We start from the raw sequence: 57,060 nt of genomic DNA on the forward strand, positions 1-57,060 counted from the left end.
GGGAGCAGGGGAGCAGGGGAGCAGGGGAGCAGGGGAGCAGGGGAGCAGGTCAAGCGGGAGGCGTGCGCTGCTTGCGGCGGCGCCGCACTTCTCCCCTCCCCCGCGGGCGGGGGAGGGGCCGGGGGAGAGGGCAGCTGGGTCAAGGCGTGGTGCAGAGGGCTCGCCTCGCACTCTTCGGGAGTCTTGCCGCGCACAGGTTGAGCGCGTGCCGATTCACAACCGGTGGTGGCGAAAGGCGCGTGACCCTGGCTGCCGGGACCGACGCTCGCGGCAGGGTCCGGGGGCATGGAGCCACCCCTGACCCGACCCGGCCAGCCCCGTTGCGGGGCTGGCCGGGGACCGATCACTTGATCAGCAGGTCGGCTTCCTTCTTGCCGCTGTCGAGCAGGCCCTGGAACCAGCGCGGGCGCTTGCCACGTCCGGTCCAGGTCTGCTCGGCATTGGCCGGATTGCGGTACTTGGGCGGCACGACGCCGCGCTTGCCGCCCTTCTTGGCGCGCGAGGCCTTGCCGAACAACTCCTCAATGGAATAACCGCGCTCGCGGGCGAAGGCGATGACCTCGCCACGTACGGTATCGAGCTGCTCGCGGTGCAGGTTTTCCTTGCGGTCCTGGGCCTGTCGGATCAATGCGTCCAGCTCCGATTGCGAAAGTTTGGTGATATCGACACTTGCCATTGCATTCTCCGTAAAGCGCGCGTGGGAAAAGCCATTGCCGTACCGGGCTGTCTCGCCCGGGGCGGGAACGGAAAAACGGGTGGAACCGGCTTCGTACCACTGTCACCGGGAAACCGTGGCGTATTCAATCACATCCGACCGCGCAGGGAGTGTGATTTTCGTCACCGTTACGGTCGGGGACTGATTTTACAGGCGATTATGCGCTCCCACCCATCGCCGCGGCGAGGCAGTACCGTCTGCAACCTGCGTCGGCGAGCACACACTGAGCCCGGATGAGTCGGACACTTCCACACAACTGCCTGCGGGCAGCCCCCGAATAACCAGCGCGGGATTCTGGGCGAGCCTGGGAATACCCGTCCGGGCGGGGCGGACTCCGGGCCGAACGGGCTGCTCCAGCGTGCCTCCCGTTTCGCCCAGCCCATAGGGAAAGGGCGTATCGAGCCGGCTCGGGGCGCTGCAGGTCTTGCGCTAACCCCCAATTCCACGGACCGTTCCGGTCCCCGGTCCCCGGTCCCCCCATGCCGCTCAACCCCGCAGCAACTCCAGCAACCCCGCACGATCCAGGCTGCGTGCCTCGCTGTCGCGACGGCCACGGTACTCGAAGCTGCCGGCGGCCAGTCCCCGCTCCGACACCACGACGCGGTGCGGAACGCCGATCAGCTCGATGTCCGCGAACATCGGCCCCGGGCGCAGGCCGCGGTCGTCCAGCAAGGTCTCGATCCCAAGGCCGCGAAGCTCGTCGTATAGCGCGCCCGCGGCCGACTCGACCTCGGCATTGCCCTTGGGATTGATGATGCACACGGCCACCTGCCAGGGCGCCATCGGCGCCGGCCAGGCGATGCCGCTGGCATCGTGGTTCTGTTCGATGGCGGCGGCGACGATCCGCGACACGCCGATGCCGTAGCAGCCCATGTGCATGACCCGTGCGGCGCCGGCCTCGTCCAGCACCGTGGCGCCCAGCGCCTGCGCGTACTTCTGGCCGAGCTGGAAGATGTGGCCGACCTCGATGCCCCGGCACAGCGACAGCGTGCCGCGGCCGTCGGGGGAGGCATCGCCCTCGACCACCGAGCGCAGGTCCTCGATGGCGTGCGGCTCGGGCAGGTCGCGGCCCCAGTTGACGCCGCTGAGGTGGAAGCCCTCGGCATTGGCGCCGCAGGTGAAGTCGGCGAGCGCCGCGACCGCACGGTCGGCGATCACCGTGACCTGCCGGGCCGGCGCCACCGGGCCGATGAAGCCCGGCCGGCAGCCCAGGTGGTCGACGATCTCCTGGTCGGTGGCCAGCCGGTAATCGGGGCCGAGCGCGGCCAGGTTGCCGGCCTTGACCTCGTTGACCTCGTGGTCGCCGCGCACCAGCAGCAGCACGAAGCCGGCGGCACCGACCACCGCCACCGACTTGACGGTCGCGGCCAGCGGCTGGCCCAGCAGGGCGGCGACCTCGGCGCAGGTGGTCTGGGTCGGGGTCGACACCTTTTCCATGTCACGGGCAGGGGCTGGCCGCGGTCCGGGCGCGGCGGCGACCGCCTTTTCCAGGTTGGCCGCGTAATCCGAGTCCGGGCAGTACGCGATCACGTCCTCGCCGGAATCGGCCAGCACGTGGAACTCCTGCGAGGCATCGCCGCCGATCGCGCCGGAGTCCGCCTGCACGGCGCGGAAGCGCAGGCCCAGGCGCTCGAAGATGCGTGTGTAGGCCTGGCGCATGTTCTCGTACTCCGCCGCCAGGCACTCCGGCGTCACGTGGAAGGAGTAGGCGTCCTTCATAAGGAATTCGCGCGCGCGCATCACCCCGAAGCGCGGCCGGATCTCGTCGCGGAACTTGGTCTGGATCTGGTACACGTTCACCGGCAGCTGCCGGTAGCTGGCCAGCTCGCCGCGCGCCCAGTCGGTGACCACCTCCTCGTGGGTGGGCCCGTAGCAGAACTCGGCGTCCTTGCGGTCCTTCAGCTTCAGAAGCTGGCCGCCGAAACGCTGCCAGCGGCCGGTCTCTTCCCACAGCTCGCGCGGCTGGACCGAAGGCATCAGCAGTTCCAGTGCGCCGGCCCGGTCCATCTCTTCGCGCACCACCGCCTCCACCTTGCGCAGCACCTTCAGGCCCAGCGGCGTCCAGGTGTAGATGCCCGCCGCCAGCCTGCGGATCATGCCGCTGCGCAGCATGAGCTGCTGGCTGACCACGTCGGCATCGGCCGGCGTTTCCTTGGTGGTGTGCAGGTGGAAGCGGGACAGTCGCATGGCGGGCTGGTTGGCGGGCTCGAAGGGGCGGCCATGGTAGCGGGACTCGGGACTCGGGACTCGGGACCAGGGACCAGGGACCAGGGACCAGGGACCAGGGACCAGGGACCAGGGACCAGGGAGCAGGGAGCAGGGAGCAGGGACCAGGGGGACCAGGGAGCAGGGAGCAGGGAGCAGGGAGCAGGGAGCAGGGAGCAGGGAAGGTGGAGCAGGGAGCAGGAGCAGGAGCAGGGAGCAGGGAGCAGGGAGCAGGAGCAGGGAGCAGGAGCAGGGAGCAGGGGAGCAGGGAGCAGGGAGCAGGGCGGAGCAGGGAGGAGCAGGGAGCAGGGAGCAGGGAGCAGGGAGCAGGGAGCAGGAGCAGGAGCAGGAGCAGGAGCAGGAGCAGGAGCAGGAGTGCGGAGTGAGGAGCAGGAGCAGGAGTGGTGGAGCAGGAGCAGGAGCAGGAGCAGGAGCAGGAGCAGAGCAGGAGCAGGAGCAGGAGCAGTGAGCGGAGCAGGAGCGAGCAGGAGCAGGAGCAGGAGCAGGAGCAGGAGCAGGAGCAGGAGCAGGAGCAGGGAGCAGGAGCAGGAGCAGGAGCAGGAGCAGGAGCAGGAGCAGGAGCAGGAGCAGGGAGCAGGAGCAGGAGCAGGAGCAGGAGCAGGAGCAGGAGCAGTGAGCAGGAGCAGGAGCAGGAGCAGGAGCAGGGAGCAGGAGCAGAGCAGGAGCAGGAGCAGGCAGGAGCAGGAGCAGGAGCAGGAGCAGGAGCAGGAGCAGGAGCAGGAGCAGGAGCAGGAGCAGGAGCAGGAGCTGGAGCTGGAGCTGGAGCTGGAGCTGGAGCTGGAGCTGGAGCAGGAGCAGGAGCGGGAGCAGGAGCAGGAGCAGGAGCAGGAGCAGGAGCAGGAGCAGGAGCAGGAGCAGGAGCAGGAGCAGGGCGTGGTGATGGGCGATCTGCGTGGTCTGCTTGCGACGGCACCGCACTTCTCCCCTCCCCCGCGACGCGGGGGAGGGGCGGGGGAGAGGGCACTACGGGCCCCATAAAGCATTGGCAGTGCAGGCTTTTCTGTTGGGACTGCCGTTTCCACTCCCGGGCGATAGCCCTTGGCTTGTCCGGGGCGTGATACGAACGCCCCCGAGTCCCCGTATAAGGGACTGTCAGTGCGGTCGGTCTGGCGGGGCCCCGGGCAACCGGGATGCGATCCGGGTCACAAGTGTTTCAAAACACTTGACTTGCCCGGGTACCCCCCCTAGAGTCGCCGCGTCGGGCATCCGCCGTTCAGGTTGCGCTTAGGCTGCGCCGGGAAGGCAGATCAACTTGGCGGGCGCAAGCCCTGTTTCGACACTCAATCTGATGGGAGATGAATCAGATGTCTCGTAAGTTCAATGCTCTGCTGGGCCTGGGCGCCCTGGCTTTCGCCTCCTCCGCATTCGCGCAGTGCCCGAGCAGCCCGGTTCCGCCGTGGTCGTCGCAGTCGGCGCTGGGCGGTACGGTTGCGATCGTTGCCGGTGGATACGACGGCACTTCGTGCCGCATGAATGCCCAGATCACGGTCAACGGTCCTGGCGTCAATGCTTTCGTTCGCGACAACACGCCGGCTAACGAGCCGCGCTACCGCGCTCAGTTCCTCATCAACGTCGACACCCTGACCGGTCTGAACTCCATCCAGTCGGCCAAGGTCTTCGGTGCGAATACTGACGCCAGCCACCTCTCGCTGAGCGATGTCGTCCGCCTTTCGGTGTTCGGCAACCTCGCTGGCACCCAGAAGGTTCTGGGCATTCTGACCGTGTGCGAGGGCGCGGCCGGTAACCAGTGTTCCGCCACCACCCCGCTTGCCGCCGGCGTCAACCGTGTTGAGCTCGATTGGCAGAAGGGCCCGACCGGCTCGCTCCGCGTCTGGGTGAACAACACCAATGAGGCCTCGCCCACGCTGACTCTGAACGGCAACAGCAACGGCTGGGGTGGTGTGGACTTCGCGACCCTCGGCTTGGCGAACGCCAGCCCGGGCTTCCGTTCCAGCCAGCTCAACCGCGCGGTGGGTTTCGACGAGTTCGACTCGCGTCGCCAGACGTTCATCGGTAACTGATTTTTTGGTTCACTTAGGAGATAACGAATGAAGCGCGTTCTGTTCGCTTCCATTGCGCTGGCCTTCGGGGCCAACGCGATGGCCAACACCTGTGCCGCTCCGCTGCCTATCGCCGGTGGCACCATCAATGGCGATACCTGCACTGCGCCTAACAGCCTGCCGAGCTACGGCGGAACTGTCAGCCCGCAGCGCGAAGTCGTTTACAGCTTCGTGGCGCAGGATGCCAACGGCTCCGTTGCGATCAGCGGTCCGATTCCGGATGGTGCGGTGTTCCTGATGCCGTCGCCGTGCTCGTCCTCGACGGATCCGATCGCTTTCGGCTTCGCCGGCACCCCGATGGCTGTGACTGGTCTGACCAATGGCCAGACCTACTACGTCATCGTGACCACCGATCCGGGCGGTCCGAATGATGCTTGTGGCGCGTACACTCTGAACGTCACGCCGCAGCTGCCGGTCGAGTTGCAGAGCTTCACGATCGACTGATTCAACGTAGCCGAGTCCTGGTCTACGTGGTATTGGAAGGCCCGGCGCAAGCCGGGCCTTCTTTTTTGCAGAGAGCTGTGGTCCTGGCGGTAGCAGTCGTCGGATTCGCAACGCACCGGAGCAATAGCCCCGAGGTGCCGGTCCAGATGCGCTCTTGCGGATGCTCGATGGTGGCAAACACGATGCGATGGGACCGCCTGAGGACCCGTGTGCGCTCAGGTGTGCTCCCACACTGAGCGGTTGACCGGCGGGTTTCTTTGGGCGGCCTCACAGTGAGGGTGTCGAATCTTCTCGCGCTGTGATGTCTGCTGCGCTGGAGGTGCCGTCCTTGGGAGGGGGCAAGACCGATTCGTAGTTCTGGATGCAAGGGCAACCGCCTGTCCGGCGACTGCGTTGAACCGTCTTCGAGCGTGGGCATGAATGCGCTGAATCGACTCGGCGACGAGTCCTCGCCGATGCATGCGGTCATCCCGATCGGACGTCCTTGGACGCCAAGTCCCACCCGCGACACCATCACAAGGGGTCGCCCCCCCCGGAGCAGCAAAAAGGGCCTGCATCGCTGCAGGCCCTTGGTGACTGGCTCCCGAGGTCAGACTCGAACTGACGACCCTCTGATTAACAGTCAGATGCTCTAACCGGCTGAGCTACTCGGGATCGGGTCAGGGGCGGGATTGTGACGGCAGCGGACCAGCCCGTCAAGCGCAGGGAAGGAGGGGCGGGCACGTGGCCGAGCCGGCGAGCGCAGCCCGTCTGCAGGCGTTCGGAAGCCGGGTGTTGACGGATGCCGTCGGAGTCCCCATACTTCGCCGCCTCGCGCCCGTAGCTCAGTTGGATAGAGTACCAGGCTACGAACTTGGTGGTCGGAGGTTCGAATCCTTCCGGGCGCGCCATCTGTACCCACGACGGCTTCCTTCGGGAAGCCGTCGTGCTGTCCGGGCTCCGCCTCTGTTGGCGGCGCGACCAGTATGGCTCCGCCGCCATGTTCCTCGAGACGAGGTGGTGTGCAGGGCGTTCGTGAAATGGCGGAACAGCGTCTTGCCGGCGCTTCGCCTGCCGCTTACCATCGCGTCGACGCGAATGCCGTCGCCACATCCTTCGTCGGGGCATAGCTCAGCCTGGTAGAGCGCCAGCTTTGGGAGCTGGATGTCGAGAGTTCGAATCCCTCTGCCCCGACCACTCCATGCACGCCCCGGACCTCCAGCCGGGCGCTCGCAAGATCGACGACGTGCGCCGGCGCCCCGTCGCGCCGCGGCGCATGCGCGACCTCCGCGATGTCGTGGCAAACACTCATCGATGACACCCGGGGGCGCAGTTCGATTGCGCCGGCGTGCTGCAACGCGCCCGGCCCTTGTGGCCGCGATGCGCGAGGTGCTGTGCGTTCAGGAGTGCCCCGCTGATCGATAGCACCCGCTCGCGTGCCCGGGTGCCTGCGGCCAGCCCATGAGCGCGGCGGCGGCGCCTGGCCGTGCTGCGCTATCCTTCGCGGCACGCGCCCGTAGCTCAATCGGATAGAGCACCGGCCTTCTAAGCCGGTGGTTGCAGGTTCGATTCCTGCCGGGCGCGCCATCGAATCAAGGCCTTGCGCGTGCCGCTGGGCCGCTTCCTGAAAACTCTCCTGAAAACTCGGCTCAGGACGTGCTGTTTCCGCGTCCGCGCCCCGCAAGCGCCGCTCCGGAAACCTGTCCCAGGAATCGCCTTGCCCGGCAGGATTCGTGCCCCCTGATGGCCCGCCGGTTTCCGGGGGCGCCCCGGCTGAGTACCCGGAGCCAGGTGCACGGCAGCCGTCGGCCGTCCCACACTACCTCCGCGCCCTGGCGCTGTGTTCTCACCCCACGCTGGATCTCCGTCGATCGCGCAGGTGCACGCATGGACGCACGTCGCTGCGGGCTCACTCTACGCCGGGTTGCGCTGTCGCCTCGGTTTGGCTGCGGTAGCGCTGCCTGGCGGCGCCTGCGGCCGCGGCTCTACAGCGGAATTGGCCAGCTCGACCAGCACGTCGGCGTGGCAGGGTGCGTCGAGTGCGCACCAGCACGCCAGGTCGCGCCCGCGCAGCGACGGCAGCGCGACCAGCAGGCGTTGTCGCGCCTCGGCCAGGGGCGCCGGGCAGGCTGGGGTGGCAAGCCAGTCGCGGAATGCCTTGACGGCGGTGCAGGCATCCTGATCGCCGTCCACCCGGAACGGATCGCCGAAGCGGCCGGGACGGGCGACGCTGACCGTGCCGGGCGGCAGGCGCCAGCCCTTGCGGCGGGAAAGACGGATTCGGTGGGGCAGGTCGGTCATCGCCAGGTCCTGGCGCATCCGGGCGCCGCGCACTTGTGGCAATCCGTTTGCGGCCTGCTAGAATGCGCGTCCGCTGTGGTGGATGTAGCTCAGTGGTAGAGCACTGGATTGTGGCTCCAGATGTCGCGGGTTCGATCCCCGTCTTCCACCCCACTGTTCGAGGCTCCGGCAGCCGCCGGAACGATCGCCGGCCCGCACCCGGGTGCGCCGCCGGCAAGACGCCCGCGCCGTGATCTTGCACGCGGCGCCGGGAGTCGTCACAATCTCGCGTCTGCACGTCTCGGCGGGCTGTTAGCTCAATGGTAGAGCAGCTGACTCTTAATCAGTAGGTTCGGGGTTCGAGTCCCTGACAGCCCACCACTTTCCTCCGGGGCACGTGCACGCAGGCATCGATCCCACGCGGGCGAAAGTGGCGGAATTGGTAGACGCGCTGGATTTAGGTTCCAGTGGGGCAACCCGTGAGAGTTCGATTCTCTCCTTTCGCACCACGCCGCTGATCGACACCCACCGCCCCGCGGATTCCGGCCAAGCGTCCGGCTGCGGGCCACTTGCCGCAGGATCGTCCATGCAGATTTCCCTCGAGAACACCGGCACCTTCGAGCGCAAGCTCACGGTGACCCTCCCCGCCGACCGCCTGGACGATGCCGTCCGCAGCCGCCTGCAGCGCCTCAGCCGCGAGGTGCGCCTGAAGGGCTTCCGCCCGGGCAAGGTGCCGATGTCTGTGGTCGAGAAGCGCTTCGGTGCACAGGTGCGCGAAGAGGCCTACGGTGAGCTGGTGCGCGACTCGTTCGGCGAAGCGTTGCGCCAGGAGAACCTTCGTCCGGCGATGGCGCCGCGGATCACCCCGGTGGCGCAGGGCGAGCAGGGCGAGGTCGCCTATACCGCCGAATTCGAAGTGATGCCCGAGCTCGACAAGGTCGATGTCGCCGGCCTGTCGGTCGAGCGTGTCGAGTCTTCGGTGGCCGACCACGACATCGACGAGATGATCCAGACCCTGCGCCTGCAGCGCCGCACCTGGAACCGCGTGCAGCGGCCGGCGGTCGCCGGCGACATGGTGCTGTTCGAGCACGTGGCCGAGCACGAGGGCAAGCGCTGGCCCGCCGAGGGCGTGGATCGTGCCGGCACCATCCTGGGTTCGGGCGCCATGCTCGAGGGCCTGGAGTCCGAGCTGGTCGGGCTGTCTCCGGAGCAGGAGAAGTCCTTCGACCTGGCCTTCCCGGCCGATTGGCGCGACGCGCACCTGGCGGGCAAGACCGCCCGGGTGACGGTCAAGGTCAGCCATGTCCAGGAGTCGCAGCTGCCGGAGGTCGACGAGGCCTTCATCGGCAGCTTCGGCATCCCCGGCGGCGACATGGCTAAGTTCCGCGCCGATGTCCGCGCCAACCTGGAGCGTGAGCTGTCGAACGCGCTCATGCTTCGCCTGAAGAACACGGTCATCGGCCAGTTGCTGGATGCCCACCAGGAGCTGGCGGTCCCGCAGGGAATGGTGGCCGCGGAGGCCCAGGCGCTGCAGCGCGACGCCGAGCGCCAGCGCCAGCAGGCGCGGGAGCAGGGGCGCGAGCTGCCGCCGGTGCCGCCCACCGAGGCCTTTGCCGAACCGGCGTCGCGCCGGGTCCGCGCCGCGGTGCTGATCGGGGCGATCGCCCAGCAGAACGGCATCCGCCTCGACGCACAGCGGGTCCGCGAGGCGCTGGCCCAGATCGCCGCCACCTACGAGGAGCCGGACCAGGTGATCCAGCTCTACTATTCCAACGAGCAGCTCATGGCCGGCCTGCAGCAGCGCGTGCTGGAGGACCAGGTTGCGGAGTGGGTCGCCACCCAGGCGAAGGTGCAGACCCGTACGCTGGGTTTCGCCGAGGTGATGAAGCCGCAGCAGGGCTGAGGTTCCGCCATTCCTGGCACCGAAGAAACCGCGCCGCTGGCGCGGTTTCTCGTTTTCGGCGCTGCGCCAAGGGATCGCCCCCGCACGGCGGGCTGATCTGGCGGTGCCTGCCGGTGGCGGAAGCAGAGGTAGCAACCGACGCCCGGGTGGACGAGGCGGACAGTTCCCCCGATCGCGCTTGCTTTCCGGCCGCCCGACCCAAACTCTGGCATGCTGCCTTCAGAGTTTTCCCGGAGATCGACATGGACCGTACCCCGTTTTCCCCGCAGGCCCTGAACCTGGTGCCGGTGGTCGTCGAGCAGACCTCGCGCGGCGAGCGCGCCTACGACATCTACTCGCGCCTGCTCAAGGAGCGCGTAGTGTTCATGGTCGGTCCGGTCGACGACTACATGGCCAACGTGGTGGTCGCGCAGCTGCTGTTCCTGGAATCGGAGAACCCCGACAAGGACATCGCGCTGTACATCAACTCGCCGGGAGGCTCGGTCAGCGCCGGCCTGGCCATCTACGACACCATGCAGTTCCTGAAGCCCGACGTCAGCACCATGTGCATCGGCCAGGCGGCCAGCATGGGTGCGCTGCTGCTCGCCTCCGGCGCAGCCGGCAAGCGTTATTCGCTGCCGCACTCGCGGATCATGATCCACCAGCCCTGGGCGGGCGGCATCTCCGGGCAGGCGACCGACATCTCCATCCATGCCAAGGAGATCCTCGACACCCGCGAACGGCTCAACCGCATCCTCGCCCGCCACACCGGACAGGACATCGAGACCATCGCCCGCGACACCGACCGCGACAACTTCATGGATGCCGCGCGTGCCAGGGAATACGGCCTGATCGACCAGGTCCTGGAGCGGCGCCCGGAGGCGGTCCCGGCCTGACCGGCAGTGTCCAGGCGATGCCAGGTACGGCCCATCCGCTGATCCTCGCCGACGAGGCGGCCATCGCCGGGCTGCTGGCCGGCGTCCGCCGGATCGCGGTGCTGGGCATCAAGACGCCGGCGCAGGCCGACCAGCCCGCCTGGTACGTTCCCGAATCCCTGCACCGGGCCGGGCTCGACGTGATTCCGGTGCCGGTCTACTACCCCGAGGTCACCGAGCTGCTCGGCCGGCCGGTGCACCGTACCGTGGCCGGCATCGACGGCCCGGTCGACCTGGTCGATGTGTTCAGGCGCGCCCGCGACCTGCCCGGCCACCTGGACGACCTGCTGGCGGCCCGGCCGCGCGCCGTGTGGCTGCAGTCCGGCATCCGCGACGAGGCCTTCGCGCTGGCGCTGGCGCAGGCCGGCATTGCCGTTGTCCAGGACCGTTGCCTGATGGTCGACTGGCAACGGCTGGGTCCGCGTTTGCCCGGCGTCTGATCCGGCCGGTGCCAGCTGGCCTGGGCGGAATGCTTGCGGGGCGGGGGACCGGGGACCGGGGACCGGGGACCAAGGGGGCCTGGAACCGGATTCGGCTCGCTGCCTTCAGCGGGACTCGCTGGCGTCGCTGGCTGCGGGCAGACGCCGCACCGGCAACGGCACGTTGCACAGCTCGACGACGCCGGTGGGTTCGTGGAACCAGGGTTCGTGGCGGTTCCGGCGCGATTCGACCAGGCGCGCGAAGGTGGCGGTGTCGGTGCGCAGCACCTGCAACGGCTCGCGCACCTCGTCGGGCAGGTCGGCCGCAAGGTAGGCCGATTCGATGGTCACCCAGAGCCCCGGGTCCTCGTGGAATCCCATCGGGCCGCTGCCGCGGCGCAGGCTGGACAGGTGCTCGATGCCGGACAGCACGCGTCCGACCAGGGTGATGTTGCGGTCCAGGTGGCGCGGCCCGTGGCCGATCACGACGTAGAGCTGGCTGCCGTTGCCCGAGCCCGGGTCATTGCCACGCCCGACGCCGACCATGCCCGGGCAGTGCGCCAGCCAGGCCTCGCCGGTGGAAGAGGTGCGCGCCGCCGGGAAGCCTTGCACCCAGCCGACCTGTGGGGCATAGACATCGCCGTCAGGGAGCCGGGTGAACGGCAGGTCGGCGGCCGGTCGCACGAATTCCGGGTCGAGCAGCGAAGCCGCCTCGCCCAGCGGACGGGCCTTGCCCGGGTCGTCGGCATCGGGGTCGCCCCACTGCACCACGTAGTTCTCCTGCACCCGCAGGATCGGCAGGCCGTCCCAGTAGCGCTGCCGCGTCAGGCGCCGGACGTTCTCCGCATGGCGGGGCGCGAACGCCGGCGCCAGCTCGACGATCACCCGGCGCTCGCCCTCGAGGTCGAAGTAGACGAGGTCGGCCGGATCGGGCGTGCGCCAGTCGTCCGGACCGGCGACGGCCAGGACCGAGGCGAGCGTGGGCGGTTCCTGCACCGTTACGTCGGACGCCGCGCTGGCGGCGATCGTCGGCACGGCCAGGGCGAGAAGCAGGCTGGCAGGGCGCATGGCCGGTGTCCTCGGGCTGCTGGGGCGTCAGAGTATGGCGCGGATGGCGATGGCCCGGGCCGGCGCAGCGACCGCCCATGCGCCGGGGCCGGACGGAACCGGCTCTGCGCCACCGCACGGCGACGCGCACGGATACCGCCCCGGCGGCGTCGCTCAGCTCGACAGCTTCAGCCCGACCAGCCCGGCGAGGATCAGCATCACGCTGGCGACCCGAAGCGCGGCGGCGCTTTCGCCGAACAGCACGATGCCGGCGAGGAAGGCGCCGGCCGTGCCGATCCCGGTCCACGCCGCGTAGGCCGTGCCCAGGGGCAGGGTGCGAAGCGCCAGGGCCAGCAGCCAGAGGCTGACCATCATCGCCGCCACGGTGAGCACGGCGGGACCCGGGCGGGTCAGGCCGTTGGAGAGTTTCAGGCCGACCGCCCAGGCGATCTCGAACAGTCCGGCAAGTGCAAGCAGGGCCCAGGACATGGTGTGCTCCGATCCGATGGATGCGGGGCCGTCCCTGCGCTGGATAAGGGCGTGTCGCGGAAGCCGCCACGCCGGTCCGGGTCGTCCCGGACGGACGAATGGTGGCACACGGTGTGTCGCCCCCCGCTGAACGCGGTCAGTCGGCCGCCTCGCCGGTGCGCCGGGCCGGCGCCCTGGCGTGGACGCGGTTGCGGCCGGCGCGCTTGGCGGCGTACAGGGCGAGGTCGGCGGCATGCAGCAGGTCCTGCGGGTCCAGGCCCGGCCCCGGCGTCACGCCGGAGACGCCGGCGCTGACGGCGACCGAGAACGGCCGCCCGGAGTGGTCGACCAGCTGCAGGGTGCTGATGCGCTCTCGCAGCGCGTCGGCGCGCGCCTGCGCCGCGTCGACGCCGGTGTCCGGCAGCACCATGGCGAACTCCTCTCCGCCGAAGCGCGCGACCAGGTCGCCGGGCCGGCGCGCGCCGGCCGCCAGGCAACCGGCGATCCGGCGCAGGGCCTCGTCGCCGGCCAGATGGCCATGCCGGTCGTTGAGGTCCTTGAAGCGGTCGGCGTCGAAAAGCAGCACCGACAGCGGCCTGCCCGCCCGCAGCATGCGCCGCCATTCCTGGTCCAGGTGCTCCTCGAAGCGGCGCCGGTTGGCGACCCCGGTGAGGCCGTCGATCCGGGTCATCGCCTGAAGTCGCGTGTTCGCCTCGCGCAGGCGGGCGTTGACCTGCTCTACCTGGTGGCTGCGCTCGGCCAGCTCGGCGGTGCGAACACCGACCTCGGCCTCCAGCGCGCCGCGCAGGCGCGTTTCCGCGGCCAGCTTCTCGCGCTTGAGCAGGTTGATCCGGTCGCCCAGCGCGAAGGCCAGCAGCAGGACCTCCAGTGCCGAACCGATCTGCGCACCGTAGATGGTGACGAACACCGTCGGCAGCAGCCCCCACCAGGCGCCCACGTAGGCGATGACCCCGAAGATCAGCGCGCTGCAGGCCAGCAGGAAGAACCGGGCTGGGAGGTAGCCGCGATGCAGCACCCGCAGGCCGATGCCGAAGTAGGCCAGGCTGGACAACAGTGCCAGCAGGGCCAGTGCCGTGGTCGCCGGTTGCCAGAAGCCGGCCAGGCCCGCCAGCACGGTGAGCAGGACCAGCACGCTGAGTCCGTGCAGGGCCTGGTGGGCGCGCGGCGCCGTGCGCGGCAGATCGAGAAACACCTGCACGAAGCGGTTGCCGCTGGCGATCGCCAGGGCGATCAGGAAGAAGCTGGCCAGGCTGTTCCAGACCGGCCAGGCCGGCCAGGCCAGTTGCAGGCCGATGCCGGCACGAACGATCCAGATGGCGCCGAAGCTGAGCGCGTACAGCACGTACCACGCGTACACGCGGTCGCGCAGGCTGATCGCGAGGAACAGGTTGAACGCCGCCAGCGCCAGGATCAGGCCGGCATAGATGCCGTTGAGCAGTTCGAAGCGGCGCAGGCGCTGCTGGAAGCCTCGTTCCTCCTCGACGGCATCCAGGAAGCGGACGGGTGCCAGGTAGCCGTCGAAGCGGGCGCTGAAGCGCAGCAGCAGCTCGACCTGCCCGGGCGGCAACAGCAGCACCGGCACGTCGGCGCCCAGCGAGCGTGCGGCCAGCGGCACGGCACCACCGGTCCTGCCCCGCACCGTGCCGGCGCTGTCGAACAGGACGACCTCCTGCCAGTAGCGGGCCACGCGCAGGGCCATGGCGCGGCCGTGTGCCGCCTCCGGAAGGGTCAGCCGCAGCCACCAGTGCCGAAGCCCGCCCCGGCGTTCCAGCCCGGGAGGCGGGCTGCCCCTGCCGTCGCGCAGCATCTGCAGCGCACCCAAGGGCGACAGGCCTCCGTCGGGGTCTGCCAGGATCTCGATGCGGGCATCGAGATCTGCGCCATCGAGCAGCGGTGCCGGGTCGAGCGCCTGCGCCGCCGCCGGCATCGGCGCGAGCATCCCCAGCGTCGCCAGCAGCAGGCACAGCAGGGCGGGTAGGGGGCGGTGCACTGGCAGGGACTCCCCGGAACCAGCGGCCATCATAGGCCGCCCGTGTCGGCCCGATGTCTATTGCGCGAGCCGCCAGCCAACGAGAGCCGGACGGTCCTCGTCCCGCTTCGGGTCGGGCCGGTCCGGGATGGCAGGGCGACCGTCAGGCGCAGCGAGGAAACGCGCCTGCGCGCGGCCAGCGTGCGGTGACCCGGGCACGCCATCGGCATGGTCAGGCAGCCTCGCCGTCGGACATGCGCTCGAGCTGCTCCAGCAGGTCCGCCAGCAGCCCGTCCCAGTAGCGTGCCTGACCGAACCAGGGGAAGGCCGCAGGGAAGGCCGGATCGTTCCAGCGCCGCGCCAGCCAGGCGCTGAAGTGCAGCAGGCGCAGGCTGCGCAGGGGCTCGACCAGGCGCCACTGGCGGACATCGAAATCGCGGAACAGGGTGTAGCCCTCGAGCAGGGCGTCGCGGCGGATCGCCTGGTCCTGGTCGCCGGCCAGGAGCATCCACAGATCCTGGACCGCAGGTCCGGTCAGGCAGTCGTCGAGATCGACCACGCGCAGGTCGCCGTCGCGCAGCAGCAGGTTGCCCAGGTGGCAATCGCCGTGCAGGCGCAGGGTGGCCAGGGGGGCGAGGGCGTCGAATGCGGCTTCCGCAGCGGTCAGCAGGGCGTCGGCGACCTGCGCGAAGCGTGCTTCGATCGCCGGCGGCAGCCAGCCGTGCTCGAGCAGGAAGCGCAGGGGATCGCGCCCATGGCTGGCCGGATCCAGCCGGCCGCGATGCAGGAACGGCCGGGTCGCGCCGATCGCGTGGATGCGGCCCAGCGTGCGCCCGAGCAGCTCCAGCGTGTCCAGATCGTCGGGCTCGGGCGCGTGGCCGCCCACCACCGGGAACAGCGCGAAACGCCAGCCCTGGTGATGGTGCAGCGAGGCATCCCGGTGGACCAGGGGCGCGACCACGGGCAGTTCCGCGGCGGCCAGCTCCAGCGCGAATTCATGCTCCTCGAGGATCGCCGGGTCGCTCCAGCGATCGGGACGGTAGAACTTGGCCACCAGGGGCGCCGCATCGGCGATGCCGACCCGGTACACGCGGTTCTCGTAGCTGCCCAGGGCCAGCAGTCGGCCGTCGCAGTCCAGGCCCAGGGACTCCACCGCGTCGAGCACGGCCTCTGGCCCGAGGCCCGCGTAGGGTGCGTCTGGACCGTTCATCGGCGCCCGAACAGGCTGCGGCGCGGCGCCGGCGCGCGCTCCAGGGCGACGGCCAGATCCGCCGTACCGGGCAGCAGCCAGCAGTGGCTGCCGGCCTGCACCAGGCCGGCGTCCGCGAACGCCCGCCGGTACCAGTCCGCAGGCCGGGCATGGAAGCCGTCCAGGTCGCCCTCGACCTCGTCCTCGGCGCAGTAGGCCTCCAGCCACGCCAGGCCGTGGCCGTTGGCCACCAGGCCGGGCAGACCGGCGCGGACCTCGACGTCGTCCAGGTAGTGAAGGACATCGGCGCAGACCACGAGGTCGAAGCTGTCGTCGAAGCGCAGGCCGGAAAGGTCCCCGAAACGCGCCTCATGGAGGTTGCGGCTGCGTCCGAAGCGCTCGATGGCGTAATCGCTGCTGTCCAGTCCGAGGTACTCGACGCCGGGCCGCAATCGCCGCAGCGGCGCTCGCCAGGCGCCCTCGCCGCAGCCGACGTCCAGCACGCTGGCCAGGGGGCGACCCAGGTGGTACTCGGCGCAGGCCACCGCCAGCGCGACCTTGCGCGCCAGGGTCGCGGCGCGGTTGATGCCGTGCCGCCGGTACCAGCGGTCGAAGTAATCGCGGTCGTAACGCTTTCCGTCGGCCATGCGTGCAGTGTCCGGGCAGCGCGGGCAATTGCCAAGCGCGGCGGTGCCGCCGCTGCCGGAATCGGGGCTGACCGGAGAGCCCGGCTGCGACAGGAACCCCGGCCGCCAGACGCTAGACTGTCCGCCCCCGATATTCCGGAAGCGCCCCTGGCCACCCCCATGCCGACGCGAGCCGCCGCCGCCCTGGTCCTTGCCGCGCTTCTGCCGCTCCTGCACGGTTGTGCCGCCCTGGTCGGCCGGGCGACCTCGAACCTTGCCGGCAACCTCAGCGCCGGCATCGAGAACCACGACGACCCGGAGACCGTGGCCACCGCGCTGCCGGCCTACCTGCTGATGCTGGACGGCCTGATCGAGGGCAGCCCGGACAGCCCGGGGCTGCTGGTGGCCGGGGCTCGCCTGTACGGCGTCTACGCCGGCGTTTTCGTGGATCAGCCGGCGCGTGCCCGGCGCCTGGCACGGCGGGCCTACGACTACGCAGGGCGCGCCTTCTGTCCAACGCACCCGGGCATCTGCGCCTCGCGCGGCCAGCCGTTCGAGACGTTCGAGGCGCAGGTCGCGCAGCTGCCGGGCAGGGACCTCGAGGGCCTGTACGCCTACGCCGCCGCCTGGGCCGGCATGATCCAGGCCGACAGCGGCGACTGGGCGCTGATCGCCGAGATCCCCAAGGTCGATGCCCTGCTGCGTCGGGTGGTGGAACTGGACTCCGAGCATGCCGGGGGGCAACCATGGCTGTACCTGGGCGTGCTCGCGACGTTGCTGCCGCCTGCCTATGGCGGCAGGCCCGAGGACGGTCAGGCCCACTTCGAGCGTGCGCTCGCCCTGTCCGGCGGTCGCAACCAGATGGCCCGCGTGCTGTACGCGCAGCACTACACCCGCCTGGTGTTCGACCGCGAACTGCACGATCGTCTGGTTGCCGAGGTGCTGACCGCCGATCCCCGCGCCCCCGGCCTGACCCTGGTCAACGTGCTGGCGCAGCAACGCGCCGCCGAACTGCGCGACAGCGCCGACGACTACTTCTGAACTGGCATCGAAAGGAGCCCGGATGATCCGCTTCCCGACCCTGCTGGCCGTGCTCCTGGCACTGGCCAGCACGCCGACCCTGGCGGAGACCGTGTTCAAGGTCGCCACCCTTGCGCCCGAAGGCACCGCCTGGATGCGCGAGATGCGCGCCGCGGGCGAAGCCGTCAAGACCCGCACCGAGGGCCGCGTCTCCTTCCGCTTCTATCCCGGCGGCGTCATGGGCAACGACGCCACCGTGCTGCGCAAGATGCGGGTCGGACAGCTCAACGGCGGCGCCTTCACCGGCAGCGAGCTGGCCAGTGTCTACCCGGACACCATGATCTACGGCCTGCCGTTCCTGTTCCGCAACCATGCCGAGGTCGAGGCGGTGCGCGCGCGCATGGATCCGCTGATCGTCGAGGGTCTGGCCGAGCGCGGCTTCGTCGCGGTCGGCATCACCGGCGGCGGCTTCGCCTACCTGCTCGGCACCCGGCCGATCCGCGGTCGCGACGACCTGGTCCGGGCCAAGGCCTGGGTGCCCCAGGGCGACATCATCTCCGAGGTCACCTACGCCCAGGCCGGCGTCAATCCGGTGCCGCTGTCGATCGCCGACGTCTACACCGGCCTGCAGACGGGCCTGGTCGACACCGTCGCCAACACCCCTTCCGGCACGCTGGCCTTCCAGTGGCATACCCGCGTCCGCCACCTGGTCGACATGCCGATCGCCTACATCATCGGTGTGTTCGTGCTGGACAAGCGCACCTTCGACCGTCTGGATGCCGCCGACCAGGCGATCGTCCGCGAGGAGATGGCGGCCGGCATCGAGCGTCTGGATGCCCAGACCCGGCGCGACAACGACGCCGCCCGCGAGGCGCTGCGCGGCGAAGGCATCGAGTTCTTCCAGCCCAACGACGAAGAGCTCGCCTACTGGCAGGGCATCGGCGAGCAGGCCGCGGCACGCTTGATGGAGCGCGAGTCGTTCTCGCGCGGCAACTACGAGGCGATGATGGCGGCGTTGGCTGCCGCGCGCGCTGCGGCCGGCGGCTGATGGCGCAGGCGGGCCCGCGCTGGCGGTGGCTGCACCGGTCCGAGGACCTGGTGCTGGCGCTCCTGCTCGGGCTGCTGGTGCTGCTGGCGGTGCTGCAGATCGTCCTGCGTACGGTGTTCGACACCGGCCTGCTCTGGCTCGATCCGCTGCTGCGCGCCCTGGTGCTGTGGGTGGCGATGCTCGGCGCCATGGTGGCGGCGCGCGAGGGCCGGCACATCGGCATGGATCTCGCCAGCCGCCTGCTGCCGCCGCTGCCGGCGCGGATCGCGCGCCTGCTGTCCTGGGGCTTCGCCGCCGCGGTGTCCGGTCTGCTCGCCTGGCAGGCCGCCCGGATGGTCGCCGACGAGCGGGCCATGGGCACACTGGCGTTTGCGCAGGTGCCGGTCTGGTGGGTGCAGGCGATCCTGCCGGTGGCCTTTGCGGTGATCGCCCTGCGTCTCGCGCTGGGGGCCCTGGCGCCGCCCCGGCACGGTGGCGCCGATCAGCCTGCCGCCAGCTTCGACCCGGCTGCACCGCGGTGACCGTGGCGCCGTTCACCGTGCTGCTCGCGCTGCTGGCCCTGGTCGGCGCGCCGCTGTTCGCGGTGATCGCCGCGGTCGCCTTCTGGGGCTTCCACCGCGAGGGCCTGGACCTTTCGATCGTCGCCATCGAGTTCTACCGGCTGGCCGACATGCCGGTGCTGGTCGCCATCCCCCTGTTCACGCTGGCCGGCTACCTGCTGGGCGAGAGCGGCGCGCCGCGCCGGCTGGTGCGCCTGTCCGACGCACTGCTGGGCTGGCTGCCCGGCGGCCTGGCGATGGTCGCGCTGTTCATCTGCGCGCTGTTCACGGCCTTCACCGGGGCCTCGGGCGTCACCATCGTCGCGATGGGTGCACTGCTCTACCCGGCCTTGCGGCACGCGGGCTACGAGCGGCGTTTCAGCCTTGGCCTGATCACCACCTCGGGCAGCCTGGGCCTGCTGCTGGCCCCGGCCCTGCCGTTGATCCTGTACGCCGTGGTCGCCCAGCAGTTCGGCACCACGCCGCCGGTCGGCGTCGACGAGATGTTCCGGGCCGGTCTGCTGCCCGCACTGCTCATGGTGCTGATGCTCGGCGTCTACGCCTGGTGGCACGGGCGCCGCCTGCCGAAGCCGCAGGCGGCGGCGAGCTTCGCCGAGATCCGTGCCGCACTGCGCGACGCCGCCTGGGAGCTGCCGTTGCCGGTGGTCGTGCTGGGCGGCATCTACGCCGGCGTGTTCGCGGCTTCCGAGGCTGCCGCGGTGACCATCGCCTGGGTGCTGCTGGTCACCGTGGTCATCCGCCGCGAAGTGCCTCTGAGGGCGTTGCCCCGGGTGATGCGCGAATCGATGGTGCTGGTCGGCGCCATCCTGCTGATCTTCGGGGTCTCGCTGGCGTTCACCAACTACCTGGTCGATGCCGAGGTGCCGTCGCGCCTGTTCGAGGCGATCCGGGAACGGATCGACAGCAAGCTCGCCTTCCTGCTGCTGCTCAACCTCTTCCTGCTGTTGCTGGGCATGCTGCTGGACATCTTTTCGGCGACCGTGATCATGGTGCCGATCCTGCTGCCGGTGGCGCTCGGCTACGGCATCGACCCGGTGCACCTTGGCATCATCTTCCTGGCCAACCTGCAACTGGGCTACTTCACGCCGCCGGTGGGCATGAACCTGTTCATCGCCAGCTACCGGTTCAACGAACCGATCTGGTCTCTGGTCCGGGCCTGCCTGCCGTTCTTCGCCATCCTGCTGGTCGCGGTGCTGGTGATCACCTACGTGCCCTGGCTGTCGCTGGCGCTGGTGCGCTGACCGGGCAAGGCGGTCCGCCGGCCCGGCCGTTCGCCGTCAGACCGCCCGCAGGTGGCGCCGTGTCGCGGATCCGCTGTCGGCAGCGGCGATGAAGTCGCGCACCTGCGGATAGACCACCTGCCGCCAGCGTCGACCACTGAAGATGCCGTAGTGTCCGGCGCCGTCGACGGTGATGTGGTGCCTGCGCGCCGGGTCGATGCCCACGCACAGGTCGTGCGCGGCGCGGGTCTGGCCCGGACCCGAGATGTCGTCCAGTTCTCCCTCGATGGTCAGCATCGAGGTGTCCGAGATCGCCTCCGGGGCGACCCGCTCGCCGCGCACCTGCCAAAGGCCGCGCGGCAGCTGGTGCTGCTGGAAGACGATGCGGATGCAGTCCAGGTAGTACTCCGCCGGCATGTCGAGCACGGCGTTGTACTCGTCGTAGAAGCGGCGGTGCGATTCGGCATCGTCCATGTCGCCGCGCACCAGGTCCTGGTAGAAGTCCCAGTGCGAATTGATGTGCCGGCCCGGGTTCATGGCGATGAAACCGGCGTGCTGCAGGAAGCCGGGATAGACGCGCCGGCCGCGGCCGGGATAGTTGGCCGGCACTTCGTGGATGAGCTGGGTTTCGAACCAGCCGATCGGCCGGTTGGTGGCGAGGTCGTTGACCTGGGTAGGGCTCTGCCGGGTGTCGATCGGGCCGCCCATGAGCGTGACGCTGCGCGGCAGCGCCTCGCCGGCTGCCGCCATCAGCGACAGCGCACCGAGCACCGGCACGGTCGGCTGGCACACCGAGATCACGTGCAGCCGGGAAGCGCCGATGTGGGCGATGAACCCGCGGATGTAGTCGACATAGTCGTCGAGGGTGAAGGCGCCCTGCTCGACCGGCACCATGCGCGCGTCGATCCAGTCGGTGATGAACACCTTGTGGTCGGGCAGCAGGGTGCGCACGGTGTCGCGCAGCAGGGTGCTGTGGTGGCCGGAGAGCGGCGCCACCACAAGCACCACCGGGTCCTGCTTGAGGCCGTCGATGATGCGCGCGTCGTCGCTGAAGCGCTTGAAGCGCAGCAGGCGGCAGAACGGCCTGGCCTGCGCCACCTGCTCGACCACCGGAATGCGCACGCCCTGGGTCTCGACGCTGTGGATGTCGAACTCGGGCTTCTCGTAGTCCTTGCCGATCCGGTACAGCAGCTCGTAGCCGGCCGCCAGGCGGGCGGCCCCCGGCAGGTTGGCCAGCCAGCTGCCACGCGCGGTGAACATCCGGGCGCCGGCCTCGGCCAGGTAGGTGACCGGGCTCATCAGGGCCCGGTTGAACTCGTGAAACTGGTAGAGCATGTGTAGATCCTGCGGGCGCGGCCCGTGTTGCAGTGCAATATGGGCCGAGCATAGCCGCTTTTGGCGACCGCGGGCGTGACCGGCGACCCGACCATCGTCCAATGGCCGTTCTGATCGGTCGGATGGGCGCGACAGCGCGCCCCGGAAGGGCCGTGGGCGGACCGGCTCAGGCGGCCAGACGGCGCTTCCACTCGCGTGCCATGACCACCACCAGGGTGACCACGGTGAGCGGGATCACCACCGTGGTCATCACGAAGGTGTACTCGTCAAGGGCGTCGTGATCCTGGGCGTACAGGATCAGGTAGGTGGTGTAGGCCAGGTAGTAGCCGAAGAACAGCCCCCCCTCCCAGCGCGCGATCATGTTGCGCGTGAACAGGATCGGCAGGCAGGCGATCGCCGCCACCACCATCACCTGGATGTCGAAGGTGAGCAGGGAGCGGGCAACTTCCAGCCCCCCCGGGGTCAGCGCCGCGGCGACGCCGGCGACGCCGAGCAGGTTGAAGACGTTCGAACCGACGATGTTGCCGACCGCGATGTCGCGCTCGCCGCGCAGCGCGGCGATCACCGAGGTGGCGACTTCGGGCAGGGAGGTGCCGGCGGCGACGATGGTCAGGCCGATCACCAGTTCGCTGACACCCAGCCAGCGCGCGAAGGTGATCGCCGCGTCCACCAGCCAGTTGGAGCCGAGCACCAGCATCGCCAGGCCCGCGCCGATCGCCAGCAACTGCACGCTGCGCAGCCGCATCGCGCCCTTCTCGTCCGGGTCCGGCAGCTCGGCCTCGACGATCGCGGCCTCCTTGCCATTGCGCCGCGCCAGCCAGACCAGCATGGCCAGGTAGGCGCCCAGCAGCAGCGCCAGCACCACGCCCTCGGCGCGCAGCAGGCGGCCGTCCATGGCGAAGGCCGTGAACAGCAGGGACACGCCGACCATGATGGGCACCTCGCGCTTGACCACCTCGCGCTTGACCACCAGGGGCGTGACCAGGGCGGTCAGGCCCAGGATCGCCAGCACGTTGAAGATGTTGCTGCCGACCACATTGCCCATGACCAGGTCGGGCTTGCCGTCGAGGGCGCCCTTGATGGCCACCGCGAACTCCGGGGCGCTGGTGCCCAGCGCGACCACGGTGAGCCCGACCACCAGCGGCGAGATGCCCAGCCCCAGCGCCAGGCGGGAGGCGCCGCGAACCATCAGCTCGGCGCCGGCGACCAGCAGCACCAGGCCGGCTGCGAAGGACAGGATCGCCATCATCGGCGGTCAGCTTCCGCGCGGTCGCGGCGGCCGGGGCGGGCGCGGCCGCTCGTCGCTACCCTCGCGGGCCGGGCGGTCCAGCCAGGGCCGGATGCGCAGCTGTTGCTGGGCGACGCGCACCTTGCGCAGATGGCCGAGGGTGGCGGCCGGAAGATCGGCGGGCAGGTCGACCAGGCTGTAGTCCTGGCGGATGTCGATACGGCCGATCGCCCCGGCCTCGAGCTTGGCCTCGTTGGCGATCGCCCCGACGATGTTGCCCGGTCGCACGCCGTGCGCATGGCCGACCTCGACCCTGAAGCGCGCCATGCCCGGATCGGGCGGACGATCCGCCTTGTGGCGCGGCCGCGGCGAGTCGCTGCGAGCGCCTTGCGGTGCCCGCTCTTCGCGATGCGTGGGGCCGCGTGGTGGCGCAGCGGAGGGCGGCGGGTCGGGCTGCAGCAGCAGCGGCGCGTCGCCCTGCACCAGGCGCGCAAGGGCGGCGGCGATCTCGCTTGCGGCGATGCCGGATTCGCCCTCGAAGGCATCGACCAGAGCGCGGAAGGGCGCCAGGTCGTCGCTGGCCAGCGCCTCGGTGATGCGCTGCTTGAAGCGCGCCACGCGCTGGTCGTTGACAACCTCGGCGCTGGGCAGCGCCATCGGCTCGATCGGCTGGCTGGTGGCGCGCTCGATGGCCCGCAGCAGGTGGCGCTCGCGCGGCGATACGAACAGGATCGCCTCGCCGCTGCGTCCGGCCCGGCCGGTGCGGCCGATCCGGTGCACGTAGCCCTCGGTGTCGTGCGGGATGTCGTAGTTGAGCACATGGCTGATGCGCTCGACATCCAGGCCGCGGGCGGCGACGTCGGTGGCGACCAGGATGTCGATCTGGCCGTCGCGCAGGCGGGCGATGGTGCGCTCGCGTTGCGCCTGGACGATGTCGCCGCTGATCGCGGCGGCGGCGAAGCCGCGCGCCTCCAGCTTGCCGGCCAGTTCCTCGGTGGCCTGCTTGGTGCGCACGAACACGATCATCGCGTCGAACGGTTCGGCCTCCAGGATGCGGGTGAGGGCATCCAGCTTGTGCATGCCGGTCACCCACCAGAAGCGCTGCCGGATGCCGGTCGCGGTGGCGGTGCGCTGTTCGATGGTGACCCGGGCCGGGTCGCGCAGGTAGCGGTCGGCGATCCGCCGGATCGGCGCCGGCATGGTCGCCGAGAACAGCGCCACCTGGCGCTGCTCGGGCGTCTTCTGCAGGATCGCCTCGACGTCGTCGACGAAACCCATGCGCAGCATCTCGTCGGCCTCGTCCAGCACCGCCATGCGCAGGGCGGACAGGTCGACGGTGCCGCGCTCCAGGTGGTCGATCAGGCGGCCGGGCGTGGCCACCAGGACATGCACGCCGCGGCGAAGGGCGGCCAGCTGCGGGCCGTAGCCGGTGCCGCCGTAGATCGGCAGGACATGAAAGCCGGGCAGGTGCACCGCGTAGCGCTGGAAGGCCTCGGCGACCTGGATCGCCAGTTCCCGCGTCGGGGTCAGCACCAGTGCCTGGGGGCGCGCCTGGGCGGGATCGATCTTGGCCAGGGCAGGCAGGGCGAAGGCCGCGGTCTTGCCGGTGCCGGTCTGCGCCTGGCCGACCAGGTCGCGGCCTGCCAGCAGCGGCGGGATGGTCGCCGCCTGGATCGGCGAGGGCGCCTCGTAGCCGACGTCGGCGAGCGCGCGCAGCAGCGGCTCTGGCAGGGACAGGGACTGGAAGCTGGGTGGCGGGCTGGCGTCGGTCAAGGCGGGAAATCCGGGGCAGGTCGGCCGGATCGGCACCGGCAGGTCGGCAATGATAGCCTGCGAGGCTCCCCCGCCGGCGGTCGCCGGTGCCCGGATCCGGGCTTCCGTTCACCCAGCTCAGGCCGTTCCCGATGACCTACCTGTGGACCAAGTCGCTGCACCTGCTGTTCGTGATCGCGTGGATGGCTGCGGTTTTCTACCTGCCGCGCATCCTGGTGAACATGGCCGAGGCGGCAGGCGAGGGCGCGGCGGTGCGCGACCGCCTGGCCCTGATGGGCAGGCGCCTGTACCGGTTCGGGCACCTGATGTTCGGGCTGGCCTTGCTCGCCGGGCTGCCCTTGTGGCTGGGCTTCCGCATCGACCCGGCCTGGTTCCCGCCGGTCGCCGCAGGGGGCGGCTGGATGCATGCCAAGCTGACCCTGGTCGCGGTGCTCCTGGCCTATTTCATCTGGAACGGAAGGCTGCTGCGCCGCGCGGCGGCCGGCGGCGCCCTGCCGCCCGCCGGTCGCCTGCGCCTGCTGAACGAGTTGCCGGTGTTCGTGCTGCTGGCGATCATCTGGCTGGTGCTGGCCAAGCCGTTCTGACTCCTGGCCTGGGGCGACCGTGATGGCCTGGTGGTTCCGGATCCCGTTCTGGCAGCGCGTGCTCGGCGGCTTCGTGCTCGGCGCCCTGGCCGGTTGGCTGCTGGGTCCGGCCGCGCAGACGTGGCTGGCGCCGCTGGGAACGCTCTACGTCACGCTGATCCGGATGATCGCCACGCCGCTGGTGTTCTTCGCGGTGATCAGCGCGGTCTCGCGGCTGCACGGCCAGCAACGCATCGCCGCCCTGGCCGGACGGACCTTCGCGTGGTTCGTCGCCACCGCCGTGCTGGCGGTGCTGGTCGGCCTTGGCACCGGCTGGCTGCTGCAGCCGGGCAGCGGTGCCGAAGGCCTGGTGCCGGCCGCCGACTGGCTACCGCGCGAGGTGCCCGGTCCGGTGCAGGTCCTGCTCGACGTGGTGCCCGCCAACCCGTTCGCGGCACTGGCCGAGGGCCGCATCCTGCAGGTCATCTTCTTCGCCGCCCTGCTCGGCCTGGCCCTGGTGCGGCTGGGCGAGAAGACCGCCCGTCTGCGCGCCCTCGCCGGCGAAGCCAGCGACGCCATGATCCAGGTGACCCGCTTCGTCCTGGAAATCACGCCGATCGGAACCTTCGGCCTGATCGCCGGCCTGGTCGGCAGCTACGGCTTCGAGCGCCTGCTGCCGCTGGCCGACTTCGTGTTCGCCCTGTACCTGGCCTGCGCCCTCCACATCGTGGTGGTGTATGGCGGGCTGCTGCTGGCCCACCGGCTTAACCCGCTGGCCTTCTTCCGGGGTGCCGCGCCCGCCATGCAGGTGGCGTTCGTGAGCTCGTCCAGCTTCGCCTCGATGCCGGTGGCGATGCGCTGCGCCAGCCACAGCCTGGGCGTCGACCGCGATTACGTGGCGTTCGCCGTGCCGCTGGGCGCCAGCATCAAGATGGACGGCTGCGGCGCCATCTACCCGGCCCTTGCTGCGGTGTTCATCGCCCAGTACTTCGGGCTGGAACTGAGCCTGTCGCAGTACCTGGTGATCCTGCTCGCCTCGGTGCTGGGCAGCTTCGGCACCGCCGGCGTGCCCGGCACCGCGGTGGTGATGGCGACCGTGGTGCTGAGCGCCGCCGGGCTGCCGCTCGAGGGACTGGCCCTGCTGGTGGCAATCGACCGGGTGCTGGACATGATGCGCACGATGACCAACGTCACCGGCCAGGTCCTCGTGCCGGTCCTGGTGGCGCGCGCCACCGGCCTGCTCGACCTGGCGGCCTACAACCGCCCGGACCCGGCCGTGGCCCTTGACGAAGGCGAAGGCGGCCCGGCGCGACCGGACTGACCGGTGTCGCGGTCAGGAACCCGGCAGCACCAGGGCCAGCACGCCGAGCGCCACCAGCAGCAGGGCCGCCACGGCGTCGAACACGCGCGCCGCGCGTTCGCCCCAGCGCTGGCTGACCTTCCAGGCGCCGGCGCTGAGCGCCGCGAACCAGGCGGCCGAGCCTGCGAACACGGCGACCACCAGGACCGCGACGTCGGTCAGGTCCGGGTCCGGCTGCGACAGGCCGGTGGCCGCGAAGATGGCGATGAAGGAAAACGCCGTCGCCGGATTGCCAAGGGTCAGGGCCAGGGCGGTCGCGAACGCCTGGCCCGGGCCCATCATCGGTCCCGGCGACTGGCCGGCGCGGACCTCGACGCCATGCGGACGACGCATCCGCGACAACAGGACCAGCCCGATCGCCACCAGCACCAGGCCGCCGCCGATGCGCAGGGGTCGCTGCCAGGTTTCCAGCACATGGGTCATCGCGGTCAGGCCCAGGCCGGCCACCGCCGCGAACAGCGCATCGCCGGTCGCGGCCCCCAGTCCTGCGACGAACCCTGCCCAGGGTCTGTCCTGCAGGGCTCGACGGATGACCAGGACGCCGACCGCGCCGACCGGCGCCGCCACGGCAACGCCGATCACCACGCCCATCGCCGCCAGCACCACCCAATCCGGCATCGACCGCTCCCAGGCAGGATCCTAGATTCAGGATTTTACTTCGGCCCCCGCCCGTTCCCCGCAGGTGCCGGCGGCCGGTGGGCATCGTCCGCCGAACCGGTGCGAGCAGCCTCCCTTGCCGCCCGAGTACCGGCTCCTCGGTCCCGTTCGTGCGTCACAGCCGCTGGAACGCCCAGGACTGCATCCGGCCGTCCAGGTAGGGCATCACGCCATGGAAGGCACGCGGATCGTCGTCGAACACCAGCGGCAGGAACAGGCGGTCGCCTTCCCAGAGCGGCAGTTCGGCGAGGCGCCCCAGCTCGATCCATTCCAGGCTGCCCTCGGCATTCCGGGCCGGCGGCTCGCCACTGAACGCGGTGACCAGGAACACGAAGCCGAACCAGTCCTCGCCGGCCTTGCCGAACCCCGGCCAGCTCAGCGTGCCGCGCAGCGCCAGGTCCGTGCAATCGATGCCGGCCTCCTCGCGGATCTCGCGCCGGAAGCCGCTGACCACATCCTCGCCCGGGTCCAGCTTGCCGCCCAGGCCGTTGTACTTGCCCAGGTGCTGGTCGCCGGGCCGGGCATTGCGATGGACCATCAGCACCCGGCTGCGATCAGGGGAGAGGATGTAGCCCAGGGTGGCGAGGATGGGGGTGTAGGGCATGGCGGCGGCGCGTGGCGGTCTGCTGGCGATGGGCGGTCCGGCGCACGGCAAAGCCGTCGCGGCCCCGGTCCTGCGATCCGGCTCCCGGCAGTGACCGCAGCTGCGATCCCGTCGCTGCGGCAGCCGGGCGGCTCGAAGGCCGCATAGGGTAACGGGTCGCGCCGGCCGCGCCGGTACAATCGCGACATGAACGTTCCGCGCATCGGCCAGGGTTTCGACGTGCACGCCTTCGGCGAGGGCGACCACGTCGTCCTGGGCGGCGTACGGATCGCCCATGAACGCGGCCTGGTCGCGCATTCCGACGGCGACGTGGTCATCCATGCGCTGTGCGATGCCCTGCTCGGGGCGCTGGCGCTGGGCGACATCGGCCGGCATTTCCCGCCCACCGATCCGCGCTGGGCCGGGGCCGACAGCCGGGTGTTCCTGCGCCACTGCCGCGACCTGCTCGAGACCCGTGGCTGGCGGCTGGGCAATGCCGACCTGACCGTGGTCTGCGAGCGTCCGCGCATCGGCCCCCATGCCGATGCGATGCGCGCCCTGCTGGCCGAGGACCTCGGCGTCGGCTGCGATGCGGTCAGCGTCAAGGCGACCACCAGCGAAGGGCTGGGCTTCACCGGCCGGGGTGAGGGCATCGCCGCACAGGCCGTCGTGCTGCTGGTGCCGGCCTCGTGATCCGCGCCACGTTCCGGGCCTTGCCCGAGGACTTCGAGGTCGAGGAGGACCTGGGCTTCGCACCGGACGGGCAGGGCGAGCACTTGCTGCTGTGGGTGGAGAAGCGCGGCGCCAACACCGCCTGGGTCGCCGGCGAGCTGGCCCGCTGGGCGGGCGTCGGCCCTGCGGCGGTTTCCTGGTCGGGACTGAAGGATCGCCACGCCGTGACCCGGCAATGGTTCGGCGTCCACCTGCCGCGGCGCGTCGCGCCGGAAACCGGCCCCGACATCGAGGGCGCCGTGGTGCTGGCGCGCCACTGGCACGGCCGCAAGCTGCGCCGTGGCAGCCATCGCGGCAATCGCTTCGCGATCGTGCTGCGGGCGGTCGAGGGCGACCGCGAGGGCGCGGACGCGACGCTGCGGGCGATCGCCGCCGGCGGTGTGCCGAACGCCTTCGGCGAGCAGCGCTTCGGCCATGGCGGGGGCAATGTCGAGGCGGCGCGCCGCTGGCTGTCCGCAGCGCGTCCGGCGCGCCTGCCGCCGCATCGCCGCGCCCTGCTGCTGGGCTCGGCGCGCGCCTGGCTGTTCAACCAGCTGCTGGCGGCACGGGTCGGCCGCGGCGACTGGCACCAGGGCATCCCGGGCGATTGCTTCCAGCTGGACGGCCGCGGCAGCTGGTTCGGCCCCGAGCCGGTCATCGACGAGGTGTTGCGCGCACGCCTGGCGCGCGGCGAAATCCATGCCACGGGCCCGCTCTGGGGCGAAGGAGCGTCGCCCGCCGGCGACCAGGCAGCGGTGATCGAGGCCGCCGTGATGGCCGCCGAGCCGCAGCTTGCCGAGGGCCTGTCCCGTTTCGGCCTGCGCCAGGAGCGGCGTGCACTTCGGGTCCTGCCCCGGGCGCTGCAGTGGCAGTGGGCGGACGACGGCGCCGGGACCACCCTTGCGCTGGCGTTCTGGCTCCCCGCCGGCAGCTACGCCACCGCGGTGCTGGCGGCATTCGCGCAGCTCGACAACGCCGCCGCGGCTGCCGACGAGGGCGAGTGATGACGCCGCGACGGCCGCCAGCGGCAACGCCTGGCCTGGCGCTCCCCGAGCCCGCCGGGCAGGCGCAGCGGCCGCTGGCCGATCGCATGCGCCCGGCCACCCTCGATGAGGTGGTCGGCCAGGACGGCGTCACCGGTCCTGGCACGCCGCTGCGTCGCGCGCTGGAGGCCGGCCGTCCCTACTCGATGGTGCTGTGGGGGCCGCCGGGCTGCGGCAAGACCACGCTGGCCCGCCTGGTCGCGCAGTACGTGGATGCCGATTTCCACGCGCTGTCGGCGGTGCTGGGCGGCATCGCCGAGGTCCGCGCGGCCACCGCCCAGGCCGCCGAGGCCTTCGCGCGCGGCCGCCGTAGCGTGCTGTTCGTGGATGAGGTGCACCGCTTCAACAAGGCCCAGCAGGACGCCTTCCTGCCGCATATCGAGAACGGCACCCTGGTGTTCATCGGCGCCACCACCGAGAACCCCTCGTTCGAGCTGAATTCCGCCCTGCTGTCGCGCTGCCGGGTGCATGTCCTCAAGCCGGTGCCGGCGCAGGCCATGGTCGCCGCCCTGCGCCGGGCGCTGGTCGATCCGCGCCGTGGCCTGGGCGATCGCGACTGGCAGGTCGACGACGAGGTGCTGTCGCAGATCGCGCAGGCCGCCGACGGCGACCTGCGGCGCGCCCTGACCGTGCTCGAGATCTCCGCCGAGCTGGCCGGCACCGCCGACCGCTTCGACGCCGACCTGCTCGCCCAGGTGCTGGCCGACCGCGGCCGGCGCTTCGACAAGGGCGGCGATGCCTTCTACGACCAGATCTCCGCGCTGCACAAGTCGGTGCGCAGTTCCGACCCCGATGCCGCGCTCTACTGGCTGGCCCGGATGCTGGACGGCGGCGCCGACCCCGCCTACCTGGCGCGCCGCCTGGTGCGCATGGCCAGCGAGGACATCGGCCTGGCCGATCCACGCGCCCTGGCGCTGGCCCTGGATGCCTGGGACGGCTTCGAGCGCCTGGGCGCGCCCGAGGGCGAACTGATGCTGGCGCAATGCGCCGTGTACCTGGCGGTCGCCGCCAAGAGCAATGCCGTGTACGCGGGCTGGAAGGCGGCGCGTGCCCAGGTGCAGGCGCACGGCAGCCTGGCCGTGCCCCTGCACCTGCGCAACGCGCCGACGCGGCTGATGAAGTCGCTCGGCCATGGTCGGGGTTACCAGTACGACCACGATTTCGACGAAGGCGTCGCGCCCGGCCAGCAATGCCTGCCGGACGAGTTGGCCGGACAGGTGTTCTACCAGCCGGTCGAGCGCGGCCTGGAGGCGCAGATCGCTCAGAAGCTGGCCGACCTGCGGGCGCGCCGAAAGGGGGGCGATTGAGCCTGCCCCTGGCCGCGAGCCTGGCGCTGGTGGTGGCCGGCGGTGCCCTGGGCGGTGCGCTGCGCTTCGCCCTCGGCCACTGGCTGGCGCGGCGCCTGGGCGTGGACTTCCCTTGGCCGACCCTGCTGGTCAATCTCAGCGGTGCCTTGCTGATCGGACTGCTGGCGGGCAGCCTGCCGATCGCCGACGACGGACTGCGACTGGCCCTGCTGGTCGGCCTGCTCGGCAGCTACACCACGGTCTCGGCGCTCGCGGTCGAGTTCCTGGCGCTGCTGCGCAGCGGGCGCCGCGGCCAGGCCCTGAGCTACCTGGTGGCCACGGTGGTGCCGGGAATGGCAGCGGTCTGGCTGGGCCTGAGGCTGGCGGCGCAATGAGCCCGGCCCTGGTCCTCTGGGCGGCTCTCGGCAGTGGCCTGGGCGCAGGCCTGCGCTGGACGCTGTCCCTGCTGATGGCCGGTGCCGGCCATGGCCTGCCCTGGGCGACCCTGGCGGTGAACGCCCTGGGTGCCCTGGTCGCCGGCTTCTACATGGGCCGCCACGGCCCGGGCAGCGCCCGGCCACATCGCGTCGCCGCGCAGGTATTCATGCTGCCCGGACTGTGCGCCGGCTTCACCACCTTCTCCATCTTCAGCCTGGAGGCGGTGCATCATTTCGCCGGACACGGGGCCGGCGCAGCCTTCGGCCTGGTGCTGGCCAGCGTCGCGACCTGGCTGGTGGCGGTGGCGCTGGGCGACTGGCTGGGTCGCCGGTTCTGAGCCCGCCAGCCCCGGAAGTTACGGGAGGTGCTGCGCCGTCCTGTGGGGGATCCCGGTCGGATCGTCACGTTTCGGCGACCTCGGCACCATGCCGGGCCAGCGCCCAGTGCACGTGTTCGCGCACCATCTCGTCGGGATGTGCGGCACGTGCGGTGAGCGCCTCGATCACCTCGATGGAGGTCGGCGCGTTGCCCAGGCCCACCGCCAGGTTGCGCAGCCAGCGCCGCCAGCCGATCCGGCGGATCGCCGAGCCCTCGGTGTTGCGCAGGAAGGTCGCCTCGTCCCAGGCGAACAGCTCGACCAAGGTGGCGCGGTCCAGGCCGTGGCGCACCGCGAAGTCAGGTTCCCGGGTGGGTTGCGCGAACTTGTTCCAGGGACAGACCATCTGGCAGTCGTCGCAGCCGTAGACCCGGTTGCCGATCAGCGGACGCAGGGGCTCGGGGATCGGGCCGTCCAGTTCGATGGTCAGGTAGGAGATGCACAGCCGGGCATCGAGTTCGTACGGTGCCACGATCGCGCCGGTGGGACAGGCCGGCAGGCACCTGCTGCAGGTGCCGCAATGGTCGCTGGCGGTGCGGTCCGGCACCAGCGGCAGGTCGGTGTACAGCTCGCCCAGGAAAAACCAGGAGCCACTGCGGGCATCGATCAGGTTGGTGTGCTTGCCGATCCAGCCCAGGCCGGCATTGCGCGCCAACGGCTTCTCCAGGACCGGCGCGGAATCGGTGAACACCCGATGCCCGAACGGCCCGATCGCGTCCGCGATGCGCTCGGCCAGCGATTGCAGGCGGGCGCGCAGGACCTTGTGGTAGTCGCGCCCCAGGGCGTAGCGCGAGACATAGGCCAGGCTGCCGTCGTCCAGCACCTGAGCCATCGGCGCCGCGTCGCCGGGCAGGTAGTCCATGCGCACGCAGATCACGCTCAGCGTGCCTGGCACCAGCTCGGCCGGCCGGCTGCGCCGGGTGCCGTGGCGGGCCATCCACGCCATGTCGCCGTGTCGGCCCAGGGCCAGCCAGCGCCGCAGGGCCTGCTCGTCGGCGCTCAGGTCGATGTGGCTGATGCCGATCGCCGCGAAACCAAGCTCCCGGCCCCAGGCCAGGATGTCGCGCTTGAGCGCAGCGGGATCGGGGAGGGTTGCAGGCGCCATGGCGCCATCATAGGCAAGGTCGGAGGGCGCCGGCCGTTGCTTGCGCCGTCGGACGCCCGCGCCTGGACGGTCCGTCCACGGCTTGCCTGACGAAGCCGTGGCAAGCTCGACCCCTGGCAGGCAATCAGGAGGGGCGATGGCACACGACTGCGACCTGGCGGTGATCGGCGGCGGCTCCGGCGGCCTGGCACTGGCACAACGCGCCGCGGCGCACGGCGCGCGCGTGGTGCTTTACGAACCAGGTCGGCTGGGCGGCACCTGCGTGCACCTGGGCTGCGTGCCCAAGAAGGCGATGTGGCTGGCTGCGCAGTCGGCAGACCAGGTCCGCCTGGCCGCGCAACTGGGGTTCGCGGTCGACGCCGGCGAACTGGACTGGCCGGCCTTCGTGGCGCGGCGTCAGGCCTACGTCGGGCGCGCCGAGACCGGCTATGCCGGCCGCCTGGCCGAACTGGGCATCGAGCGGTTCGCGGAGCCGGCGCGCCTCCTGCCGGCGCGAAAGGTCTGTTCGGCGGCAGGAATCCGCAGCGCCGCCCACATCGCCATCGCCACCGGCAGCCGGCCGCGCCGGCTGCCGGTTCCCGGCTTCGATCTTGGCGGCGTTTCCGACGACGTCTTCGCCCTGGACCGGCTGCCGCGCCGGGTGGTCGTGGTCGGCGGCGGCTATGTGGCGGTGGAGATGGCCAGCCTGCTGGCCGCGCTGGGCAGCGAGGTCGAGATGCTGGTGCGCGGTTCGCGCTTGCTCGATGGTTTCGACGAGGGCATCGGCGAAACGCTGGTGGCGGCCATGCGCCGGCGCGGCATCGCCGTCTCGACGCGGGTCGAGGTTACCGGCGTGGAGCAGGCCGCGGACGGGACGCGTACCGTGTCCTGTGCGGGCGGCCACCGCCGCGACGGCATCGACTGGCTGCTGTGGGCGGTCGGCCGGGTGCCGAACAGCGAGGACCTGGGCCTTGCCGACATCGGCCTGGCGACCACCGACAGCGGGCACATCGCCGTCGATGCCTGGCAGCGTACCGGCATCGACGGGATCTACGCCCTGGGCGATGTCGGCACCCAGCCGGCCCTGACACCGGTGGCGGTCGCCGCCGGACGGCGTCTCGCCGATCGCCTGTTCGGCGGGCAGCCCGATGCCTGCTTCGATCCCGCCCAGGTGCCAACCGTGGTGTTCGCGCTGCCCCCGGTGGCCAGTTGCGGGCTCTCCGAGGCGCAGGCGCGGGAGCGCCATGGCGACACCGCGGTCGCCGTCCACACCAAACGCTTCCTGCCGATGCGGGAAGCACTGGCCGGGCGCGACGAGCCGGTATGGATCAAGCTGGTCTGCGTTGGTGAGGAAGAGCGCATCGTCGGCCTGCACCTGGTCGGGCCGGGGGTCGACGAGATCCTGCAGGGTTTCGCCGTGGCGATGGGTCTGGGCGCGACGCGCGCGGATTTCCAGGCCACGGTGGCGATCCACCCCGGCAGCGCCGAGGAGGTGGTGCTCATCTAGACGCCTACCGATGCGCACCGCCACCGGCGGGCACCGACGCGGGCACACCTGCTTGTGCCGGGATGTCGGCCGGGGCAGTGCAGCGGCGACCGGACGGCGCCCAGCGGATAGACTGGTGGCATGAACCAGCGCCTCCCCCTTCTCCTGACTGTCATCCTCGCGCTCGGCGCCTGTGCCACCCAGTCGCCGCGCGGCACGGCTGGTGCCGGCGGCAACGGTGACCGAGAAACCACGGCCCTGTACGAACGCCTGGCCCGCGCCACCGCGCGTTTCGCGGAGGGCAGCCGCCTGCTGCTCGCCGGCGATGCCCGCGGCAATCCCGAGCGCGACGCGGCGCTCGAGGAACTCAGGCTGGCCGGCGAGCGCTGCGTCGCCCTGCCGCAGTGCGAGGCTGGCCGGTTCCTGGCCGCCTACGAGTCCATGGTCCGCGAGGCCGCCCAGGCGGCGGCGCTGGGCGACCGGCCGGAGGCCGAACCCGCCACGATCGAAACGCACGCGACTTCGCCGGTGCTCTCGGCGCTGCCCGAGTCCCAGCGCACCATCACGCTTCTGCGCGGCCGCGACCTGGCCCAGGTCATCGAACTCAACGAGCCGGTCAAGGCGGCCATCAACGAGTGGCTGACCTGGCTGCGTCCCAACCTGATCGAGGCCTGGGAGAACTACCAGTACATGCGTTTCATGATGTGGCCCGAATACGAGCAGGCCGGCCTGCCTGAGGCGCTGCTGTTCGCGATCATGGCCCGGGAGTCGCAGGGCAAGGTGCACGCGGTGTCGCATGCCGGGGCCGCCGGGCCGTTGCAGTTCATGCCGGCCACCGGCGCGCGCTTCGGCCTGGGTCGCAACGAGCAGGGTTTCGACACGCGCTACGATCCGCGCCTGGCGACCCGCGCCCAGGTCCGCTACCTCAACGAGCAGTTCGATCGCCTGAACGAGAACCTCGAACTGGTGGTGGCCGCCTACAACGGCGGCGAGGGTCGCCTCGGCCGGCTGTCCGGCAACGGCAGCCGCAGCCTCTGGGATCCCGAGGTGTTCGGCGCGCTGCCCCGGGAAACGCAGATCTACGTGCCGATGGTGCTGGCGGCGGCCTGGCTGTTCCTGCATCCGGAGCAATACGGACTGGCCTTTCCCCGCCTGGATACCCGGCCGGCGGTGATCACCCTGCGGCGCCCCGCCTCGATCAACGAACTGGCGGTCTGCCTGGGCCATGCCGGCGACGTCCGCACCGGCTGGTTCCGGGCCCTGCGCAACCTGAATCCGCAGTACGACAACAAGCAGGTCCTGCCCGAGGGTACCCAGCTGGAAGTGCCGGCGGTGGTGGTCCAGGCCTACCAGCGCGACTGCGTACAGGGTCCGCTGGCGCAGGTCGCCGCCGAACTGAATGGCGCGCGCCTGCCGGTGAGTCCGTTGCCGATCGCCGCCCGCGCGGGCGGCAGCCAGCCCTCGACCCCCGGGCGGGTGCACACGGTGCGCAGCGGCGAGACGCTGTACGCCATCGCTACCCGAAACCGCTGCAACATGGTGGCCCTGGCGCGTGCCAACCACATCCGGGGACCGAACTACCCGATCCGGCCGGGACAGCGGATCGACTTGACGGTTTGCCGCTGAGGCGCCCGGGCCGACGCGCGGCAATTGCACTCGTTGTCGGCGCGTGGCGCCGGCGTGCTGGGACAGTGGACCTCAGGGGAACGGGCATGGAGAGGCCGATACGACCCGACCATCGCTCGCGGCTGTCGGCATCGCTAGGGTTGTTCTTTGCCGGCCTGTTCGTCGTTGGGGTTCCAGCTGTGGCAGGCAATGCTGTTGCGGACTGGCTGCTGCCGGCGGATCACTTCATTCCGGCCAAGATGCCGATGACCGTCGTGCATCCCCGCAACGCGCACGCACCAGGGTGGTCCTACGCGCGCAACGCCCATCCCGGCATTCGCTGGGAGATCCCTATCGTTATCCAGGGTGGCGCCTGGCCGTTTCGCTACGAGTTGGTCGACAATGGCGGCGCATCGGGCCTGGCGATCGGCGGCGAGCTGGCGCGCCGAATCGACCATGGCTATGTCGTTCACGAGAGAACGAGCGACTACGGCCGGCTCTGGTGGCAAGATCCGATCGCCGGCAACTACTCGATTCTGGTGCGCGTGCACGATCAGGGCGGCACGCATATCGACGTGCCTCTCTCGTTGGCGGTCGGGACTGCCGGCTGGGTCTTTGTCGACGCCAATGACGGCAGCGACGAAGCCGGCGATGGCTCGGTCGCCGCGCCGTTCCGGACCATCCGACGCATTCATGATGCCGGCGCGGCCTTTGCCGATCATCGCGTCTACCTGAGTGGCGTCGTGCCCATGGACGGCAACCACCCCAGTGGCGATCTGGCGATCAACCGCGGCGATTTCCAGCACACGCCCGCGGTGTGGGTTGGCAAGCCCGGTGGCAATGCGGTGCTTGAGGCCTACCAGGGGCGAATAAGCCTGACCGCGCCCGACTTCTACTTCGCCAATCTCGAGCACCGTCATCACGTCGACTTCGTGCAGAGCCACGGCAGCTACATCCACATGATCACGGCCTGGGGCAACACGGCGCGCCTTACCCTGCACGACGTGCATTTCAGTCGCTTCCATGGCAATCCGGTCAATGCCGACCTGGGCAATTCATCGATCATCATGTTCACCGACCAGGGCAGCCCCCGGAGCCACGTCGCTATCGTCAACAACACCATCAGCGGCGATAACGGCATCTTCACCAGCGCCTACCAACTGCATCACTCGGTGGTCGAGAACAACCGGGCCGTGAACGCCCGTTTCGTGACCGGAGACACGGCGACCTGGGCGGTGTTCTGGATCAAGCGTGCGAACGAGCATCTCAGCATCCGCGGCAACGAGTTCTGGGATGGCAACTTCTGGGGCTCGCCCGGCAACCTCAGCGCCGCCCTGGGCATGGATGCCGCGCGCACCATCGAGTTCGCCTACAACACCGTTCACACCAGTTACGACGGCGCTGGCGATCGTCACGGCGCGATCAAGCTCTTCACGCTTTCCAGCCTGCCCAACTACAGCTGGACCACCTCGACGCCGGTCTGGCTGTACCGGAACTCGCTGCGCCACCGACTCAACTTCGAGGGCGACAATCTGGTCAACATGCCGAACGGCAACGTCATCACCGAGCGCAACGTGCTGGAACCGCGCGCCTGGCCGAGCCACGCATTTCTGCTGAACATCGACAACCTCGATGCGGGCAGCTATTTCGATGCCTCGATGAGGCTCGCGGGACCCGCCCGCGACGCCTACCTCGGGCGCTATGGTGCCGAGATCGCCGTGGCGCTCGGCGACAGCCTCTTCTCCGACGGCTTCGATTGACCGGCGAAGCCTTCTCCTGGCGTCCGATGCTCGAAGCCTGGGTCAATACCACGCCTCACCGGGCGGATGCCGCCCGACCGGCGCGGGCTACCTCGCCACAATGGAGTGCCTGAACGCTGACATGCGGGGCAACCGGCGCTTCGCCGGTGCAGGCACCGGCGGTGCCTGCGGCTGGCACCGTGGCGAGGGCGAGTCAGACCTGAGGGCGCCACTTCGGGTTGCCGCGGGATGAATCCGTAGACTTCGTGTGGGGTTGATCGCCTGCCTGCGTCGCCGTTTCGGCGGTGTCGGCCCGGAACCGCCACATCGGCCGCGGCAAGACGTAACCCCGTCTCCCTTGGGCGGTCGAGATGTCGTCTCGGTTCTCGTCACCGGGGACGATCCGCCCGGCTCGGCGCCAGCCCGAGCTTTGCGAAGGTATCGCACCGGACCGGCCGCTAGCCTTGCCGGGTACCCGAGCGGCGCTGCCGCGAGCGGGATCGTCTTGGGCGCTCGAAGCGCTACTGCGCCAACACGATCTCCACGTCGCGGCTGTCCGAGCGGCCAAGGTCATCGACGACGCTCAGGCCCACCCGGGCAGTGCGGGTGGGTCGCCAGGCGATGGCCTCGCCGATGCCGGACTGGCCGATGAAGGCGCCGTCGGCGAACCAGTAGAGGCGGCTGGCGTCGGCCGAGGCGGTGGCGGACAGGGCGATGCCGGGGTTGTCTGCGCGGCCCAGGCGCAGGGCATAGCGGGTGCCGCGCCAGGGCGAGGTGATCTGCGGTGGCGCGCCCTGCCAGGTCTGCGCGCCCTGGCAGTCGGCGCCGGGCGGCGGTCGGCGGCGCGGCATGCCGGCCTGGGCGAAGACGCGGGCGAGGTCGGAGGGCCAGAACTCGAAGACTTCCTGGCGCATGCTCGTCGGGTCGAAGGGCTCGCAGCGTACCGCGCCGATGGCCAGGTCCAGGTTGACCGCGCGGTGGATGCGGCTGGGGCGGATCGGCGAGACGCCGGGGATGAACCAGGTCTGCCCGCGCGAGGGGCAGTGCGCGCCGGGCAGGCCCCCGTCGGCCAGGCAGACCTCGACCCGGGCCAGGCGCTGCGGCATGCGCAGGACCGGGTCGGTGAGCGGGACGCGGGCGGCGCGCAGGGCGTCGACGATCTCGAAGAACAGCGGGGCGGCCGCGTCCACGCCGACCAGGGCCGGGTTGCTGGCGCCGTCGAAGTTGCCCAGCCACACCACCAGCGCGTAGGGCCCGACCACGCCGGCGGTCCAGGCATCGCGGAAGGCCCATGAGGTGCCGGTCTTCCAGGCCACCGGCAGGCTGGACTGGTCCGATGCGGTGATGCCGTCGGCGCGCGGGGTGGCGCGCAGCATCTCGCGGGTGATCCACGCCGCCTCCGGGCTGAGCAGGGCGCTGCCGACCGCCTCGGGATCGTCCTCCCGCCAGCGCAGCGGGCGCAGGCGGCCGGCGTGGTTGAGCAGGGCGTACATGCGTGCCATCTCTTCCATGGTCACTTCGCCGCCGCCCAGCACCAGGGCCAGGCCATAGCGCTGCTCGCTGCGCAGGCGGGTGACGCCGGCCTCGCGCAGAAAGTCGTACAGGGTGGGGCGCTGCAGGTTGGCGGCCACCCACACCGCCGGGATGTTGCGGCTGCGGCCGAGCGCTTCGGTGGCGGTGACCGGGCCGGCGAAGCCGCCGTCGTAGTTCTCCGGCGTGTAGGGACCGAAGGCGGTGGGCACGTCGCGCAGCACGGTGGCCGGGTGCAGCACGCCCTGGTCCAGGGCCAGGGCGTAGATGAAGGGTTTGAGGGTGGAGCCGGGCGAGCGCTTGGCGGCGGTGCCGTTGACCTGGCCGTGGATGTCGGGGTCGAAGAAGTCGGCCGAGCCGACCAGGGCGCGCACGCCCATGTCGCGGGTGTCCACCAGCATCACCGCGGCATTGCGCAGGCCACGCTCGTCGCCGCGGCGCAGGTAATGCCGCACGCGCGTCTCGACCAGGCGCTGCAGGCGCAGGTCCAGCGTGGTGCGCAGCTCGGCCGGGCGCTCGGGCCGGAGGGTCTGCTCGGCCAGCACGCGGTCGGTGAAGTGGGGCGCGGCGAAGGGCAGGCGGCGCGGGCTGCGCAGGCGCAGCGGCAGGTCCATCAGCGCATCGTCGGCGTCGCTGGCGCCGTGGGTCTCGCGCCAGCGCTGGTAGAGGCGCGCGCGTGCCGCGGCCAGGCCAGCACCCAGGTAGGCCTCGCCGTCCTCGGCACGGGCCAGCTGGCCGCGGCGCGAAGGCGCCTGCGGCAGCACGGCCAGGGTCAGGGCCTCGGGCAGGGTGAGCGCGTCGGGCGGCTTGTCGAAGTAGATCCGGCTGGCCGCGGCCACGCCCTCGATGTTGCCGCCATAGGGCGCGAGGTTGAGGTAGGCCTCGAGGATCTGGTCCTTGGAGTAGGAAAGCTCCAGCTGCACCGCGCGCAGCACCTGGACCAGCTTGCCGCGCACGTCGCGTGTCTCCAGCCGCCAGCGCAGGCGGGCCAGCTGCATGGTCAGGGTCGAGCCGCCGACCACGGCCTCGCCGCTGACATAGGTGCTCCACGCGCCGCGCACCAGGCTGACCGGATTGAAGCCCGGATGCCGGCGGAACCAGGCGTCCTCGTGCAGCAGCACGGCGTCCACCAGGGTGGGCGAGATCGCGTCAAGCGGCACCCACTGCCGGTAGCGCTGGTCGGCCGCCGCGGTCAGGCGCAGCAGGCGTCCCTCACTGTCGAGCACCGCAGTGGAGCCCAGCACGCCTTCGGACAGGGGCGGGTGAGGGTAGAGGCGGATGGCGAGGAGGGTGAGGGCGATCAGTGCGGTGAGGGTGAGGGTGGCCTTGGCCAGGCGAACGCGACGCTGTCGCCTGCAGGCGCGAGGTGTGCCGTCGCAGGCTCGACGGGGATCATCCGATCGCGGGGATGCTGCGCTCTGCGCCACGGGCGGAGGGCGCAGGGTCTCGCTCGCACCCAAACTGTCAGACATCCGATGCTGTCCGCGCACGTCCGCTTCCATCCCTGGGCCAGCCCACTTCGCCGATCACGGCCCCCCTCGCTCCACGGCAGTGACCATCAGCTTTCCTGCCGGCCCACCGCGTGCGATCACGTCCTGCCGGTACATCGATTCGGCATGCACCGGCGGGATCGCGAACTCGCCCACGCTGCCGGCGCGGATGCGGTAGCGGAACTCGCGCGCCTCCGGGCCGACCGTGCCGTACAGCACCACGCGGTCCTCGCGCGGCTCGGTGTGGTCGGCCTGGAAGGTGCTGCCGGGCAGGGCGAGGCTGGCGGCCTGCGGCTGGGCCTCGCCGGCCGGCGTGCCCTCGTCGCCGCCATCGTCGAAGCTCTCCTGGCGCGCGGTGTCAGCGCTGCCCGCGGCAGCCTCGGCCGGGGCGGGCGGGATGAGCACCAGCTCGAAGCCGCCGGGCAGCAGGTCGCTGATGGCCACGTGCTCCCAGCTGCGCGACTCGCGCGAGCGGATCCGCAGGCGCACGGTCAGTTCGCCGCCCACCGACACGGTGGTGGTCGGCTGGCCGTTGGCGTCCAGGTAATCGCGGATCACCTCCAGGCCCTGGTCCTGCACCGCCGGCGGCGGGCTGCGGTCGAAGCCGGATTCGGACAGGGCGTACCAGGCCGACGCGCCTTCGCCGGGGGCGACCCAGAGGCGGCGGTCGCTGCCCTCAAAGCCGGCGCGGCGCAGGCGGCCGATGGCCTCGCCGAGGGTGCGCGGTTCGCCCTGTGCCGCAGCGGCCTGCAGGGTGGGCAGGGGTGCGTCGAGGCTGCCGATCGCCTCCAGCGCCAGCACCGATATGCCCAGGCTCAGGGTGTTGAAGCGGGCCTGGCGGATCGGCTCGATCAGGCGCTCGATGGCCTGTGCCGGCAGGCGAGCGGCCTGGTCGGGGAAGTGCTTGTGCAGCAGGTAGATGCGCCAGGCGTGGTCGACCAGCGGGTCGCTGAAGTGGACGAAGTCCCAGCGGTCGGGCAGGGCGTTGCCGGCCAGCTCGCGCTGGCGCTGGGCCAGCGGGGCGGCGGCGCGGTCCTGGCGCAGCAAGGCGAAGGCGGCCGCGACGAAGGCGCCGGCGCTGTCGTCGCGCCAGGCCTGCGGGTGGTCGCGTTCCAGCTGGGTCTGCAGGGTGGCCAGCAGGTCGCCGACCTGCTGCCCCTGACGCGCCAGCAGATACACCGCGAGGGCGCGCGCACGTTGCTCGTGCAGGGCCATGCGTGAGGCATCGCGGGACAATTCGCGAAGGTAGCGGTTGGCCGAGCCCAGCATGTCGTCGGGAACGCGCAGGCCGCGCTCGCGGGCTTCCACAAGCGCCAGCGAGGTGTAGACCGACACGAAGGGTGCGGCGTCCAGCTCGGCGCGCCAGTAGCCGAAGCCGCCCTCCGCGTTCTGCCGCGTGCGCAGGGCATCGACCAGGCGAGCCAACTGTTCGGGGCTGGTGTGGCTGGCGCGGAACTCCGGGTGGCGGGCCTGTACGAGGGCGGGCAGGGCCACGCTCACCAACTGCTCGGTGCAGTAGTGCGGGAAGTTGCTCAGCCACGTGCCGTAGCCGTCGATGGCGACCAGGGGCGACGCCGATGCGGCGATGCGGCGGCTGGCGCGCGCGTCATGCATGTCGCGCAGCTCGCCCAGTTCGGTGCGCCGCTCCACGCGGGCCACGCGCAAGGTGGCGCGCGACACCGCCTCGGGCCGGATCGAAAGCTCGATGCGGCGCGTGGACACGCGCTCGCCGCTGCGTGCGCGCAGGGTCACCGCGGCCACGCCGGGCGAGTCGCCGGCGCGCAGGCGCAGGCGGGCCAGGCCCTCGTCGCCGGGCCTGATCGACAGCGCGGCCGGCGGCTCGCCCTCGCGGGTCAGCAGGCCGGCGAGTTCGACTTCCAACTGCACCGGCATGGCGGCATCACCGCCGTCCTCGACGGTGTTGGCGATGCCCACCGGCAACTCGAACACATCGCCCGGGGCCACGTGGGTTGGCACGGTGGGGGTGAGCACGAAGTCGCCGCGGATGCGCTGGGTGGTCTCGGTGATGCCCATGCGGCGCGGGCTGACCGCCACCGCCACCACGCGCAGGCTGCCGTTGAAGTGGTCGGGCATGGTGTAGGACAGGCGCGCCTCGCCCTCCACGTCGACCAGGCCCGACCACCACACCGCGGGGGCCTCGCCACGACGCTTGAAGGGATTGAGGTGGCGTGCCGCGCCGCCCTCGCCGTCGCCGCCCGGGGCGGCCAGCAGGGCCTGGAAGCGGCTGAACTCCGGCAGCAGCAGGTCCAGGATCTGCGCGGTGCCGACCTGGTGCATGCGCTTGCGGAAGAAGTGGTCCAGCGGGTCGGGGACGCGGTAGTTGGCGACCTGCAGGATGCCCTCGTCCACGGCGAACACCGCGACCTTGGCGCGCTCGCCGGTGCGCACGGTGAACTCCACCGCCTGGCCGGGACGCCCGCTTGCCGGGAGGTCGAGCGAGAGGGGCAGGGTGCGGCCGTCGCGGTCGATCTCGAAGGGCGCCACACCCCAGCTCAGGGGGCTGGTGAAGATCTCGTCCGAGTCCGGGGCGCGCAGGTACTGCACGCTGACGTAGGCATTGCCCTCCAGACCCTCGGGTACGCGGATGCGCTGCACCGATGCAGTGGTGTCGGCGCGGAACCAGGAATGCGCATAGACCTGGTCGCGCTCGATGGTGATCAGGCCACGGCCGGCATAGGGCGCGCGCAGGCTGATCTCGACCTCCTCGCCCGGTGCGTAGCTGCGCTTGGACAGGGTGATGGCGAGCTCGGCGTTGCGGTCCAGGCTACGGCTGAGGTTGGCCGCGCCGGCCACGGTCCAGTCGATGCTGTTGAGGACGGTGTCGTCGGCGTCGCGGATCTCCAGGGTCCAGTCGCCCGGCTCGGCGGTGTCCAGGCGCAGTTTCTGCGCGGCCTGGCCGAAGGCGATGGGCTGCTCCTCGCGCACGTCGCGGCGCTCGCGCGACACGTAGCGGTACAGGCCGTCGTCGGACTGGGTCAGCACCGAGACGAAGCGGCGCTCCACCCTGACCGCGCGCAGGCCGTCGACCGCGCGCGCAGCGCCGTCGGGACCGATCGCCACCAGTTCGATCTCGCGGTCGTCGCCGCGGCTGACCCACCCCAACGGATCGGGCGTGCGCACGCCGATGAGGTATTCGGCATCGCTGACCAGCGCGCCGGCCTGCGTGGCCACGCCTCGGCCGCTGCCGGGCTCGAAGGCGCGCACCAGCAGATCCAGGCGATAGGTGGCGCGCTCGTAGCGCTCCAGGCCCAGGGCCAGGGTGGCACTGCCCTCGGCGTCGGTGCGCACCTCGGCCAGTGGCTCGCTCACGCCGTCGCGGGCGCGGCGCGGGTCGTGGAAGCGGAAGCCCGGCCAGCGCGAGAAGCTGGGCAGCACCGGGCGCAGCGTGAGGCGACCCTCGACGCGTCGGTCCTGGGCCGGGGTGCCGAACAGGTTCTCCACGTTGACTTCGGCGTTGAGTCCGGCCGGATGCACCCAGCCCTGCGGGTTGCGTTGCGACAGGCGTGCGGATACGCGCAGGGTGTCGGGCTGGAACTCCCGCACCTGCACGGTGGTGCCGCCGACGAAGCTGCGGCGGTGCTCGCCCTCGATCAGATAGAGATTGGCCTGCCAGGGACCGCTGGGCGCCGACTCCGCCGGCGTGAAACGGGCCTCCTCGAAGCCCTCGTTGCCAAATGCGACGTTCTGGCGCAGCGCGGTGCTCCCCCGCGGGTCGGTGACCACCAGTTCCAACGGCAGGCCCTCGGGCGAGCGCGTCCAGTCGGCGGCACGCAGGACCATGCCCAGGTTGACGGTCTCGCCCGGGCGGTAAAGGCCGCGGTCGGAGAACAAGGTCGCGCGCAGCGCACCGGCATCGCGGTCGTTGGGTTCGCCGCCGACATCGAAGCGCGAGGTGTCGAGCGAGCGATCATGGCGATTCAGCGGAAGGAAGCTCAGGTCGTCGGCGAAGGCAACCGTGAGCATCACAGCCTGGCGCTCGCGGCGGAAGCCGCCGAGATCGGGCAAGGAAACTCTGCCGCCGGCATCGGTGGTCTGGGCGATGAGGGTTTCGCCGTTGCGGGCGACCACGCGCACCCGTGCACCGGCCACCGGGTCGCCCGAGGCCAGCGATTGCACGAAAACATCGCGGCCTCCATCCAGGGACTGCTTGGCGATCACGCCCAGGTCGGTCAGAACAACCAGGCGGCGATCGAACTCGCGCCCGCGGTTTCCGGCCAGAGTCTGCTCGGACGGCAGGCTTGCGTCCCGTTGATCGAGTTTGCGAAGGCTGAGCAGGAACACGCCGCGCCGGTCGGGTGTGAAGAACTCGCCCAGATCGACGCCTCGGTAGTGGGTCCGGGCCGGGTCGTCGGTCGGCATCTGCAGCCGCGCTTCGAAGCGCTCGACCAGTGCGTCCTCGCCGACCTGCCACAGCCTGGGCTCACTGAAGCTGCCGCTTGAGCCGGCGGCGAAATGGTGCAGCTGCTCGGGCAGGATGCGGCCGACTTCGAGTCGGGCATGGGCAAGATTGCGCGCGACGATGCTTACCCGACGCTCGCCTCGCAGCGACAGCAGAGCCCCGTCGCCCATGATGCGCAGCAGCTCCGGATACGGTGGGATCTGCAGCACGCGCGCATCGGGCTGGCCGAGTATGAAGCCTCCGAAGCTCTTGATGCCTCGCTCCACACGCACGTGGATGCGGCGCCCAGGCGGCGCCTGATAGCGGAAGCTGTGGGTCTGTGTCCATTCGCGCTCGGGCGGCAGCAGCGCCAGCGCCAGCGGTTCGCTCTGGTCGAGGACGGTCTGGTCGATCTCGCCCGGGCTCCAGCGGTAGGGCACCGGCCAACCGTCGCGCGGCGCGCTCTCGCCGAGACGGGCGATGCGGTGCTCGGGCAACAGCCAGGCTCGGACCGCGTCTGACACGTCGTTGTCGCGCATGGCCTGATTGAAGGTCAGCACCATCACCTGCTCGGGCTCATGGCGCTCGTTGTTGACCAGGGTCAGGTTGACGCTTGCGACGTTCACGCTGTAGAGCGAGGGCAACTCGACCTGGCCGGACAGCGCGTCGGCTGCGCTGCGGCCGGCCAGGCGACTGGCGACGCCCTGGCGCACGTTGAGTGTCAGCCGACCTCCGTTCTCGGGCACGTCCAGGGGTTCGGTCTGGATCCAGGCGGTCAAGCCGCGCTCGTCGTAGCGCACACCATGTGCTGGCGCGCGCAGGCTTCGGTCGGCGCCATCGCGCATTTCCAGCCCGATTCGCGACCCGAGCGTCGCGGCATCCACGGGATGGGAAAAGGAAAGCGTGTAGACGCCGCGCTTGAGCCGGGCATCCTCAGGATCCTGGTAGAACTCGCTGCCGGTCAGGCGGACGCGGAACGGCGCGGTCTCGAAGTCGTGGCGGGTACTCGCCAGCACACTGCGCGGTGCCAGCGCCGTGCGCGGGTCGATGCGCAGCTGGAAGGCCTGGTGTACCGGCCAGTCCTGGGCCGGGGTGAAAACCAGAACACGGTCGTCACGCCAGGTCCAGGTGCCGGGATGGGCGGGCGCCAGCGTCACACCCTGTGGCTCGCGGCGGCGCTCGCCGGGTTCGCCGATCGCTTCCAGCGGTGCCGCGGCAGCCGAGAAGCGCAGGCGCAGTTCGGCGATTTCGGGCGGTGTCCGGGTGTAGTCGGTGACGCGCGGCGCTTCCAGGACAACGCTCAACGCATCGGGCGGAACCACCGGCGGACGTTTGACCCACCAGATGGCCAGAGCCGCCAGCATGAGCAGGCAAAGACTGCCGCCGGCCCAGCGACCGGGGTGGCGGCGCATCCGGGCGATCGAACGGGCGAGCCAGGCCGGCCGCTGCCAGTGGAAGTCGCCCAGCACGTGCCTTGCCCACCCACGCCGGGGGTGCCTGCCGTCGTCCGGCGCAGGCCGGTTGCATCCTGGTTCGATAGCCTCGCTCATCGTGCTGCCCTTTGCTGCGCACCGCCTGCCGTGCCGGAGTGGCACGACCTCCTGGGGGGCGGCGAGAGTATCAGCCGCATACCAGCCTGGATCGGGGCAGGAAATGGCGATTTGCGGGCAGTGCGTTTCGTCGTGCCGGATCAGGGCGGCATTTCGGGCAGGAGGGTCGGTTCCGACGGGTCAGGGCGCCGGGCGCCGTGTTCAGGACGCCATCCAACCATGCATGGCGATCCGCTCGGCCGAAAGCCAGGCCCAGACCTTCCCAGCAGGTTCCTGAGCGGGTCCAGTCCGCGATAGCGCCACTTCGCCAGATGCCGGTTCGGGCGTCGCTCGCCGCCGCGGGCACCCGCCTTTCGGGCAGAACCCAGCCACGGCATTTGAAGGGCGAGAATTGCAGCGAACACCGCATGGTCGCCGTCGGGCATCCCAGGCGCGGTGGAGGCGGCCCGAGAAGGTCTTCCGGCGCCCGTCCGGTGTGGCGCCGCGGCCCGATGGCCTGGACGGTGGCGCATCGGGGCCGACGGCGGTCAGACCCGTGCCGTCGGCCAGCCGTCGAGGATGCGCGCAGTTCCGCGAAGGCCGCCCGGGCTGCGGGCGCCGAGGGTCAGGGGCCGGCCTGCATCCGATCGCTTCCCTGGAGCGTAAGTACGGGTGCTGATCGCCACCCGGACTCCGGGTGTGCCCCTTTGGATCCTGGGAGGTACTGATGATGCATAGGACACCGGGCCGGCGTTTCCGGCTTGCCTTGTCGCTGGCGGTACTGGCGACCCCGGCCTTCGCGCACGCCCAGTCGGGTGCCGGAACGGGCGGGAAACTGGTGTTGACCGGTGGCGTCAGCCAGGTCGAGGGGGCGGGCGGCGGCGGGCTGGTTCCCTGGGCGCTGATCGGCGGCCAGGGCGCGGCGGGGCAGGTCGGCGCCCAGGCCTATTACACCCATGTCGCCCTCGACGACTACACCCTCGACAGCTTCGGCGCGCTGGTCGGCATTTCCGACCGCCTTGAAGTGAGTCTTGCCCGCCAGCGCTTCGACACCAGGAACGTCGGAACCGCCCTTGGCCTGGGACGAGGCTTCACGATCCAGCAGGATGTCGTGGGGGTCAAGCTGCGACTGGCCGGCGACGCCATCGTCGAACAGGATGCCTGGTTGCCCCAGATTGCAGTCGGTTTCCAGTACAAGCGCAACGACCAGCCTGGCTTGCTCGCGGCGATCGGCGCGCGCGACCACGCGGACTTCGAGCCCTACCTGTCGGCCACCAAGCTGTACCTGGCGCAGAGCCTGCTGGTCAACGGCACGCTGCGGTACACCCGGGCCAACCAGTTCGGGATTCTCGGTTTCGGAGGCGACCTGCGCGGTAGTCGGCGGCTGCAGTTCGAGGGATCGGCCGCCCTGTTGCTCCGCCGCAACCTTGCAGTCGGTGTCGAGTACCGGGCCAAGCCGAACAACCTGGGCATCGCGCGGGAGGACGACGCGTTCGACGCCTTCATCGCATGGGCACCCTCCAAGCATCTGTCGCTGACGCTGGCGTACGTCGATCTTGGAAACATCGTCATCGCCGACGACCAGAGGGGGCTGTACGCCTCTCTCCAGGTCGGATTCTGAATCGACAAGGAGTCCGCGCATGAAACTTTCTCCCGGTGCGACCCTGGGCCTGCTGCTTTCCCTGGCCGTCGCCTTCGCGACACCGACGGCCGCGCAAATGGATCCGGCGCCCGCCCATCCTGAGCTGCGAGGGGTCCTCGATGATTTCGGGGGGGCGGCGGGACTGGCCGGCCTGATGGACGACCTGATGGTCCTCATGCTCGACAACCCGCGCCTGCGTCCGTTCTTCGAGACGATCGACCAGCGGTTGCTGAAGCGTCATCTTGCCGAGCAGTTCTGCGTGATCCTGGGCGGCGACTGCAGCTACACCGGGCGAACGATGATCGAGTCGCATGCCGGCCTGGGCATCACCCGCGCCGATTTCAATGCCCTGGTCGAGGACCTGCAGACGGCCATGAACCGTCGGGGCATTCCGTTCCGCGCCCAGAATCGACTGCTCGCGGTGCTTGCGCCGATGCACCGGGAAATCGTCGAGCGCTAGCCGGAACGCTACTTCAGGACGCGTAGCGAAATCGTCGGGTCGCGTCATGGTGCGGGCAGCGGACCGTTGGACGGCGAAGGCGCAGCCGACACGACGGCGAACTGGCCAACGGGAGTGGGCCGCGTCACGGCGCGAAGCTCGGCGGTCGAAGCAGCGGAATCATGAAGCCTCCCGGCAAGCCGCTGAACGACGCCTCGCAACCCCTTCGTGGATGGCCTGCGTTGCGGCATGGGTCGCCCCGCCTTCGCAGGGCATCGCCCGCGCTGGGAGCGGAGTCGACTGCGGGCCGCTTGCGATGTCACCTGTCCCGCCGGGCCGGGCGCCGGCCCCGGTTGGCCGGCCCGGCCGCCGCGTGGACCCAGGGTGTCAGAGCTCTCGGGCGTTTCGTCCCGCGTCGGGGCGTCACGCCTTGATGGCAGCAAGCCGCAGGTCGACGTCGTCGAGCGATGGCGAGCGGCCGCTCCTGAGTCGCCCGATCAGGTCGAACACGGCGGGGTCGGAGGCAGCAGAGCCGTGGGCCTGGAAGAGCAGCCCGAAAAGGTCCGCAAGCTCGGACAGCAGGAGGGCTTTCGGATCCGGCCTTCCGGGTAGCCCCTCCCCATGCGACCGCGTGCCGAACGGCGAGAATGGGTCGACCGGACGGACCCGGATCTGACCGCCAGGTTGCAGCACGACCTGGCTGGCGCTCAGCGACCACGGCACCACCTTGGCGCCGTGCAGGGCGGTCAACGCGGCCACGATGCGCCGGGCGAGCAACAGGCCGGCGGCAGCGGGTGGTGGACCCAGCCGTGCCAGGAGGTCGGCCAGCGAGTGCCCGGACAGGTCTTCGAGCGCGATCCCGAGTGTCCCCTGGTGCTGGCCCACATGGACGATCCGGACCAGGGCCGGGTGGTTCACGGCCATGGCGCGCTTCATCTCTGCGCCCAGGCGGAAGGCGAGGGCAGTGCGGCGCGCCTGGCCGGGCAGGAACTGCAGCAGCTCCGCCAGCACGCCTTCCTGACGATCGAGCACGCGCAAACGCTGTGTGCCGGCCGCGGCGGGCAGTCGGGCCAGCGCCTGGAAGCGATCGGGCACGGTAGCGACAGGACTGAAGGTTTCGCTCGCGGGCGCGGGTGAAACCGGCCCGGCGGATTCCAGCCACGCAAGTAGCCGGATGCTGCCATCCCGCGTGGCCAGGTCATCCCGCCGGGCGGGGACGGCCGCGGCGCCCGCCGCCCGCTCGCTCCGCCTGGCGATCCAGAGCGCCAGCAGGCCTGCCATGAGCCCGGCGCTGCCGGCCAGGACCAGCAGTCCCCGCTGCCGCGCTGTGCTGGCGGCGATTTCGGAGGGATGCAGATGCGCCGTGATCAGGGCGGGGCGATCGAAGTCCGGCAACTCCATTGCCGACACGTCTGCCGCGCGGTGGCCCGTCGCTGCGCCGCCGCCTCCGCTGGCGTGTTCCCGCCCGTCGGCGATCTCCAGTCCCAGCACGACCGCGCTTGGTTGGCCGATGGCTGCCAGCGTCGACGGCGCAATGGGTCGGGCGAACGCCAGCACACCGCGCAGCAACGGTCCCTGTCGCACCGGCGACAGCGCGATGCTGGTCGGGTTGCCCGCGACCAGCCAGAATCCGCCCGAACCCGCGCCGGTGCGAACCACCTCGGCGACGCCAGGGAGTTCGTCGCCGCGTTCCGCGGCGGCCAGGAGCGCGCCTGTGGCGAGGACCAACCGGCCGCCAGCATCGAACACCATGGTGCCGGCAGCCTGGACAGCATCCACCCGCTCCTCGAGCAGGTCGCGAAGCGAGAATGCGTCGACCGGCGTTCTCGACAAGGCGGCATCGACATAGGCTGCAAACCCGCGATCGGTGGCCAGCCGCTCCGCCTGGCCAGCCAGCTCGGCTTGCTGCGCCGTGACTGCGGCGGACAAGAGCGCCAGGCCCGCCTGGGGCCGGGTCCGGACCTCGGACTGAAGGGCCACCCGGGTTTGCCATGATGCCGCCAGGGCGAACACGGCGGTCGTGGCCAGGGCAGCCAACAGCACCCGGAGCGCGAGTTGCCGGTTGCCGGCCTGGCGGGTGTCAGCGGGCTGGGCCATAGCTGCTGCCGTCGAGGCGCGTGTGATCGGGAATCAGGGGGCGGTCGATGGTGAGGACGACTTCCGCGGCGCGACCGGACCCGGCGTCGATATCAAGGCGTTGCACGCCCGCCCTTGGATGCCACACCTCCAGGACCCCCTGGCCGTCGGGAACATTGTCGAAGCGGAAGCCGCCCTCGGCGTCGACCCGTGCCGCAAAGGGCGTATCGACCACCACGATCGCCGCGTACATGCCGTAGTGCACGTTGCAGAACACCATGACGACACCGGGTGATCCCAGCACCACGTCGGCACTCTCACCTTCGCCATAGAGGCCGAGGTCGAAACGGTTGCCCGGGGAATCCGAAAAGGCGTTGTGGAGCACGTCGTCATCGTTGGGGAAGCCGACCGTGCTGCCGACCGGGACGACCAGGGTGGTCGGAAGAAACCGCTTGCCCCGGGTGACGATGCTGAACCTGCCGGGACGCGGGGCGGCGAACGGGGTGGTGGGGCGAAAGATCGCCACGGCGTTGGCGATTTCGCCGGCAGCCAGGGACTGTCCGCGGGCAGCCACCAGGCGGACACTGCCCCGGACGCTGCGCCCGGCCACCTCCTGCGTGGTGGATGACTCGGGTTGCGCCCTCACAGGTGTTGCAGGTGCCGGCGCAGGCACGGGGGCTGGTGCAGGCGCTGGTGCAGGCGCAGGGGCAGGCGCAGGCGCAGGGGCAGGCGCAGGTGCCGGCGCAGGGGCAGGCGCAGACGCAGGTGCCGGCGCAGGGGCAGGCGCAGGCGCAGGCGCAGGTGCAGGTGCAGGTGCAGGTGCAGGTGCAGGCGCAGGTGCAGGTGCAGGTGCCGGCGAAGGCGCATTCAGGGCTTCGGGTACCGGGTCGGGTGCAGCCTCGGGCGCAGTCGGATCGGATCGCGTCGGGTCGGGTTGGCTGGATGGACCAACCGCAACGGCAACAGACGACCTGGGTGGCTGCGACGCGCACGCGGACAACGTGGCGGCCAGGGCAATCGCGAGGGCGATACGAATGAATCCGGGCATAGGTTTCCCTACCGGACGGCGTCCTCGCCGTCCTCATCGCAAGTCCCGGAACCGCCGGGAGCGGCACCCGCTGGGGTGCCGCGTCATACGCACGCAGTGCGACGAATGGATGCAGCCACAGGCCTGTGGGCCCGCGTTGGCAGACTGTCGAAGTGCCCGCCAGCTGCGGTCGAGTAGGGCTGCTTGGCGAAGCGATAGCGCAAGCAGTTGATTTGAAACGAGCCCGGCCGGGCAGGCGCCGGACTGGCGACGTGCGCATCGACCAGGACGATCCGCGCTTGTTCAGGCCGACGGTCGCCCGTGGGCCGAATGAGCGTCCACTTGCCCCGTGCCTCCCGGCAGTCGCCAGGGCCACATGCAGGGCTCGGCCCAGGCGGAAGCGGACGATCCAGGTCCGGGCGAAGCGCGACGGGGCAACTCGGCGAATCGCTCCGGGCGGACGGTGTCGGCCAGGTACGGCGAGCCGCTGGCCGGTGTCGGTTGACGCATTCCCGCATGCGTGACGTGCGCTTCTCGCCGCTTGCCGGCTTGCAGTGATATCCGAGCCCTTTTCAGCCGAGGACGCAACGATGAGATCGATGCTTGCCGCCAGCGTTTCGCTGTTTCTTGCAATGCCCGCCACCGCCCAGGTGATCAGTTGTGTCACCAACAGCCAGCAGTTGCAGGCCGCCCTGGTGCTGGCGGCGTTCAATGGTCAGGACGACGTGATCCGGATCGCCACTGGGCACTATCCGATACCGCCCGGCGGGTTTTTCTACAACACCGAAAGCGTTCATGCGGACGACAAGCACCTGACCCTGATCGGCGGCTGGTCCGAGCTGTTCGGCAACCCCTGCGGCCAGCAACTGACGCAGAACCCCTTCTATACCGTGCTTGACGGGGGTGGCATCGACCGGGTGCTGCGGATCCGGCCGGGCCGCCACGGCGACGTCACGGTGCGCCTGCTGACCCTGGCCAACGGCAGGGCAACCCACAGCAACGGCCCTGCGATCGGGGGCGGCCTGTACATCGACCCGGTGGCAGACAACAACACGTCGGTACACCGGATCGAGCGCAACGCCTTCATCAACAACGTATCCGATTCGATCGTGGGTGCGCTCGATCTGTCCACCGGGGTGGTGATCGCGACCGGGCGACGGCTGGTGATCAACAACCTGTTCTGGGGAAATCGAGCGTTGTTGGGAATCGGGGCGGTCAGAATTCAACAGCGCGGCGGCGAGGGCGTCTGGTTCACCAACAACACGGTCATCGGCAACAGCGTGTCATTGCCCCAGCCCGACTATCCAGGTGCGGTCCAGCTCGGCGGTTCGGCGGATCGTCACGTCTACAACAACATTCTCTGGGGCAACACCCTCAGCGACCTGCATATCGAGACCAATACGCCGCTGTACCTGCACAGCAACAACATCGGACACCGGACCGGATACCTGGGCTCGACCGCCGCCAGCGGCAACATGAGCACCAATCCGCAGTTCGGTCCGGGCTTTCTGAGCTTCACGCCCGGTCGCACGTCGCCCCTGGTCGACGCCGGCATCCATCCCGGCCCGCTGCCCTCGATCTGGCATCTGCCCGAACGCGACCTCAACGACAGCCCGCGCGTGGTCGGCCCCGCCGTCGACATCGGTGCCTACGAGAACTTCCGCGTGTTCGCCAGCGATTTCGAGGATCAGCAGGAACCCGACGGTGACGGATCGCTGCCAGCGGCGTTGTGCGAGGCCGTGGACTGCGAGGACCCGCAGCAGCGCGGAGAATGAATCCGGATTCGCCCTGCATCAGGTATCGGTCAGATGTGTTGAACGACGAAGCCGGCGGAACCGGTCGTGGTCATGGGTTCGGATCGGCACTGGCAGGCAGCCGGCAGCCCGGCCGGGTATGGCCGTGGATGGCCAGGGCCCGGTCGACCGGTACGGTACCGGCCGCGAAGGAGAGTGACTGGCCGGCCATCGAGCAGCGTGACGGCGCCGAGTGTCCGCTGCCTGCCGGCGATCAAGGCCAGGTGGCGGGAACCGGAACCGATCCGCGCTTGCTCGACCTTCTCGACCATGCTGCCGCGCCGGCGCTCGTCCCGCCGGACTTCGACGAGGCGTTCGCCTTGGCGAGTGCGCGGCAAGCGATCGACGCCGCGTACCGGGGCGTGCGCGGCGGCCCACGCCGTATGCAGGCGCGCCCCGCTTGGGAGTTCAGATGGCAGTCCGGGCTGCCAGTGCCCCCAGCCGCTGCCCGACCCGGACTTCCTGGCCGGTCGCGAAGCCTTTCAGTCGGACCCGGTCCGGCCCGAACAGCACGATCGCGGTCGAGCCGAAGTGGAAGCGGCCCAGTTCGGCGAAGCGGTCGAGCTGCCAGCGTCCGGGCGGGAACTCGGTGACCTGTGGCGTCGCGCCACGGGGGGACTCCAGCCAGCCCGACCAGACCGTCTCGATGCCGGCCACGATCATCGCGCCGACCAGCACCACGGCCATCGGCCCGGCTTCGGTATCGAAGTGGCAGACCAGGCGCTCGTTGCGGGCGAAGACGCTGTCGATGCCCTCGACGGTGACCGGTGCGACGCTGAACAGGCGCCCCGGCACGTAGGTGGTGCGGCGCAGGGTGCCGGCCAGGGGCATGTGCACGCGGTGATAGTTGCGTGGCTGCAGATAGACCGTCGCGAAGCTGCCGCCGGCATAGGCGGCGGCTTCGCCGGCATCGCCGACCAGGGCGGCCAGCGAGTAGTCGCGGCCCTTGGCCTGGAGGATGCGGTCGCCGATGATCGGACCGACGGCACTCACCCGGCCATCCGCCGGCATCAGCACGGCGCGGGGATCCGGGTCGGGCTGCCGGGCGCCTGGGTGCAGCGCCCGGGTGAAGAAGGCATCGAAAGTCGGGTAGTGGTCGGGGTCGGGGCTCTCGGATTCCGACAGGTCGATGCCGAACTGCCGGACTGCCCCCCGGATCTGCAGGTTCTTGAGCGGCCGCCAGCGGATCGCGCCCCAGCGGCGCGCCAGGGCGGTCAACAGGTGGTGCGGAAGCAGCTTCTGCAGCAGCAGGTAGGCGCGACGCATCAGGACGCGCGCCCTGCCAGCAGGCGCAGGTCGGCGATGATCGCGTCGATCCGCAGGGGCGGGCGCACCAGGGCGACCAGGCGCCCGGCCGGGTCGACGATCGCCAGGTGCGCGCTGTGGTCGACGGAGTAATCCTCGCCTTCCGGCGGATCGCGCAGGTAGATCATGCCGAGCTGCCGGGTGAACGGCAGCAGGGCTTCGTGCGGCCCGGTGGCGGCGACGATGGTCGGGCTGAAGTAGCGGGCATAGTCGGCCAGCAGGGCGGGTTCGTCGCGCTCCGGGTCCACCGAGACGAAGTTCAGGCCGGGCAGGGGACCGGCCTCGACCGGCCAGGCACGTTCCAGGTCGCGGAACACCGCCAGGGTCTGCGGGCAGATGTCCGGACAATGGGTGAAGCCGATGAACACCAGGTTCCAGCGGCCACGCCAGTCCGCCAGGGTAAGGGCGCTTCCATCCGGGCGCTGCAAGGAAAAGTCCTCCAGGGCGCGCGGCACCGGATAGACCAGGGCGGTGCGGGTCGCGGGCGCGTCCTCGGGGGCGAACCAGCGCTGGCCCAGGAACAGGCCCAGGGCGCCGGCCAGGGCGGCGGCGGCGATCAGCCAGGGCAGGGATCGGGAGAGGTTCATGGCCTCGAGTATAGCGGCGGCTGCCTGGTGGCCCGGTTTCAGCCCCCACGAATGCCGTGGCTTGGGCTACGCTGGCGGGCTGAATCCGACCGCAAGGCCGAGCCATGACCGAGCTGCGCAGCATCCGCGACTTCATCCGCTTTGGCGCCAGCGAGTTCGGCCGTGCCGGGCTGAGCTTCGGGCACAGCTACGACAACGCGCTCGACGAGGCCACCCAACTGGTCCTGCACGCCCTGCACCTGCCGCACGACCTGTCGCCGGTGTACGCCTCGGCACGGCTGACCGCCGACGAGCGCGCCCAGGTGATGGCCCTGCTGCGCCGGCGCATCGACGAACGCATACCGGCCTGCTACCTGACCGGCGAGGCCTGGTTCGCGGGCCTGTGCTTCCGCTCCGATGCACGCGCCCTGGTACCGCGCTCGCCGATCGCTGAGCTGATCGAGTCGGGCTTTTCGCCCTGGGCGGACGGCGTCGAGGTCGCCCGCGCCCTGGACCTGTGCACCGGCAGCGGCTGCATCGGCATCGCCATGGCGGTGCACAATCCGGGCTGGCAGGTCGACTGCGTCGACATCTCCGCGGATGCGCTGGCGCTGGCCGCCGAGAACGTCGAGCGCTTCGAGGTCGGCGACCGGGTCCGCCTGCTGCGCTCGGACCTGTTCGGCGCGCTGGCGGGCGAACGCTACGAGCTGATCGTCAGCAACCCGCCCTATGTCACCCACGACGAGTATTCGGCGATGCCTGCCGAGTACGCCCACGAACCCAGGCTCGGCCTGACCGCCGGAGAGGATGGCCTGGACCTGGCGCTGGAGATCCTGCACCGGGCCGCTGGCCACCTGGCCGAGGACGGCGTCCTGATCGTCGAGGTCGGCGAGTCGCAGCGCGCGCTTGAGCGGCTGCTGCCGGCGGTGCCGTTCGCCTGGATCGAGTTCCGGGTCGGCCAGATGGGCGTGTTCGCGCTGACCCGGGAAGACCTGGTCGCGCACGCCGGGGAGATCGCCGCCGTGCAGCGCCGCGGGACGGGTTGAGCATGTCGCACAATACCTTCGGGCACCTGTTCCGGGTCACCACCTTCGGGGAGAGCCATGGCCCCGCGATCGGCTGCGTGATCGACGGCTGCCCGCCAGGCCTGGAAATCGCCGAAGGCGACTTCGAGGCCGATCTTGCCCGCAGGGCGACCGGTCGCAGCCGCCATACCAGCCAGCGCCGCGAGGCCGACCGGGTGGAGATCCTCTCGGGGGTGCACGAGGGTCGTAGCACCGGCACTCCGATCGCCCTGCTGGTGCGCAACACCGATGCCCGCAGCAAGGACTACGACGAGCTGGCCACGGTGTTCCGGCCGGGCCACGCCGACTTCACCTATCAGGCCAAGTACGGCCTGCGCGACCACCGTGGCGGCGGCCGATCGTCGGCGCGCGAGACCACCATGCGGGTGGCGGCCGGGGTGCTGGCCAAGCGGCTGCTCGCGGAGCGCTTCGGCACCACCATCCGCGGGCATGTGGCGCAGATCGGCGAGCTGCGCCCGGCGCGCTTCCAGGCTGCTGCGGTCGAGGACAACCCGTTCTTCTGGCCCGACCCCGACATGGTCCCGGCGCTGGAGGCCTACATGGATGCCCTGCGCAAGTCGGGCGATTCGATCGGCGCCCGCATCGAGGTCGTCGCGGACAACGTACCGGCCGGCCTGGGCTCGCCGCTGTACGGCAAGCTCGATGCCGAGCTTGCCGCGGCGCTGATGTCGATCAATGCCGTCAAGGGCGTCGAGATCGGCGATGGCTTTGCCGTGGCCGCGCAGCACGGCAGCGCGCACCGGGACGCCATGGGTCCGGACGGCTTCGCCAGCAACCACGCCGGTGGCATCCTGGGCGGCATCA

Annotated in this window: 46 protein-coding genes and 7 tRNA genes (1 of these 53 only partly in view); 31 read left to right on the forward strand and 22 right to left on the reverse strand. The window is 70.6% G+C overall.

Annotated features, from left to right (window positions below; all coding sequences use genetic code 11):
• Positions 1-343: 343 nt before the first annotated feature.
• Together KF823_10380 and KF823_10385 are read right to left on the reverse strand one after the other, a co-directional pair.
• Entirely contained in the window at positions 344-676 is a 333-nt protein-coding gene (locus KF823_10380; GenBank protein ID MBX3726314.1) for an H-NS histone family protein, read from the reverse strand.
• A gap of 525 nt (positions 677-1,201) precedes the next feature.
• Entirely contained in the window at positions 1,202-2,902 is a 1,701-nt protein-coding gene (locus KF823_10385; protein MBX3726315.1) for a proline--tRNA ligase, read from the reverse strand.
• 651 nt (positions 2,903-3,553) lie between these two features.
• Here KF823_10385 and KF823_10390 point away from each other — a divergent pair.
• The 3 genes from KF823_10390 to KF823_10400 all read left to right on the forward strand — a co-directional run bounded on the left by KF823_10390 (position 3,554) and on the right by KF823_10400 (position 5,445).
• Positions 3,554-3,919 carry a hypothetical protein gene (locus KF823_10390; protein MBX3726316.1) on the forward strand — a complete coding sequence of 122 codons (366 nt, stop codon included), beginning with the start codon at positions 3,554-3,556 and terminating at the stop codon, positions 3,917-3,919.
• A 317-nt stretch (positions 3,920-4,236) separates the two neighbouring features.
• The gene (locus tag KF823_10395; protein MBX3726317.1) at positions 4,237-4,962 is read left to right on the forward strand and encodes a hypothetical protein; all 726 of its coding nucleotides are present in this window, start codon (positions 4,237-4,239) and stop codon (positions 4,960-4,962) included.
• Between the two features lie 27 nt (positions 4,963-4,989).
• Positions 4,990-5,445 carry a hypothetical protein gene (locus tag KF823_10400; GenBank protein ID MBX3726318.1) on the forward strand — a complete coding sequence of 152 codons (456 nt, stop codon included), beginning with the start codon at positions 4,990-4,992 and terminating at the stop codon, positions 5,443-5,445.
• A 577-nt stretch (positions 5,446-6,022) separates the two neighbouring features.
• Here the strand turns inward: KF823_10400 and KF823_10405 are convergent.
• Positions 6,023-6,099 (reverse strand) — tRNA-Asn (locus tag KF823_10405).
• A gap of 159 nt (positions 6,100-6,258) precedes the next feature.
• Here KF823_10405 and KF823_10410 point away from each other — a divergent pair.
• From KF823_10410 to KF823_10420, 3 genes are all read left to right on the forward strand, one after another.
• Positions 6,259-6,335: transfer RNA gene (locus tag KF823_10410), tRNA-Arg, on the forward strand.
• 209 nt (positions 6,336-6,544) lie between these two features.
• A tRNA-Pro gene (locus tag KF823_10415) sits at positions 6,545-6,621 on the forward strand.
• Between the two features lie 313 nt (positions 6,622-6,934).
• Positions 6,935-7,011 (forward strand) — tRNA-Arg (locus tag KF823_10420).
• Between the two features lie 327 nt (positions 7,012-7,338).
• On the opposite strand, the gene KF823_10425 is transcribed toward KF823_10420, so the two are convergent.
• Complete coding sequence (locus KF823_10425; GenBank protein ID MBX3726319.1) at positions 7,339-7,725, reverse strand: DUF4326 domain-containing protein; 387 nt, start codon at positions 7,723-7,725, stop codon at positions 7,339-7,341.
• Between the two features lie 78 nt (positions 7,726-7,803).
• Between KF823_10425 and KF823_10430 the strand changes: the two genes are divergently transcribed.
• The 6 genes from KF823_10430 to KF823_10455 all read left to right on the forward strand — a co-directional run bounded on the left by KF823_10430 (position 7,804) and on the right by KF823_10455 (position 10,961).
• Positions 7,804-7,878 (forward strand) — tRNA-His (locus KF823_10430).
• 132 nt (positions 7,879-8,010) lie between these two features.
• Positions 8,011-8,085 (forward strand) — tRNA-Lys (locus KF823_10435).
• A gap of 43 nt (positions 8,086-8,128) precedes the next feature.
• A tRNA-Leu gene (locus KF823_10440) sits at positions 8,129-8,213 on the forward strand.
• Between the two features lie 77 nt (positions 8,214-8,290).
• Entirely contained in the window at positions 8,291-9,607 is a 1,317-nt protein-coding gene (gene tig / locus KF823_10445; protein MBX3726320.1) for a trigger factor, read from the forward strand.
• A gap of 242 nt (positions 9,608-9,849) precedes the next feature.
• Complete coding sequence (gene clpP / locus KF823_10450) at positions 9,850-10,482, forward strand: ATP-dependent Clp endopeptidase proteolytic subunit ClpP (GenBank protein ID MBX3726321.1); 633 nt, start codon at positions 9,850-9,852, stop codon at positions 10,480-10,482.
• Positions 10,483-10,499: 17 nt separating this feature from the next.
• Positions 10,500-10,961, forward strand: a complete 462-nt coding sequence (locus KF823_10455; GenBank protein ID MBX3726322.1) for a CoA-binding protein — start codon at positions 10,500-10,502, stop codon at positions 10,959-10,961.
• Between the two features lie 105 nt (positions 10,962-11,066).
• On the opposite strand, the gene KF823_10460 is transcribed toward KF823_10455, so the two are convergent.
• The 5 genes from KF823_10460 to KF823_10480 all read right to left on the reverse strand — a co-directional run bounded on the left by KF823_10460 (position 11,067) and on the right by KF823_10480 (position 16,281).
• Positions 11,067-12,008 (reverse strand): peptidylprolyl isomerase, encoded by a 942-nt coding sequence (locus KF823_10460; protein ID MBX3726323.1) that lies wholly within the window; start codon positions 12,006-12,008, stop codon positions 11,067-11,069.
• Positions 12,009-12,161: 153 nt separating this feature from the next.
• Positions 12,162-12,476 carry a multidrug efflux SMR transporter gene (locus KF823_10465; GenBank protein ID MBX3726324.1) on the reverse strand — a complete coding sequence of 105 codons (315 nt, stop codon included), beginning with the start codon at positions 12,474-12,476 and terminating at the stop codon, positions 12,162-12,164.
• A gap of 136 nt (positions 12,477-12,612) precedes the next feature.
• On the reverse strand, positions 12,613-14,466 hold the full coding sequence (locus KF823_10470) for a diguanylate cyclase (protein MBX3726325.1): 1,854 nt from the start codon (positions 14,464-14,466) through the stop codon (positions 12,613-12,615).
• 211 nt (positions 14,467-14,677) lie between these two features.
• Positions 14,678-15,655 carry a serine/threonine protein kinase gene (locus KF823_10475; GenBank protein ID MBX3726326.1) on the reverse strand — a complete coding sequence of 326 codons (978 nt, stop codon included), beginning with the start codon at positions 15,653-15,655 and terminating at the stop codon, positions 14,678-14,680.
• Positions 15,652-16,281 (reverse strand): class I SAM-dependent methyltransferase, encoded by a 630-nt coding sequence (locus KF823_10480; protein MBX3726327.1) that lies wholly within the window; start codon positions 16,279-16,281, stop codon positions 15,652-15,654. Before KF823_10480 ends, KF823_10475 begins: the two co-directional genes overlap by 4 nt.
• A gap of 159 nt (positions 16,282-16,440) precedes the next feature.
• Between KF823_10480 and KF823_10485 the strand changes: the two genes are divergently transcribed.
• The 4 genes from KF823_10485 to KF823_10500 are packed head-to-tail and all read left to right on the forward strand — an operon-like array spanning position 16,441 to position 20,129.
• Positions 16,441-17,301, forward strand: a complete 861-nt coding sequence (locus tag KF823_10485; GenBank protein MBX3726328.1) for a hypothetical protein — start codon at positions 16,441-16,443, stop codon at positions 17,299-17,301.
• Between the two features lie 22 nt (positions 17,302-17,323).
• Entirely contained in the window at positions 17,324-18,328 is a 1,005-nt protein-coding gene (gene dctP, locus KF823_10490; GenBank protein MBX3726329.1) for a TRAP transporter substrate-binding protein DctP, read from the forward strand.
• Complete coding sequence (locus KF823_10495; protein ID MBX3726330.1) at positions 18,328-18,849, forward strand: TRAP transporter small permease; 522 nt, start codon at positions 18,328-18,330, stop codon at positions 18,847-18,849. Before dctP ends, KF823_10495 begins: the two co-directional genes overlap by 1 nt.
• 2 nt (positions 18,850-18,851) lie before the next feature.
• Positions 18,852-20,129 carry a TRAP transporter large permease subunit gene (locus KF823_10500; GenBank protein ID MBX3726331.1) on the forward strand — a complete coding sequence of 426 codons (1,278 nt, stop codon included), beginning with the start codon at positions 18,852-18,854 and terminating at the stop codon, positions 20,127-20,129.
• A gap of 36 nt (positions 20,130-20,165) precedes the next feature.
• Here the strand turns inward: KF823_10500 and KF823_10505 are convergent, their stop codons facing one another.
• From KF823_10505 to KF823_10515, 3 genes are all read right to left on the reverse strand, one after another.
• On the reverse strand, positions 20,166-21,443 hold the full coding sequence (locus KF823_10505; GenBank protein ID MBX3726332.1) for a polyhydroxyalkanoate depolymerase: 1,278 nt from the start codon (positions 21,441-21,443) through the stop codon (positions 20,166-20,168).
• A gap of 166 nt (positions 21,444-21,609) precedes the next feature.
• The gene (locus KF823_10510; protein ID MBX3726333.1) at positions 21,610-22,692 is read right to left on the reverse strand and encodes a calcium/sodium antiporter; all 1,083 of its coding nucleotides are present in this window, start codon (positions 22,690-22,692) and stop codon (positions 21,610-21,612) included.
• Between the two features lie 6 nt (positions 22,693-22,698).
• The gene (locus KF823_10515) at positions 22,699-24,390 is read right to left on the reverse strand and encodes a DEAD/DEAH box helicase (protein MBX3726334.1); all 1,692 of its coding nucleotides are present in this window, start codon (positions 24,388-24,390) and stop codon (positions 22,699-22,701) included.
• 185 nt (positions 24,391-24,575) lie between these two features.
• Here KF823_10515 and KF823_10520 point away from each other — a divergent pair, with 185 nt between their 5' ends.
• Together KF823_10520 and KF823_10525 are read left to right on the forward strand one after the other, a co-directional pair.
• Positions 24,576-25,028: a CopD family protein gene (locus KF823_10520; protein ID MBX3726335.1), complete on the forward strand. Its 453-nt coding sequence runs from the start codon at positions 24,576-24,578 to the stop codon at positions 25,026-25,028.
• Between the two features lie 22 nt (positions 25,029-25,050).
• Positions 25,051-26,328: a dicarboxylate/amino acid:cation symporter gene (locus tag KF823_10525; GenBank protein ID MBX3726336.1), complete on the forward strand. Its 1,278-nt coding sequence runs from the start codon at positions 25,051-25,053 to the stop codon at positions 26,326-26,328.
• Positions 26,329-26,340: 12 nt separating this feature from the next.
• Here KF823_10525 and KF823_10530 read toward each other — a convergent pair whose 3' ends face one another.
• On the reverse strand, positions 26,341-26,985 hold the full coding sequence (locus KF823_10530; protein ID MBX3726337.1) for a LysE family transporter: 645 nt from the start codon (positions 26,983-26,985) through the stop codon (positions 26,341-26,343).
• Positions 26,986-27,139: 154 nt separating this feature from the next.
• Positions 27,140-27,628, reverse strand: coding sequence for an 8-oxo-dGTP diphosphatase (locus KF823_10535; protein ID MBX3726338.1), 489 nt, complete (start codon positions 27,626-27,628; stop codon positions 27,140-27,142).
• A gap of 186 nt (positions 27,629-27,814) precedes the next feature.
• Here KF823_10535 and ispF point away from each other — a divergent pair, with 186 nt between their 5' ends.
• Genes ispF through KF823_10560 form a run of 5 tightly spaced genes read left to right on the forward strand, consistent with a single transcriptional unit; the run spans position 27,815 to position 31,422 of the window.
• On the forward strand, positions 27,815-28,300 hold the full coding sequence (ispF, locus tag KF823_10540; protein MBX3726339.1) for a 2-C-methyl-D-erythritol 2,4-cyclodiphosphate synthase: 486 nt from the start codon (positions 27,815-27,817) through the stop codon (positions 28,298-28,300).
• Complete coding sequence (locus tag KF823_10545) at positions 28,300-29,322, forward strand: tRNA pseudouridine(13) synthase TruD (GenBank protein MBX3726340.1); 1,023 nt, start codon at positions 28,300-28,302, stop codon at positions 29,320-29,322. The genes ispF and KF823_10545 overlap by 1 nt, the downstream gene beginning before the upstream one ends.
• Entirely contained in the window at positions 29,322-30,668 is a 1,347-nt protein-coding gene (locus KF823_10550; protein ID MBX3726341.1) for a replication-associated recombination protein A, read from the forward strand. Before KF823_10545 ends, KF823_10550 begins: the two co-directional genes overlap by 1 nt.
• Positions 30,665-31,042, forward strand: a complete 378-nt coding sequence (gene crcB / locus KF823_10555) for a fluoride efflux transporter CrcB (GenBank protein MBX3726342.1) — start codon at positions 30,665-30,667, stop codon at positions 31,040-31,042. The genes KF823_10550 and crcB overlap by 4 nt, the downstream gene beginning before the upstream one ends.
• Positions 31,039-31,422 (forward strand): CrcB family protein, encoded by a 384-nt coding sequence (locus KF823_10560; GenBank protein MBX3726343.1) that lies wholly within the window; start codon positions 31,039-31,041, stop codon positions 31,420-31,422. Before crcB ends, KF823_10560 begins: the two co-directional genes overlap by 4 nt.
• A gap of 64 nt (positions 31,423-31,486) precedes the next feature.
• Here KF823_10560 and queG read toward each other — a convergent pair whose 3' ends face one another.
• Positions 31,487-32,566 (reverse strand): tRNA epoxyqueuosine(34) reductase QueG, encoded by a 1,080-nt coding sequence (gene queG, locus KF823_10565; GenBank protein ID MBX3726344.1) that lies wholly within the window; start codon positions 32,564-32,566, stop codon positions 31,487-31,489.
• A gap of 136 nt (positions 32,567-32,702) precedes the next feature.
• Between queG and gorA the strand changes: the two genes are divergently transcribed.
• The 3 genes from gorA to KF823_10580 all read left to right on the forward strand — a co-directional run bounded on the left by gorA (position 32,703) and on the right by KF823_10580 (position 37,396).
• A complete protein-coding gene (gorA, locus tag KF823_10570; protein MBX3726345.1) occupies positions 32,703-34,052 on the forward strand; it encodes a glutathione-disulfide reductase in 1,350 nt (449 codons plus the stop codon).
• A 120-nt stretch (positions 34,053-34,172) separates the two neighbouring features.
• Entirely contained in the window at positions 34,173-35,657 is a 1,485-nt protein-coding gene (locus KF823_10575) for a transglycosylase SLT domain-containing protein (protein ID MBX3726346.1), read from the forward strand.
• A gap of 86 nt (positions 35,658-35,743) precedes the next feature.
• The gene (locus KF823_10580) at positions 35,744-37,396 is read left to right on the forward strand and encodes a hypothetical protein (protein ID MBX3726347.1); all 1,653 of its coding nucleotides are present in this window, start codon (positions 35,744-35,746) and stop codon (positions 37,394-37,396) included.
• 500 nt (positions 37,397-37,896) lie between these two features.
• Here KF823_10580 and pbpC read toward each other — a convergent pair whose 3' ends face one another.
• Both pbpC and KF823_10590 read right to left on the reverse strand, forming a co-directional pair.
• Positions 37,897-40,377, reverse strand: coding sequence for a penicillin-binding protein 1C (gene pbpC, locus KF823_10585; protein MBX3726348.1), 2,481 nt, complete (start codon positions 40,375-40,377; stop codon positions 37,897-37,899).
• 54 nt (positions 40,378-40,431) lie between these two features.
• Positions 40,432-46,263, reverse strand: coding sequence for an alpha-2-macroglobulin family protein (locus KF823_10590; protein ID MBX3726349.1), 5,832 nt, complete (start codon positions 46,261-46,263; stop codon positions 40,432-40,434).
• A gap of 790 nt (positions 46,264-47,053) precedes the next feature.
• Here KF823_10590 and KF823_10595 point away from each other — a divergent pair.
• Together KF823_10595 and KF823_10600 are read left to right on the forward strand one after the other, a co-directional pair.
• Positions 47,054-47,944, forward strand: a complete 891-nt coding sequence (locus KF823_10595) for a DUF3034 family protein (GenBank protein ID MBX3726350.1) — start codon at positions 47,054-47,056, stop codon at positions 47,942-47,944.
• Positions 47,945-47,963: 19 nt separating this feature from the next.
• Positions 47,964-48,425 carry a group 1 truncated hemoglobin gene (locus KF823_10600; protein MBX3726351.1) on the forward strand — a complete coding sequence of 154 codons (462 nt, stop codon included), beginning with the start codon at positions 47,964-47,966 and terminating at the stop codon, positions 48,423-48,425.
• 402 nt (positions 48,426-48,827) lie between these two features.
• On the opposite strand, the gene KF823_10605 is transcribed toward KF823_10600, so the two are convergent.
• The 3 genes from KF823_10605 to KF823_10615 form a co-directional block, all read right to left on the reverse strand.
• A complete protein-coding gene (locus KF823_10605; GenBank protein ID MBX3726352.1) occupies positions 48,828-50,417 on the reverse strand; it encodes a hypothetical protein in 1,590 nt (529 codons plus the stop codon).
• Positions 50,418-50,484: 67 nt separating this feature from the next.
• The gene (locus tag KF823_10610; protein ID MBX3726353.1) at positions 50,485-51,126 is read right to left on the reverse strand and encodes a hypothetical protein; all 642 of its coding nucleotides are present in this window, start codon (positions 51,124-51,126) and stop codon (positions 50,485-50,487) included.
• Positions 51,123-51,347: a hypothetical protein gene (locus tag KF823_10615; protein ID MBX3726354.1), complete on the reverse strand. Its 225-nt coding sequence runs from the start codon at positions 51,345-51,347 to the stop codon at positions 51,123-51,125. The genes KF823_10610 and KF823_10615 overlap by 4 nt, the downstream gene beginning before the upstream one ends.
• A gap of 750 nt (positions 51,348-52,097) precedes the next feature.
• On the opposite strand from KF823_10615, the gene KF823_10620 reads away from it, so the two are divergent.
• The gene (locus tag KF823_10620; protein MBX3726355.1) at positions 52,098-53,282 is read left to right on the forward strand and encodes a hypothetical protein; all 1,185 of its coding nucleotides are present in this window, start codon (positions 52,098-52,100) and stop codon (positions 53,280-53,282) included.
• 426 nt (positions 53,283-53,708) lie between these two features.
• Here KF823_10620 and psd read toward each other — a convergent pair whose 3' ends face one another.
• Positions 53,709-54,566 (reverse strand): phosphatidylserine decarboxylase, encoded by an 858-nt coding sequence (gene psd, locus KF823_10625; protein MBX3726356.1) that lies wholly within the window; start codon positions 54,564-54,566, stop codon positions 53,709-53,711.
• Positions 54,566-55,192, reverse strand: coding sequence for an SCO family protein (locus KF823_10630; protein ID MBX3726357.1), 627 nt, complete (start codon positions 55,190-55,192; stop codon positions 54,566-54,568). The genes psd and KF823_10630 overlap by 1 nt, the downstream gene beginning before the upstream one ends.
• 104 nt (positions 55,193-55,296) lie before the next feature.
• Between KF823_10630 and prmB the strand changes: the two genes are divergently transcribed.
• Together prmB and aroC are read left to right on the forward strand one after the other, a co-directional pair.
• The gene (gene prmB / locus KF823_10635) at positions 55,297-56,217 is read left to right on the forward strand and encodes a 50S ribosomal protein L3 N(5)-glutamine methyltransferase (protein ID MBX3726358.1); all 921 of its coding nucleotides are present in this window, start codon (positions 55,297-55,299) and stop codon (positions 56,215-56,217) included.
• Between the two features lie 2 nt (positions 56,218-56,219).
• Positions 56,220-57,060, forward strand: partial view of a chorismate synthase gene (gene aroC, locus KF823_10640; GenBank protein ID MBX3726359.1) — the 5' portion only. 245 nt of this gene lie beyond the right edge of the window; 841 of the gene's 1,086 nt are visible here — the first part of the coding sequence; its start codon is at positions 56,220-56,222; the stop codon falls past the right edge of the window.

The organism is Lysobacterales bacterium (assembly GCA_019634735.1).
Taxonomy (GTDB): domain Bacteria; phylum Pseudomonadota; class Gammaproteobacteria; order Xanthomonadales; family UBA2363; genus Pseudofulvimonas.

Coding starts and splice junctions, on each gene's coding strand:
- KF823_10475 (MBX3726326.1), bottom strand. CDS start 15,655: ATGAACGGTCCAGACGCACCCTACGCGGGCCTCGGGCCAGAGGCCGTG.
- KF823_10510 (MBX3726333.1), bottom strand. CDS start 22,692: ATGATGGCGATCCTGTCCTTCGCAGCCGGCCTGGTGCTGCTGGTCGCC.
- KF823_10620 (MBX3726355.1), top strand. CDS start 52,098: ATGAGATCGATGCTTGCCGCCAGCGTTTCGCTGTTTCTTGCAATGCCC.
- queG (MBX3726344.1), bottom strand. CDS start 32,566: ATGGCGCCTGCAACCCTCCCCGATCCCGCTGCGCTCAAGCGCGACATC.
- pbpC (MBX3726348.1), bottom strand. CDS start 40,377: ATGTCTGACAGTTTGGGTGCGAGCGAGACCCTGCGCCCTCCGCCCGTG.
- KF823_10505 (MBX3726332.1), bottom strand. CDS start 21,443: ATGCTCTACCAGTTTCACGAGTTCAACCGGGCCCTGATGAGCCCGGTC.
- KF823_10560 (MBX3726343.1), top strand. CDS start 31,039: ATGAGCCCGGCCCTGGTCCTCTGGGCGGCTCTCGGCAGTGGCCTGGGC.
- KF823_10455 (MBX3726322.1), top strand. CDS start 10,500: ATGCCAGGTACGGCCCATCCGCTGATCCTCGCCGACGAGGCGGCCATC.
- KF823_10465 (MBX3726324.1), bottom strand. CDS start 12,476: ATGTCCTGGGCCCTGCTTGCACTTGCCGGACTGTTCGAGATCGCCTGG.
- KF823_10400 (MBX3726318.1), top strand. CDS start 4,990: ATGAAGCGCGTTCTGTTCGCTTCCATTGCGCTGGCCTTCGGGGCCAAC.
- KF823_10385 (MBX3726315.1), bottom strand. CDS start 2,902: ATGCGACTGTCCCGCTTCCACCTGCACACCACCAAGGAAACGCCGGCC.
- KF823_10525 (MBX3726336.1), top strand. CDS start 25,051: ATGGCCTGGTGGTTCCGGATCCCGTTCTGGCAGCGCGTGCTCGGCGGC.
- KF823_10580 (MBX3726347.1), top strand. CDS start 35,744: ATGGAGAGGCCGATACGACCCGACCATCGCTCGCGGCTGTCGGCATCG.
- KF823_10630 (MBX3726357.1), bottom strand. CDS start 55,192: ATGAACCTCTCCCGATCCCTGCCCTGGCTGATCGCCGCCGCCGCCCTG.
- KF823_10425 (MBX3726319.1), bottom strand. CDS start 7,725: ATGACCGACCTGCCCCACCGAATCCGTCTTTCCCGCCGCAAGGGCTGG.
- KF823_10595 (MBX3726350.1), top strand. CDS start 47,054: ATGCATAGGACACCGGGCCGGCGTTTCCGGCTTGCCTTGTCGCTGGCG.
- KF823_10495 (MBX3726330.1), top strand. CDS start 18,328: ATGGCGCAGGCGGGCCCGCGCTGGCGGTGGCTGCACCGGTCCGAGGAC.
- gorA (MBX3726345.1), top strand. CDS start 32,703: ATGGCACACGACTGCGACCTGGCGGTGATCGGCGGCGGCTCCGGCGGC.
- psd (MBX3726356.1), bottom strand. CDS start 54,566: ATGCGTCGCGCCTACCTGCTGCTGCAGAAGCTGCTTCCGCACCACCTG.
- KF823_10395 (MBX3726317.1), top strand. CDS start 4,237: ATGAATCAGATGTCTCGTAAGTTCAATGCTCTGCTGGGCCTGGGCGCC.
- KF823_10535 (MBX3726338.1), bottom strand. CDS start 27,628: ATGCCCTACACCCCCATCCTCGCCACCCTGGGCTACATCCTCTCCCCT.
- prmB (MBX3726358.1), top strand. CDS start 55,297: ATGACCGAGCTGCGCAGCATCCGCGACTTCATCCGCTTTGGCGCCAGC.
- KF823_10460 (MBX3726323.1), bottom strand. CDS start 12,008: ATGCGCCCTGCCAGCCTGCTTCTCGCCCTGGCCGTGCCGACGATCGCC.
- KF823_10615 (MBX3726354.1), bottom strand. CDS start 51,347: ATGCGCCTTCGCCGGCACCTGCACCTGCACCTGCGCCTGCACCTGCAC.
- KF823_10520 (MBX3726335.1), top strand. CDS start 24,576: ATGACCTACCTGTGGACCAAGTCGCTGCACCTGCTGTTCGTGATCGCG.
- tig (MBX3726320.1), top strand. CDS start 8,291: ATGCAGATTTCCCTCGAGAACACCGGCACCTTCGAGCGCAAGCTCACG.
- KF823_10380 (MBX3726314.1), bottom strand. CDS start 676: ATGGCAAGTGTCGATATCACCAAACTTTCGCAATCGGAGCTGGACGCA.
- KF823_10530 (MBX3726337.1), bottom strand. CDS start 26,985: ATGCCGGATTGGGTGGTGCTGGCGGCGATGGGCGTGGTGATCGGCGTT.
- KF823_10575 (MBX3726346.1), top strand. CDS start 34,173: ATGAACCAGCGCCTCCCCCTTCTCCTGACTGTCATCCTCGCGCTCGGC.
- KF823_10600 (MBX3726351.1), top strand. CDS start 47,964: ATGAAACTTTCTCCCGGTGCGACCCTGGGCCTGCTGCTTTCCCTGGCC.
- dctP (MBX3726329.1), top strand. CDS start 17,324: ATGATCCGCTTCCCGACCCTGCTGGCCGTGCTCCTGGCACTGGCCAGC.
- ispF (MBX3726339.1), top strand. CDS start 27,815: ATGAACGTTCCGCGCATCGGCCAGGGTTTCGACGTGCACGCCTTCGGC.
- clpP (MBX3726321.1), top strand. CDS start 9,850: ATGGACCGTACCCCGTTTTCCCCGCAGGCCCTGAACCTGGTGCCGGTG.
- KF823_10485 (MBX3726328.1), top strand. CDS start 16,441: ATGCCGACGCGAGCCGCCGCCGCCCTGGTCCTTGCCGCGCTTCTGCCG.
- KF823_10550 (MBX3726341.1), top strand. CDS start 29,322: ATGACGCCGCGACGGCCGCCAGCGGCAACGCCTGGCCTGGCGCTCCCC.
- KF823_10480 (MBX3726327.1), bottom strand. CDS start 16,281: ATGGCCGACGGAAAGCGTTACGACCGCGATTACTTCGACCGCTGGTAC.